Raw genomic sequence first — 45,742 nt, 5'->3', positions numbered from 1 at the left:
CTCCTGTTTGGGAGGAGGAATCACAAAACAAAGCACAGTGGAAGCCCTTTTGAGTCAAACTTTATGCGCTTTGGTATGACTGCCAGTCGCAGAGATATTCGCCGCCATGGCCGAGTTCCAGCGTGCCGGGGAAGAAATAAAGCTCGGTTGCCGAACTGACGATATCGGCAATATTGGCAAAAAGCTCGCAGCGTATGAAGGCGATGTAATCCGCTGGATCGACCAGACGAAGATCGGTTGCGACCTCGCGCAGGTTCCGGGCAATGATCGCCTCGCGTTCGTTCGAGAATTGCAGGCTCTTCATGGTTTCACCGCCGATCTGGGGGAACAGGCTGTCACTGTTCTGAAATATATAAAAATCATTGCTATCCATCAATGTATTGCATGTCGCGTGTTGATGACCCGGATAAGCTCGGCCACTGCCTTGTAGAATTCCGGCGCGATCATCTGGTCGACATTGACCTGTTTATAGAGGGCGCGTGCCAGCGGAACATCCTCGAAGATCGGGATGGAGTGCTGTGCTGCTATTTCTCTGATCTTCAACGCTATGAGATCCTGTCCCTTTGCAACGACGACCGGGGCCGCGTCCTGATCGGGCTTGTAACGCAGTGCTACGGAAAAATGAGTCGGATTTGCGACAATCAGGGTTGCCGTCGGAACGGTGTTGATCATGCGGCGGCGGGCACGGTCACGGCCAAGCGAGCGCAGACGCGATTTGACCAGCGGGTCACCTTCCGACTGCTTCAGCTCGTCCTTGACCTCCTGTCGCGTCATGCGCAGTTCCTGCCGCCAGTGAATGCGTGACCAGGCAAGGTCAAAACCGGCAATTGCCGTTATGGCCAGCACATTGGCGACGAGCAGGCGTACCATGTTCTCGCGCAGGAATTCCGGCAAAGCGCTCGGGTCGGAAGCGACGGCATCGGTGAAAAGACTGTTGCCGTTGAAGAAAACGATAAAGACGATGACGCTTGCGGCGAAAAACTTTGCCAGCGATTTGAGAAACTCCACTTGACCGGCGCGCCCGAAAATCCGCTGCCATCCCTTGAGTGGGGATATGCGCGACGCCTGCGGGCGGATGCGTTCGCCAACGAAACGCGGCGCATTCTGGAAGGCGGAGGCCGCAATGCCCGCAAGCGGAATGATGATAAACACCGGCACAAGCGCCGCACCGACCGCCAGCGCCAGCACGCCGAACAGACGGCTTGCATCTTCCGCGCTGTTCAAGAGCCAGTCCTCGGGGCGGTCGATCAGTTCACGCAGGAAGACGGCGAGCTTCGTGGTGGCGGGTCCGGCGACAAAGACCGCGATAATCAGAAAGGAAGCGATACCGGCGAGGATCGGCGTTTCGCGGGAGAAGGGCATATTGCCCTTTTCCAAGGCGTCGCGGATCTTCTGCTCGGTGGCTTCTTCTGTTTTGCTTTCCTTGTCGGCATCATCGGCCATGCGTCACCCAGGCATTAAGCAGCGGTTTCGCTGGCGTCGAGGGTGATGATACCGCGCTCGGAAAGGTCGATGGCGATACGGGCTATCGTGCGACGCGCATCGGCAATGTTCTGCGCGGTTATGTTGCCCTGTTCAGCGCCAAGCTCGGTTTCCACCATGCGGCGACCGCGGGTCGAGAGCGAGGAGAGAACAAGTTCCTGAAGCCTTGTGTCGGCCCCGCGCAGCGCGGTTGCGATCTGTTCCGTCTGCACCTCATCGAAGAGCAGCAGGCGCGCGCGCTGCGACAAGCGCTCGATGTCTTCAAAGGTGAAGAGCTTGGCCTTGATGCGGTTGAGATCGTCGCGGTTGAGATCTTCGAGGCTGGCCATCAGTTCTTCCATCTCGCTTCTGTCGAGCTGGTTGAAGATGTTGGCGATCTGGCCGTGATGCGCCTTGACCGGACCGGCATCGCTGCGGCCAAGAAGATCGCGCCGCAGCACGTCTTCGAGAAGTTCAGCCGCCGCTGGCGCGACATTGCCGATATGGAGCGAGCGCTGCACGACGGCATTGCGCAATTGCGGCGGCAGGACGACGAACAGGCGGGCCGCAAGGTCGGACGGCAGCTTCGACACGATATAGGCGATGATCTGCGGATGCTGGTCCGTCAGATAAGCTTGCAGGCTTTCCACCGGCAGGCGCCCAAGCTGCACCCAGACCGATTCCTGGACAAGCTGCGGCTGGACGCGGTCTTCCAGAACCGCATCGACCTCTTCCTGCGGCAGCGCTTCGCGCAGCAGGCCCTCGAAGCGCTGGGCGGCTTCCGAAACCGGTGCGCCTTCGGCAAAGGAATCCTCGAACTGCTTGACGAGTTGCTCGAAGTCGAGTGGAGAAATCGGCTCCAGCGTGCGGGCATGACCGGCAAGCTTGCGCAAATCCTCGGCATTGAAATGCTTGAGAAGACGCGCGGCGGCAGGCCGTCCGATGGCAACGAGGATCGCCGCCGCCTTTTGTGGGCCGGTCAGCGTATCGACGAGGCCGGTAGCGCCACCTTCAAGATCTTCGGCGAGGGCTTGCTGTTCATTATCGGCCATGGTCACGTCCGTTACTTGCCGATGATTTCGGTGAGGCTGACACCGAAACGCGAGGAATCGTCTTCAAGGACGATCACTTCGCCACGGGCGATGACACGGCCATTGACCACGATATCGACCGGATCACCGATCTGCTTGTCGAGGGTGATAACGGCACCGCGACCGAGCTTCATCAGATTGGCAACCGGCATGGTCGTGCCGCCAAGAACCACCTGAACATCGACAGGAATGCCCATGATGAGTTCGAGATTGGGCTTGGATGGACCTTTCTGTGCGCTGCGCGGCTTTTCCTCGCGCAGTTCCTCAATGGCTTCGTCCAGTTCCTGCTGCATGTTCTTTTCCTTATTGTCGGCGCTCATGCCTGGCCTGCAATCTCAACCGTTGCCTTCTTGACCGCGCGGCGCACGAAAACCGGCAGCGCGTTCTTTTCCTTCGGCAGCGATTGTTCGGTGGCGGTCGCGATCTTGTCTTCGCTGCGTCGCGCGCTGTCGGCAACATTGCGCGCATGGCGAATGTCGCGGGTGAGCGCCTTGCGCAGACGGTTCAGTTCCTCAATGGCCTCTTCCATTTCGCGGCGCACGCGCTGCGTTTCGGCAAGACGGGCTTCGAGCTTGCTATTTTCGTCAGTCAGGTCGGTGCGCTCGCTCTGGATCGCCTTGACGGCGCGCTCCAGCCCGTTTGAGGCGGCAGCAACGCGCAGCGCCAGCACCTTGCCGAGCTTGATCGTCTCATTGGCCTTGCGGCCCACCACGATGAGGGCGGCAAGCGAGGCAAGAGCCATCAATGTGGAAAGCACATTAGCCAGCAACAAGCTCATCGATGAAATCCTCTTCCTGATTGACCGGGTCGCCGACCTTGACCGTAAAATGAATGCCCGATTTGCCGAGCGTGCACTTGAAAAGCTGCTGATCGCCCGCGCGCAGGCGCACCTGCTGCATGGCATCGGTGGGCAGTTTGAGAACCTGACCGATTTCGAGCATCGATAATGCGTCCAGCGTCATCGATCCCTGCTGGATGAAAGCTTCGAGTTCGATGCGCGCGCGGCTCACTTCGTGGCGCATCTTCTTCGCCCAACTCGGATCGGCCTGATCCATCGGGCGGCGCAGAAAGGCTGCCACGGCATCCTGCATCGGCTTGTGCGTGCTGCGCGGCAGAAGCAGGTGCACCTGCCCGGTCTTGCCCGCGGCAGTAACATCGATGCGGCAGGAAAAAAGGCGCGAGCGTTCGAAATTCTCACGGTCGAATTCGGCGGTATCGATGCATTCACCGGCGGTAAAAAGCCTCACGCCGGTTCCGGCAAAGACCTGATCGAGCGAACCGGCGAGATGACCGGCCAGAAGTGCGGCAATCTTCTGTTCCAACATGCCGAAAGGCCGGTCCGCATCGACGGAGCCCATATTTCCGCCCATATTGCCTTGGGCGCCGAACATGGCTTCGATGACGGAGAAGACGAGTGCGGCATCGGCGGCCACATAAAGCGTGCAGCCCCATTGCTCGGCCTTCAGCGGCGCGATGATCGCGGCCTTGTCGAGAATATCGCCAAAGGCGGCATCGTCGGTGCTTTCCACCTGGCCTGCTTCAACGTCGAATGCGGCCGCGCAGCCTTGTTTCAGCCGATCACAGAAATGCGTCGAGGCATCCTTGAACACATGGGCAAGCGATTTCAGGTCGTCGCCCGAAAGGCCCGCTGCGCGCAGCAGGTTCTCGGCCAGAACATCGTTTTTGCGGTTTTGCCCCAATGTGGCGGTTTCGGGGGTGTTCATCTTACGCCGCCTGCTGGGTCGGCGCACTCGCCATGGTTTCCTGCTCGACCACATCAATGGTCGGGCGATCATAGGCGGAGATGGTCTTGCGGCCATATTCCACGGCGATCTGCGGCAGGGAGCCGTTCATATAGGCGAGAAGCGTCTGCTTCACGACGATATAGAGGCGATTGTTCTTTTCGCGGGTCGATTTGATCTTGGCTGCAATCGGGCCGACGACACCGTAGGAGAAGAAGATACCGGCAAAGGTGCCGACAAGCGCCGCGCCGATCAGGTGGCCCAGCACTTCCGGCGACTGGTCCAGCGCGCCCATGGCCTTGATGACGCCCAGCACGGCGGCGACGATGCCGAGCGCGGGCAGGGCTTCGGAAATGCTGACCATGGCGTGATAGGGCTTCAGCTTGTCGCGGGCGATGGTGTGGATTTCCTCGTCCATCAGTGCTTCGATTTCATGCGAGCGCACATTGCCGACGATGATGAGGCGGCAATAGTCACAGATGAAATTGGTGAGATCCTCTTTCTTCAATACGCTGGGGTAGGCCTGAAAGATCGGCGATTCCTTCGGATTGTCGATGTGCACTTCCACTTCGTTGCGCGACTTGGCACGCAGCTCGCGCATCAGGCTGTAGAGCACGCCCAGAACGTCGAGATAATCGCGCTGCTTGGGAACCGCATTGCTGAACGCTTCCATGCAGGCGCGGCCCGTATCTTTCACGAGCGAAAAAGGGTTGGCGATGAAGAAGGTCCCGAGTGCGGCACCCAGAATGATGACGAATTCCCAGGGCTGAATGAGCACACTGACATGTCCGCCCATGGCGATAAAGCCGCCCAGCATACAGCCCAGTGTGATGACAAGACCGACGATAATGCCCAAAGCTCGAGACCCCCGCGGATGCAACTCCCTGAAAGCTGTCCGTGATCTGGATGAGATCGGGATGGCGCTCAGGCTTTTGATTGATTGTGCATCCGGAAAAACCTTTCGGACTATTCAGGATGCACCACGACTGCATCTTATGGGCTGCGCCTTGCGCGAAGCTTGCTAGGTGCATCCCGCAAACCGGTTTTCAGCATAAGATGCGCGTCAAAACAAAAGATAGGGCTTCTCAATGATCCAGTGCCTAACCATGATGCTTGGCTGGATTTCAATGGGTTAAAAGAGGCCAATAGCCTGCTTTAGATTGGTAGAGTCGGTGTCTTGGTATGAAATATTATGTGTAGAGCTGATGTGGCACGTATAGTATATTGAAATTATTCAATAAATTTGCGAGATGACTCCAGAAAGAATGAAAAATAGTCACGGTATTGTTGGCGTTATATTGTTTTTTAATTTAAACTTATCACGGGAAAAGTTATTGCTGGTGAGAATATCCATTCCTTCTTTTCTTTTAATAAAAATATTCCTTGCTATTTTAAACATTTCATCATTATTCTTGTCTCTTTGATTTACGGTAAAATTACCTACATATGCTGCAGATGAAATTATTGTCGCTACACCTGCGGTAATCACATTTGCATTATTTATGTCCCATTTATCACCATAATTGCGCCACGAGATAAATAAAAACGTTAAACCAATTGCAACTAAAGCTAAAATAATAGATCCAATTGGAATGCCACTGGTGTAGTTGTTAATTCTCATTGAAATAAAATTGAATTGTGCTTTCATTCTTTTAATATTATGAATATATTCTTTGTTGTCGAGTATCTCTTTCCTATATTTATGTGGGTTGTCAAGAAAATGCTGTGCTCTAAGAAAGCTATCACACTCAATGAATTTCTCTATCTGGTTGTAATCAAGGCTATTTGCTGCATCTATAACGGAATTTACAAACGGTCCCCGAATTTCTCTTGACATAATACCACAAAAATATTCAAGCTTATTTGTCAGGAAATCAGGTATGCGGATAGTTTTTTCATGATAAATATTGTTCAGGCTTGTATCTATAAGGTGTCGTTCAATTGAATTGTTAATACTATTAATATCTTTATTATTTAATATAAAGTTTTGATAATCGGTTTCTGTGGTTGCATCTGGTACAATTTGTATTTGAGTAATGTGATGAATTGGACTGGTTCTCGTGCTCGGCGCACGTGTATTTCTGCTAAAATTACTTGATATGCTATTTTGTGAAGCGCGTGATGTATTAACCATTATAAAATCCTTTTATAATTTTAAATTATATTAATTACCCACATAGCATGAATTATCAATATTCAATAAATTGGTATCTATTATTTATAATAATTATTATACTGTATATATGTGTATGCGCTCGAGAGTTATAACGCATGCCGGAAAGTGCGAAGCGCTTTACAGAACAAAATGCGCGTAAAATACGTGGATTGAGCATTTCTGATGATTCAGGCAAAACAGAAAATACTCTCAAGTGACGATTGTTGAGTTGCACCAGCTTCGGGCAAGCTTGACCCTTCATGAAATGAACGAACGCATTTTCAGTTAAAGGGCAGAGCGGCTTGACATTGGATAATGCGATGCACGTGAAAGCTGTAAGGGGGCATGCGCATGGTCGATACGATGACGAGCTATCGCCTGATCGCGGCGGATATGACGCGGTCGTTGCAGCGTGTTTCTAAGGAACCGTTGGTGGAGCGGGAAACCGCCTATTACAAGGAAAATATCGGCAAGGTGAAGTCCATCGATGATTTCATGGCCGATAGCCGCCTTTATAATTATGCGATGAAGGCGTTCGGTCTGGAAGACATGGCTTTCGCCAAGGCGTTTGTCCGCAAGATATTGACCGAGGGCGTCACGAGCGACGATGCCATGGCCAACAAGCTGACCGACAAGCGCTATAAGGAATTTGCGACCGTCTTCGATTTCGCAGGCAAGGGCGCGGAGGCGACTGAGAGCACGGCGGCCCAACAAGGCGTCGTGGACAAATATCTTCGTCAGACGCTGGAAACGGAAGCGGGCAGCCAGAATGAAGGCGTACGGCTGGCGCTCTATTTCGCACGCAAGGCGCCGACCATCACCAACGCCTATGAAATCCTTGGCGACAGGGCGCTGGTGTCGATGATCCAGACGACCTTCGGCTGGCCTTCCAGCATATCCAATGCCGATATCGACAGACAGGCGAAGATGATCGAGGACAAGATCGACTTCACCAAAATGTCCGATCCCGATTATGTGTCGAAGCTCATTTCGCGCTTTACCGCCATGTATGAGATGAACAATCCGACCGCAAGCAGCCCGGCCTCTATCGCCTCCCTGCTTCTGGGCGGAACGTCTTCCGTCGGCATTTCGATGGATATCCTTAACACCTTGCAGAACTTCAAGCCGGGCGGGCGTTAGGCGATGCAGAATAATTCGATCTATGTCGGGCTTTCGTCGCTCATCACGCTGGAACGGCGGATGGATGCCATTGCTCACAATGTCGCCAATGTCTCCACGGTCGGTTTCCGGGGCGAAGGCACCAAGTTCGATACCATCGTTTCGAACAAGGCCAGCGACGATGTGAGTTTCGCGACCGCCGGCAAGAGCTTCATCCGTACCGAAGCAGGCCCGATGATAAAGACCGACAATCCGCTGGATGTTGCCGTCAAGGGCGATGTCTGGATGTCGATCTCCACGCCGCAGGGCCAGATTTACACCCGCGACGGGCGTATGAACATGCTGCCGACGGGCGATCTCGTCTCCGTTACCGGCCATCCGGTTCTCGATGTCGGCGGTGCGCCCATTGTGCTCAATCCCGATGGCGGCGCACCGAAGATTTCGAGCGACGGCGCGATCTACCAGAACGGCGCGCAGATCGGCGCCATCGGCCTTTACGCGATCCCCGCCGATGCGGAGCTGACCTATGCGGGTACGTCCGGTGTGATCCCCAACAAGCCCGCCCAGCCGGTGGTGGACGACAACAGCGTGGGCGTCGTGCAGGGTATGATCGAGGGATCGAATGTCGATGCCATGACGGAGATGACCCGCCTCATCAGCGTGAGCCGCGCGTTTGAACAGGTCAATAATCTGTTGTCGCAGCAGGAAAGCACGGTCTCTGAAGCGATCAAGACGCTGGGCTCTAGAAACGGATGATGCCAGACCTGCCGCTCTCGCGTCTCGCCGCCTTTGCTCGTCAGCAATCGGTGGCGCTAAAGCCGCTGACCGGCATCGGCGGAACGGTATGCGACGTGTCGCGTTCGGCCATTGCCGTGCGCGGACTTTCGCGCGATGCGCGTTTGGGCGATGCGGTGGCGATCCATGCGCAAGGCAATCAGTGCCTTGCCGAGATCATCCGCGTTGCCGACACGCAGGTGCTGGTAAAGCCCTTTGACGACCGCATCATTCCCGCGCTTGGGGCTGCGGTTTTCGAGGAAGGGCCGCTCAGAATCCGCCCGGCACCGGAATGGCGCGGGCGTGTCATCAATGCGCTGGGGCAAGCGGTGGACGGAAAGGGCGCATTGCAGCCCGGCACGCGGCCCATGGCGTCCGAGAGCCTTGCGCCTGCAGCTTTGCGCCGCGCGCGGGTGGACCGGGGCTTGCGCACCGGCGTCAATGTCATCGATATTTTCACGCCGCTTTGCTTTGGCCAGCGCATCGGCATCTTTGCGGGTTCGGGCGTCGGCAAGTCGACGCTGCTTGCCATGATGACGTGCGCGGCGGATTTCGACACGGTGGTACTGGCGCTGACCGGCGAGCGCGGACGCGAAGTGCGCGAGATGCTGGAAGAAACCATGGCGGGTCACCTCGACAAGACCATCACGATAGTGGCGACGGGCGATGAAAGCCCGATGATGCGCCGCCTTGCGCCCAATACGGCGACGGCCATTGCCGAATATTTCCGCGATCTCGGCCAGAATGTGCTGCTGATCGTCGATTCCGTCACGCGCTTTGCCCATGCGGCGCGCGAAGTGGCGATTGCGGCGGAAGAACCGCCGGTTTCGCGCGGCTATCCGCCAAGCGTCTTCAGCCAGTTGCCGCGCCTGCTGGAACGTGCCGGTCCCGGCATTACGGAAGCAGGCGGCAGCATCACCGGCATCTATTCGGTGCTGGTGGATGGCGACGATCATAACGACCCGGTTTCCGACACGATCCGCGGCACGCTGGACGGCCATATCGTGCTCGACCGCGCAATTGCGGCGCAGGGGCGCTTTCCGGCGGTCGATATTCCGGGTTCCGTTTCGCGCCTTGCAAAGCACAACTGGACGCCGGAACAGCGCAAGCTGGTCAGCCAACTACGCGGGATGGTTGCCCGTTTCGAGGAAACACGCGATCTGCGCGCCATCGGCGCCTATCAGAAAGGCCATGACGGCCTTCTGGATCAGGCGGTCGATCTTGTGCCGCGCATTTACGACGCCTTGCAGCAATCGCCGGAAACCGGCCTATCGGACGATCCCTATAACGAGCTTGCCGCGGCTCTGCGCGGCGACAGACAGGCGCAACACGCATGATGACGGGCTTTCGCAAGACAAAGGAAGAGAAACGCCTTGCAGATCTGACGGCGGAGGTCGAGGCTGCTGCACGGCAGGAGGGCATGAAGAAACCGCAAAGCAAGGTAGATCGCTACCTGAAAGTCGCGGCCATCACGCTTGCCGCCGGAAGCGCGATGCTGCCTTTCGTCACCTATCTCCAGCGTGCCGATCTTGGTTCGCCTGAAAAGGCAGAACGAAAGATTATCGATCCGCTGGACCGCTCGGAGCAGAAGACGGTGCGCCGTTTCCCGTCCTTCCGCCCGTCCGAACAGGTCGCACCGAATGCTGACGTGGACAACACGATGACAGGCTCGGTCATGTCCAATGGCAAGGGGCTTCCCGGAACCGGTATGGGCAATGGCGATGATGGAAGCGGGGAAGGGCAGGCGTTCCCGAAGCCGGTTTTCGCACTGCGCGAGGTTGTCGGCGGCATGGCGATGATCGAGGATTCGTCGGGCTATTGGTTTGTTGAAAAAGGCTCGCTGCTGCCCGATGGCAGTCACCTTGTGTCAATCGGTCGGGGTGCCGGCACCTGGCAGCTTACGACGTCGTCGGGTGATGTTGTTGAAATGCGGAGGTAAGGCAATAAGGCAGTAGGGCAGTATGTTAAGGGAATAGGGGAATAAGGGGGTAGGGGAGTATGTTTTGCGATTGCGTTATCCTGCTTCCTTCTGATGCCGGATGGCCAGCACGGTAATCGCATCATCACGAATATGATAACGGGCGATATAGCCACTATCCCCGAAATCGATCAGCCATTCCCGGTACTGTTCCGGTAAATCCTCTATCAGGCGTCCCATGCGAGGATATGTACCAAGGGCTTTTACGCCCTGAATAATCGCATCTGCCGCGCGCTTCGCGGCATTTGGATTTTTGGTGCGAAGAAAGGCGCGAAGTCTCTCAAGATCACGAATTGCCGCTTGGGCGAAAATCACTTGTGGCATTCAGGTGCAGGAAGTTCCCCTTCCGTCCCCCAACCGGATAACCACTTTTCGACTTCATCGGCAGTTGCATGCAGGCCATTTGATTCAAAATCATCCCAAGCCTTGAGCGTCTCCTGCCGCAAGACTTCCCGCTTTTCCTCGCGCTCGACATATTGGGTGATTGCTTCGCGCATGATCCAGTGGGCCGATCGGCGGCGCGTTTCAGCAAGTTGCTGGACACGGCCTTTCAGCTCCTCGTCAAGCTTGAGCGACGTAGGCGATGCCATGGCGCTATCTCCGATAGTAAAAGGTAATACCTAGTATAAGGGCAGTAGGGCAGTAGGGCAATAAGGCAGTATGTTAAGGGAATAGGGGAATAAGGGAGTAGGTTTTGGTTGCGCATGACCGCAACCACCATATTCTTCACTGCCCTACTGCCTTAACCCGCAAGCTTGACGCAAGTTCCGGCCTTTAAGTTAACCAACGGTAAAGGCGGGAAACTCCATGAGCTCCATTCATCTTTTCGATCTGGCTGCAAGGCAGGCGCAGTGGCTGTCGGTGAGACAGGCCACCGTTGCGGGCAATGTTGCCAACGCGAACACGCCGGATTTCCGTGCGCGGGACGTGCAGCCCTTCGCGGATGTGCTGGACAAGACGCAGCTTACCATGGCTGCCACCAGTCCTTTGCATCTGGAAGCGGGAGCCGATGGGATCGCCGGTGCGCGCCTGCGCCCGGACGATATCACCGAGCAGACCCATTCTGGCAATACGGTCGATGTCGAACAGGAAATGATGAAGGCTGGTGAAATCGCCCGCGAATATTCGCTCAACACAAGCATCGTCAAGGCGTTTCATCGCATGATGCTTTCGGTCGCGAAGGGTTAGCCATGTCTTCCGATGCCTTGCAAAGCACATTGAAAATCGCAGCGTCGGGCCTTTCGGCCCAATCGACGCGTCTGCGCATCGTTTCCGAAAATATCGCCAATGCGCAGTCCACCGCCAAGACTGCCGATGCCGATCCCTATCGCCGCAAGACGGTTTCTTTCCGCACCGAGCTGGAGCAGGGAACAGGAGCTGCCGAAGTGCGCATCGCCGAAGTCGGCAAGGACACATCGCCCTTCATCGAACAATATGAGCCAAGCCACCCCGCAGCGGATGAGCGCGGCTATGTCCGCTATCCAAATGTCAACATGGTCGTCGAAATGGCGGATATGCGCGAAGCCAATCGATCCTATGAAGCCAATTTGCAGGTTGTGAGGCAGGCCCGTGAGCTGATCTCCATGACCATCGATCTCTTGAGGAGCACATAATGTACGACTCGATCATGAGCATTTCGGCGCGCAATGCCCTGTCGCGCCTGTCGGAAACCGTCGCTGAAAAGGGCGTGGGTTCCACTTCTGCGCCGCAGGCCGTTCCGGCCGCTCCCGGCGCTTCGTTCGGCGAAGTCCTGTCGCAGATGACGGATTCCGTCGGGCAGAAATTGCAGGCGGCGGAGGCAACCTCCATTCAGGGCATCAAGGGTGATGTGCCGGTGCGCGATGTGGTCAGCTCCGTCATGGAAGCCGAACAGTCGCTGCAGACGGCCATCGCGATCCGCGACAAGATCGTGCAAGCCTATCTCGAAATCAGCCGTATGCCGATCTGATTTGCGGTAGCCAAGGATAAGTAAGCCATGAAAGCCCTGACGATTGCCGCCACCGGCATGAACGCCCAGCAGCTCAATCTGGAAGTGATTGCCAACAACATCGCCAATATCAACACGACCGGCTTCAAGCGGGCGCGGGCTGAGTTTTCCGATCTTCTCTATCAGTCCGAGCGTACGGCAGGTGTGCCCAATCAGGCAAACCAGGCAATCGTGCCGGAAGGCGCGCTGGTCGGTCTTGGCGTGCAGACGGCGGCAGTGCGAAACCTCCACATCCAGGGCAGTTTTACCCAGACCGGCAATCCTTTCGATCTGGCATTGACCGGCAAGGGTTGGTTTCAAATTCAGAGTCCCACAGGCGAAACACTTTATACACGCGCCGGTGCATTCAATACGAATGCTGACGGTCAGCTTGTGACGCTCGACGGCAATCTTGTTTTACCGGGAATAACGATTCCTGAAAATACGTTGGAAATTACAGTCAACGAGTCTGGACAGTTATTTGCAAAAGTAGCAGCAGCAGGTGGGACAGAAGTAGTTCCGATGAACGAACAGCTACAGCTTGCAAACTTCACCAATGAAGCCGGTCTGGAACCGCTCGGCGGTAATCTTTATCGCGAAACGGAAGCCTCCGGCGGACCTGTTACAGGCGATCCGGGATCTGCCGGTTTCGGCTCGGTCAAGCAGGGCTATCTCGAAGCATCGAATGTCGATCCGGTGAAGGAAATCACCGATCTCATCACGGCGCAGCGTGCCTATGAAATGAACTCGAAAGTCATTCAGGCTGCGGACGAAATGGCTGCAACTGTGTCGAAGAACATGCGCTAATGGTGATTGCGATGGGGTACCTGAAGGCAGTTTTGCGAAATACGGGGTTGGCGGCGGTGGCCGGGTGCGCTCTGTTGGGTGTCGCCGCCGCTCATGCAGCCGAACATATGGCTTTCCTTGTGCCTTCGGCAACTGTCTATCCGGGGCAAGTCGTGAGCAATGTTTCACTCCTGGAGAAAAAATTCTATATCAACCCTCCCGCCGCAAAGCAGTATGTGCTGTCGCTCGAACAGGCTGACGGCAAGGTGGCACGCAGGACGCTGCTCCCCGGCAAGCCGATCCTCGTTTCCGCATTGGGCGAGCCGTCTCTGGTCACGCGCGGCGTGCCTGCACCGCTGGTCTTTACGGCCGGTACGCTGGTCATAACCGCCATGGGCACGCCACTCGAATCCGGTGCGGCAGGTGATTTCATCAAGGTTCGTAACGTCGACAGCGGCATTATCGTGTCCGGCACGGTGCTCGCAAATGGTCGTATTCAGGTGGGGATGCAGTGAGAGCCTGTTCCAAAAGTCGCCATACCGGTCTGCAAATGGCGCTTTTCTGCGTTCCGGTGCTCATGGCTTTTTTGCTCGCATATTCTTATCCGAAAAGTCTGCAACTTTTCGGGAATATGCGTAAGCACACTGCGCTCCGGTACTCGAAAATCACCATTTTCGCCTCGGCCTGCCGCTTTTGGATTCAGGCTCTGCGAAAGACTTGCGCCGCCCTTATAACCGCTTTGGCACTCATTTTTCAGCCCGTCGCGGGCTTTGCGGATGAATCGTCGAAGAATGCGCGCGAATTCGGTTCGGCTGTGGATGCCGATGCCGATTGGCTCGGTTCCGGCGGCGATCCGTCGAAAATGGCCTATGCCGAGCTTGGCCGGGGCAGTGCGGTTGCGCGCCTGAAGGATATCGCCACCATTCAGGGCGTGCGCGAAAACCAGCTTGTGGGCTATGGTCTTGTCATCGGCCTCAAGGGCACCGGCGACAGCCTGCGCAATTCGCCGTTTACCGAACAATCCATGCGCGCCATGCTGGATAATCTTGGCATCAGCGCGCCGCGCAATTCCACCCGTTCCAAGAATACCGCAGCCGTCATCGTGACCGCCAACCTGCCCGCCTTTGCCGGTGCCGGTTCACGCATCGATGTGACGGTTTCGTCGCTCGGCGATGCCACATCGCTCCAGGGCGGCACGCTGGTCATGACCCAGCTCATGGGTGCTGACAACCAGATTTATGCGGTGGCGCAGGGCAATATGATCGTATCCGGCTTTTCGGCGGAAGGCGAAGCTGCAAACGTGACGCAGGGTGTGCCGACTTCCGGGCGCATCCCCAATGGTGCGCTGGTCGAGCGCGAGGTGGCAGGTAATTTCGGCAAGGAAAGAGAAATGATCGTCGAGCTGCGCGAGCCCGATTTCACCACTGCCGTGCGCGCTGCCGATACGATCAACGTCTTTGCCAAGCGCCGCTACGGTCGCGGGGTGGCCATTGCGCGCGATGCCAAGACGATCCGCCTGTCGCGCCCGAAGAATGTGCCCGCCGCGCGCTTCCTCGCAGAGATCGAGGGCCTGCCGATCACCACCGATGAAGTGGCCCGCGTGGTGGTGGACGAGCGGACCGGAACCGTCGTCATCGGCGAGAAGGTGCGCATTTCCAAGGTCGCCATCAGCCACGGCAGCCTGACGGTTCGTGTGACGGAAACGCCGATGGTTGTCCAGCCCGAGCCGTTCAGCGACGGCGTGACGGCTTTCGAACCGAACACCGATATCGCCGTCAACCAGCAGAACGCCAAGATCGGCATTCTGACAGGCGCAAATCTTGAAAACCTGGTGAAGGGCCTGAACCAGATCGGCGTCAAGCCGACCGGCATCATCGCGATCTTGCAGGCTATCAAGACATCCGGCGCACTTCATGCGGAATTGGTGGTCCAATGATTATGGCGCATAAATTGATCCGGTATGGTTCGGCGGCGGCGCTGCTTCTCGCGGCCTCCGTTCCCGCTTTTGCCGATCCGCCTGCGCTCGGCAATCTCGATGAAATCCGTAAGTTCTGCGGCAATATCGACGATCAGGCGGCGGATGCGCGCTATGCGCTGCAGGCCAGGCAATTGACCGAGCTGAAGGCCGATGTCGAGGAGCGGATGCGCGCGCTTGAGGAAAAGCGCCGCGAATATGAAATGTGGCTGAAGCGCCGCGACGCGTTCGTCAGCAAGGCACAGGATTCACTGGTCGACATCATCTCGAAAATGAAGCCGGATGCGGCGGCGGCACAGATGGCGCTGATTGGCGATGAAGCGGCAGCGGCCCTGATCCTCAAGCTCAATCCGCGCGTATCCAGCATCATCCTCAATGAAATGCCGCCGGAAAAGGCGGCCAAGCTGGCACGCGTCATCGTCGGTTCGCAACGCACGACGACCGCGCCGCAGCCTGTCAGGGATCAGCGTGCCGCAGCGCAGACCGGGAATACGGTGCAATGAAAAACAACATGAACAAAACGATCCTTGCAGCAACAATGGTTGTCCTTCTGGCCGGTTGTGCCACCAGGCCGGAGGAAATCGGCCGCGCGCCCGACCTGTCACCAGTCGCCGCCCATCTTGGTATGCAGAACAATCCTCAATTCAACGGCTATCCGGTTCGCCCGAACAAGGCGTCCTATTCGCTATGGGATCAGCGCTCGACCAATTTCTTCAGGGATCCGCGCGCGGCCACACCGGGCGATGTTCTGACTGTCATCATTTCCATCAATGACCGCGCCAATCTCGACAACAAGACGGATCGCGAGCGTGTGTCGAAGGGCATTTACGGCGCTGGCGGCTCGTTTGCGACCAGCAGCATCACGGGCGCTGCGGCGGGCGGCGACATGGATGCTTCGGTCAACACCCATTCCGACAGCAAGTCGAAGGGCAAGGGCACCATCGAGCGCAGCGAAGATATCCGTCTGCAGGTCGCGGCCATCGTCACCGACACGCTGCCGAACGGCAATCTCATCATCCGCGGATCGCAGGAAGTGCGCGTGAACAATGAATTGCGCGTGCTGAACGTCGCCGGTGTCGTGCGCCCGCGCGATATTTCCGGCAACAACACGATTTCCTACGACAAGATCGCCGAAGCCCGCATTTCTTATGGCGGGCGTGGACGTCTGAGCGAGATTCAGCAGCCGCCTTACGGCCAGCAGATTCTCGATCAGGTTTCTCCGTTTTAGGGCACTGAGCATGAGTGACACGACGGCAACGGAAAAGGATGGCAAGGCGAAGGGCTCCCTGACGGGGCTGCTGGCGGCTGTCGCGGTCCTGACCGTCATCGCGGGCGGCGGCGGCTGGTATCTGGGCGGCATGATTTCCGCCGATCAGCTGGCATCGGCGAGGCCCTCCGGCAAGGAAGACAAGCCGAAAAAGGGCGATTTCGAATCGCGCTCCATCGGTACCGTCGTGCCCTTGCAGCCTATCGTGACCAATCTCGGCATTCCGCAGAACACATGGGTGCGTCTGGAAGCTTCGCTGGTGGCAAAGCCGGGCCATGAAATTCCGGCGGCGGTGGCGGCGAGCGTCGGCGATGATTTCCTGAGCTTCCTGCGCAGCGTCAATCTCATGCAGTTGCAGGGCGCGGCGGGTCTTGCCTATTTGCGCGCCGATCTTGAAGAGCGCGCGCGCCTGCGCTCGGAAGGCGCGGTCGACCGCGTTTTCATTTCGGCACTGGTCGTAGAATGAAAAAACTCCTTGGCCTTGGCGTCCTCCCGACGCTTGCTCTCACCGTTTCGGCACAGGCGCAACAGGCGCTGACGCTCGACAATCTTCTGCCTGCGGGCAGCGGGGCTGCGAGCGGTCAGATCGTGCAATTGTTCGGGCTTCTGACGGTGCTTTCCATTGCGCCGGGCCTGCTCATCATGGTCACGAGTTTCACGCGCTTTGCCATCGCGTTCTCACTCCTGCGGTCCGGGCTTGGCCTCCAGACCGCGCCTGCCAGCATGGTGATGATTTCTCTTGCCCTGTTCATGACATTCTATGTCATGGCGCCCGCCTTCGACCGGGCGTGGAACAATGGCGTGCAGCCCTTGATGCGCAATGAAATCACGCAGGAAGCAGCGTTCGGTGAAATATCGCAGCCTTTCCGTGAGTTCATGATGGCACAGGTGCGCGACAAGGATCTGCGCCTGTTTGAAGACCTTGCCGATCCGTCGTTTCGCACCGGAGATGACGGCATCGTCGATTTCCGGGTGCTGGTTCCCGCCTTCATGATTTCGGAACTGCGGCGCGGGTTTGAAATCGGCTTCCTGATCGTGCTGCCATTTCTGGTGATCGACCTCGTGGTGGCGACGCTCACCATGTCCATGGGCATGATGATGTTGCCGCCGACCGTAATCTCGCTGCCGTTCAAGATTCTGTTCTTCGTGCTGATCGACGGCTGGAATATTCTGGTCGGAAGCCTGATACGGTCCTTCTCCTGACCCATTTTGGAACGGCTTGTACAGCGCCAGCCAAAATTCTGCATGAGAATCCGCGAATCCATTAGAATTCGACGGAATAAATTAGCCTTTATTTAATGTTTGGCCTCTAACTGTCGGCTCATGGTGGGTTTCCGCGCGTTACGCGGCAACAGGCATGATGCCGCTCCACTATGCCGGTAATCTAAAAATCCGGCCTGTCCCTCAGTTTGTTTTTCCCAAGGGGCAAAAAACTATGGCTAGCATTCTTACAAATTCGTCGGCTTTGACCGCTCTCCAGACGCTTGCTTCGACCAACAAGTCGCTGGAATCGACCCAGAACCGCATCTCGACCGGCCTTCGCATTGGCGAAGCTGCGGACAATGCTTCGTACTGGTCCATCGCAACCTCGATGAAGTCCGACAACAAGGCCAATTCGGCTGTTCAGGACGCTCTCGGCCTTGGTGCTGGCAAGGTTGACACCGCTTACACTGCGATCAACGACATCAAGGACCAGGTTGACGAAATGAAGAAGCTTCTGGTCAGCGCACAGGGCGCCAGCCAGGAAGACCAGAAGAAGATTGCGACGCAGATTTCTGCGATCCAGTCGCAGATCAAGTCTTCGGCAACCAACGCCAACTACGCTGGTTCCAACCTGCTGGTAAATGACGGCGCTGCCGCTTCGGACCTCAAAGTTGTTGCTTCGTACAATCGCACCGGAAATAGCGTGACGATCGATACGGTAGATGTTGCGGCCTCCAAGACGCAAGTTTTTGGAGCGACCAAAGACGCAACGACTGGTGCGGTTACGGTTGATTATACCCAGGGTCTGGCCAAAGACATCGTTGCTACAGCCTTCTTTGACCCTAGCACCACTGCGCTGGATGATACGAAGATCGAGACAGCTCTTGGCCAGGTGGAAACCGCCCTTAGCGCTCTCACCACCGGTGCAGCAGAACTCGGTGCTGCCAAGTCGCGCATTGACACGCAGAAGAGCTTCATTTCCAAGCTCAGCGATTCGGTTGAAAAGGGCGTTGGTACGCTCGTTGACGCTGACATGAACAAGGAATCGGCTCGCCTGTCGGCTCTTCAGGTTCAGCAGCAGCTCGGCGTTCAGGCGCTGTCGATCGCCAACTCGTCCAGCCAGTCGATCCTGTCGCTGTTCCGCGGCTAATCGATAACTGAGTAAACAGCAAGAGCGCCGGGTTGCCGGCGCTCGCGAGTTCTCAGGTAAATCAGGGGTTCGCATCCGAACCGACCTGATCGGATCGGATGTCTTTGGGCGGAAAACGGGGCGCGGGATTCATTCCGCGCCCCAATTCTTTGCGCTTATTTCCAGTTTCCAGAAGCCCTTGCTTCATCAGCCGCCACTTTCGCGCAAGCTTCGCGGGCTAGTTTGCGTCCATCATGATGGCGGTGGTGTGGATGCAGCAGAATTTCCAGCAATTGATCGAACAGCTCAAGGGTACGCTCGGCAAGCTCGGCGCGCGAAAACTGATCGCGCTCGGACTGGTGGGCGCGGCCCTCATGGGCGCGATCCTCTATACGAGCATCTATCTGAGCCGCCCATCCTATGAGACGCTCTATGTCGGTCTTTCGCGCGACGACGTGAACCGCATGGGCCTCGCGCTCGGTGAAGCAGGCATACCTTTCGATGTCAAAGCCGACGGTTCATCGCTTCTCGTGCCCATCGGTAAGGCGGAAAATGCCCGCATGTATCTGGCCGAAAAGGGCCTGCCGACCTCGAACAATGCCGGTTATGAACTGTTCGATAATATGGGGTCGCTCGGCCTCACCTCGTTCATGCAGGAAATCACCCGCGTGCGTGCGCTTGAAGGCGAAATCGCCCGCACAATCCAGGCCATTCGTGGTGTGAAAGCCGCGCGCGTCCACATCGTCATGGCAGAAAAAGGGTCGTTCCGTCGTGGCGACCAGAAGCCGTCCGCCTCGGTGGTCATCCGCGCCGAAGGTGGCTTTGCCGCCGAATCCGCGCAGTCCATCCGCCAGCTGGTCGCTGCCGCCGTTCCATCGCTTGAGGCTTCCGCCGTCACCGTTCTCGACACCAATGGTCGCCTGCTGGCATCGGCTGGCGAAGCGGCCAATGGCGCAGCCCTCATGACCGCCTCGCTGGAACAGCAGGTTGCAGGCAATGTGGATGACAGCATCCGCAAGGCGCTGGCGCCCTATCTCGGCATGGGGCATTTCCAAACCAGCGTTCAGGCCGTGCTCGATACGGACCGCCGCCAGATCAACGAAACGACCTACGATCCCGATTCCCGTGTCGAGCGTTCGGTGCGTGTTGTCCGGGAAAGCGGCGATTCCCGCAACAATCGCAACGACAATGCGACCGGTGTGGAACAGAACATCCCGCAGGAAGAAATCCAGAACCGCAACGGCGAAAGCTCGACCGAAAAGACCGACCGCCGCGAGGAACTGACCAATTACGAAATGAACAGCAAGACGGTTTCCACCGTCAGCGACGGCTATGCCGTCAAGCGGCTGTCCATAGCCGTGGTCATCGATCAGGCGCGACTTCTGGAAACCGCAGGCACCACGCCGCCGCCTGCCAATTTCGTCGATCAGCAGATCGCCAAGATCCGTGACCTCGTTGCAACGGCTGCCGGTCTCAATGCGGATCGTGGCGACGTCATCAACGTTACGGCGGTGAACTTCCTCGATCCTGTCGGTGCAGACATGGAGCCGGTTTCTACGCCATGGACCGATACGGTGCTTCGCCAGAGCGGCGCCTATGTCAATGCGCTCGCCATTCTCGCCGCTGTCGGTCTTCTGATCTGGTTCGGCCTGCGTCCGCTGCTGCGTGACCAGAACGCCAAGCCGACCGGTACGGAAGTGGCCGTCCGCGAGACAAGCGAAGTGACGACGCCGAATTTCGTCGGCGGTCAGGCGGCAGGCGAGGGCGTGCAGGCCGTCATCGGCGGGCCGGAAGCCTATGCCGACCAGATGAAGACCAGCCTCAGCGATCTTCGCCAGCGCATGCGCATGCCCGCCAAGCTGCGTCTGGAACAGATGATCGACATGGATGAGGAACGTGTCGCCGCCGTTCTCAAACAGTGGATTCACGAAACCGCCGCGAGCCGCGAGGCCCAACCATTGAGGGAGTCGGCGGTAAAGGCTTCGGTCATGCCGGAGCTTGAGGCGGCCTAACGATGAGCGCGCTTTCGCTTAGCCGTTATCTTCCCGATTTTTCGACCCATCACATCGAGGATGAGGCGGTCGAGGTCATTGCCGCGCCGCCGCCGTCGAAGCCGCTGAAGGCGCAGGCTGTGGCCGATGTGCCGAAACGCCCGGGTGCCGCTGAAACAACCGCCGCTGCCGAGCAGGCGGAAGTTGCCGCCATTATCGCCGTCGAGGAAGAAAAGCGTCTGGCTTTTGAGACAGGCCGCGAGGACGGCCACCGGGAAGCAGAGGCGCTTTACGAGGCGGAGAAGGCGCGCCTTCTCCGCGAGCATGAGGCCGAGATCGAAACGCTGCGTGCTGCATTCTCGCGCGAGCAGGCTTTGTTGTTGGCAGGCAGCCTGACCGAAGCGTTGAGCGCGCTGGAGCGAAATTATTCCGGCCAGATTGCCGAAATCCTGATGCCTTTGCTGGCTGAAAAGATGGAACGCGAGGCGGTCGCGGAATTTGCGCGGCGTATTGCGGCGCTGGCGCTCGATGGTGAAGCGCCGGAAATTTCCGGTCCTGCCCGTCTGATCGCGCCGCTCAGCGATCATGCTGCCCTGCTTCCGTCAGGCTGCCGGTTTTTAGAAACCGGCGCGGACGAACTTTCCTTTTCCTTTGGCGACCGGATGCTTGAAACGCGCATCGCGCCGCTTCTCGAAGAATTGAAGGCTGCGGTGCAATGAATATCGATCCCGAAACCAAACGTGAGATCATCATTGTGCGCCGTGGCGGGCACGACGACCATGACAGCCATCATGGTGGCGTGTGGAAGATCGCCTATGCCGACTTCATGACCGCCATGATGGCGTTCTTCCTCGTCATGTGGCTCATCAATGCCGCCAATGAGGAAACCAAGGCGGCGGTTGCAAGCTATTTCAACCCCGTCAAGCTGATGGACCGGCATTCAAGCTCCAAGGGTGTGCAGGACGTTGAGGAGAAAGACGGCAAGGTTCGCTATGAAAGCGACCAGCAGGTCGAAAACAGCACCAAGGTTATCAATGACACCACCGTCGCGCCGGTGAGCGATCAGGAGGAGCGTCAGCTTTTCCGCGAACCCTATGCCGTGCTCTCGGAGCTGGCCCACGAAACCGGTGTGTTGCAAAACCAGTCCGCCAAGGGCGATGGCGGCACGTCGCAATCCGGCCCTGCAACTGGTGCCGATGGCGGCGATGCCTATCGCGATCCGTTCAGCCCGGATTACTGGTCGAGCAAGGCTGTCGAAGATCTGACCCCGCCAGATGCTGCGCCTGCCGTGCCGCCCAAGCCGGAAGCAGCCCAGCCGAAGCCCGAGGAGGCCGAAAAGCCAGCAGAAACGCAAGAACAGTTGATTGCCGACCTGAAGAAGGCGGCGGAAGGCGAAGCCACGAAAGAGAGCGCGCAGGCGAAAACAGCCCAGCCAATGCCCGATGTGACGGTCGTCCCGGTTGATGGCGGCGTGATGATCCAGCTTACCGACAAGATCGACTACGGCATGTTCACCATCGGCTCGGCCAAGCCGGATCCCCGCGTGGTGCAGATGCTGGAGCGTATCGCGCAGGTGATTGCGCGCCAGCCCGGCGAGGTCATCATCAGCGGACATACGGATGCGCGTCCGTTCAAGAGTGCGACCTATGACAATTGGCGCCTGTCTTCGGCGCGCGCGCAGATGGCTTATTACATGCTGGTTCGCGGCGGGCTCGATGAAAAGCGCGTGCTGCGTGTGGAAGGCTACGCCGACCGCCAGCCGAAGAACACCAACGATCCGAATGCGGCTGAAAACCGCCGCATCGATATTTTCCTCAAGTCCGCTCCATGAGAAAATTCGCCAGGCGCTCACTTCTGGCATGTGTTGCGGGCTTCTTCCTGATGGGAGCGACATATCCGGTCCTTGCGCAAACGCAGGCACTGGCCGAGACCCGTACACTGCCAGTGCTGGAACCCTACAAGCTCGTGCGTTCGTTGCGCATGTTGCAGGATCAGGTCGTTGCCGGAAAACCGGAAGCGGTGGTGATGCTCAACAAGCTTCTGGGCTTTGTCAGCGCGGATATGGGGCAGGCGCCGGGTGAGGTCTGGAGCAATCCGGAAAATGTCTATGCGGCAATCATCTATCTCTTCAACGGCGGCAATCCGGAAGCGGTGCGCAAGGTCCTTGCCGATCTCAAGACGGATGCGGTGCCGCCGGAACTGGTCAAGGGCGCATTGGCCTATGCTTCCGGCCAGACGATCGAAGTGGTGAAGCTTTTCTCGGTTCCGCTGTCATCCGATGTTCCGGCGGAACTGAAGGCATCGATCATACTTGTCACCGCCAGCCAGATGACGGCTTTCGATCCGGCAACGGCCCTGATGCGGCTTGATCAGGTGCGGCTCGATGCGCCGGGCACCTTGTTCGAGGAAGCGGCGATCCGCCGTTCGATGCCGATTGCGGCCAAGCTTGGCGACGCCGACAAGATCAGGCTTCTATCGAGAAACTATCTCCAGCGTTTTCCACGTTCGCCCTATATGCGTGATTTCATGGCGCAATTTGTCGATGCCGCGGTGAAACTCAACGACCGTATCGGCAATGCGGAACTGGCAAAGCTGATCGGCTCGGCTGATCCGGTGATGCAATATTCGCTTTATCTGCAGATTGCGCGCGGCGCTCTCGTCGACGGGCAGACGGAACGGGCGCGGTTCATGTCGGCGGAGGCGAAAAAGCTTGCCGACAGACTGAAAGCCGATCCCACCCGCGCCAATCTCTATGCGGCTGCAAGCGATGTGGCTTCGGATTCAGCGGACAGCGCGCTTCGCGAACTGTCGCAGATTTCGCCCGACAAACTGCAGGAGCGAGACCGGAAATTGCTGAAAGCCGCTGAAGCGGTCGGCACGGTGGTAACCCGCACTCCAGATGCTTTGCCGCCTGCAAAACCGGCTCTCACCGAACGGGATGTGCCGCCGATGGCAGTGGCGGAATCGCAGGAGCATGAGGCCGTAAAGCCTGAGCCGACCCCGGCGGCAGTTAGCATGAAGCCGGTCAAGAACCAGCCGGAAGACGATTTGCAGAAAACGATGGAAGATGCACGGCGCAAGCTTGCCGAGATCGATGCCCTGCTAGGAAAGACCGTTCAATGAGCATTGATATTTTGCTGAATTCCACCAGCCGACTTGCCTCGCTCGCGAGGAATTCCGGGTCTTCGGAGCCGAAAGCCGGGGGCGAAGGACAGGATAATGCCGACCCGGCAAAATTGTTCAGTTCGCTTCTCGAAAAGCCGCAGGGCAAGATCGAGAAGAAAGGTGAAAGTGGAGCCGACGTCAGCTCGGATGAGACAGATACGAAGGATGAGGAAGGTCCAAAGCCGGTCTCTCTGTTTGCTCTGCCACAAAATCTCCTTTCTTTGGCCGTTTCGTCGCCCGATTTGAAGGGGGTAAATCATAATTTTGCCACAACAAATATCGCGAAAAACGACAAAAATGCCTCCGATTCACTTTCTGCCTTAATTAAAGACATCGACCCGAAACAGGTTGAAGGGCAGGGCGATGAATTGTCTGCTGCCCGTGTCGAGCAGAAGAAGACCGTCGCTCAACCGACCTCCCCGGCGGGCGCGAAAACCGATCAGGCTATTAATCAGGATGCGCCGAAAGCGACCGCCCACAATCAGACCGAGGGCACTGGGGATGATCTCGCCAGCCTTTTGAAAACGGACAAGGGACAGGTGCAGCAGCCTTCGGGGCAGATGCCTGACCGAACCGATATCCAGCCTCAGCCGACAGCGAAAGGCAATGCGCCTGCGGACATCAAGGCGGCCATCGCGCCATCGCAGGCGGCGGCCCGGATTGCCGACATACAGGTGGTATCCGAACGCAGTTTCGGCACGGTCAAGTCCTTGCAGATCAGGCTCGATCCGGCGGAACTTGGAGCGGTGACGGCGCGCATTCGCGTGGCGTCGGAAGGTGTTGAGGTACATCTCGTAGCCGACAAGACCCATGCGGCAGAGGCACTCGCTGCCGACCGTTCGATGATCGAGAAAGCCCTGAAAGCGGCAGGCATCGCGGATGATGCGAAGATTTCGGTTACGGTCACCGACCGCAATGCAGCGGGGGCCGTACAGCAGGCGCAGCCATCGCAAAATGCAGCTCAGCAACAGAGCCAGCAGCAGGCTTTCAACATGCAGCAGGGCTTCGACGGGCGTAACGGTACTCAGGCACAGGCCAATCTTACAGGCGGTGAGGGCAGGCAAAATGGCGAATCCGGACAGGCAGGACGCGAGCGTTCGGACATGCAGGCCGCTCAGGATGGCGGGAACGGCATTTCTCGCAATGATGGCCGCAACCGCGGCCTGGTTGTCTGATAGCAATCCGGCCCGTGCCGAAAATATCTGCGAGCGTGAAATGCACCGGGCATCCGCTCGCTATGATGTGCCGCTTGGCATTCTCTATGCGGTTGGCCTGACGGAAACCGGCCGCAAGAATTCCTTGCAACCTTATGCAATGAACATCGAAGGCCGAGCCGAATTCATGCCATCGCAAATGGCGGCGGTGAAGCGTTTCGGCGAGGTGCGGGCCGAGGGGGCAAAGCTGATCGACCTCGGTTGTATGCAGATTAATTACTATTATCACGGCAAGGAATTTCCATCGGTCGCCGCGATGCTGATGCCGAGCCTCAATGTCGATTACGCGGCTCGTTTTCTGCGGCAGCTTCGGCAGCGCGAAGGCAACTGGACGATGGCTGTCGCGCGCTATCATGCAGGGCCGAATAACGATCCCGCCCAGAAGCGTTATGTCTGTCGCGTCATGACGAATATGGTCGCCACCGGCTTCGGAAACTGGACGCCGCAGGCGCGAAGCTTCTGCTTCGGCTGAACTGGAATCCGTTAAAATTTACAGGTTGTAATAGAATGTCAGGTGCACCCATTCAAGGGGTGCTCAACCCATGATTGCCTCGATAATTGTGTGCTATATCGGTGAATGGAATTTTAAGCCCTTGTAAAGAATCGTAAAATTTCGTGATCCGTTAACGTCTGGTTAAGGTTTTTTGAATTAGAGAGACTGGTGCATTGCAATCAATGCGATTCCCAGTAAATTAGTATATGCTAAATTACCTCCCAATTTATTGTGGGCAATAAATTGCCATTGTTGCCGATTCCTCCTGCCAGTTATTTCTATCGTGCTTGGGCTAACATATTGATTCGGAAGGCGGGCCGATGATTGTTGTCGTAGACGACAGAGATATAGTGACTGAAGGATACTCTTCCTGGTTCGGTCGCGAAGGCATCACGACAACGGGTTTTACCCCTACCGATTTCGATGAATGGGTGGAGAGCGTTCCACAACAGGATATCATGGCTGTCGAAGCTTTCCTGATCGGCGAATGTGCGGATCAGCATCGCCTTCCGGCCCGGATTCGTGAACGCTGCAAGGCGCCGGTAATCGCCGTCAACGACCGCCCGTCACTTGAACATACGCTGGAGCTGTTTCAATCCGGGGTTGACGATGTTGTTCGCAAGCCGGTGCATGTGCGCGAAATCCTAGCCCGCATCAATGCGATCCGCCGTCGCGCGGGTGCAGCTGCCGCTTCCAATGACGATGGCACCGAGCTTGGTCCGATTCGCGTCTTCTCCGATGGCCGCGACCCGCAGATCAACGGTGTTGATTTTCCGCTACCGCGTCGCGAGCGCCGCATTCTGGAATATCTGATTGCCAATCGCGGTCGTCGCCTGAACAAGGCGCAGATTTTCAGCGCGATCTACGGTATTTTCGATAGCGAAGTCGAAGAAAACGTCGTCGAAAGTCATATCAGCAAATTGCGCAAGAAATTGCGCGAACAGCTGGGATTCGACCCGATCGATTCCAAACGCTTCCTCGGTTACTGTATCAATATCGAGTGAAATCCCGTCTCTTTCCTTCGGGTCACCGGCCCAATTTGTGCAGCAGTTCCAGGCGGTAATCTCTCCCCACGCCATCACCCGAACTGCCCGGTCCATCAGTAAAAGCGTAGAAAATCCCAAGGCTACAGTTTCACGCAAGCGTGGTTCGTTAGCTTGTTCAAGGATTCTTAACTTCTCAGGAGCTGCCAATGAGCCTCTACGGTATGATGCGGACCGGTGTTTCGGGAATGAACGCGCAGGCCAACCGCCTGTCTGCGGTCGCTGACAACATCGCGAATGCAAGCACCGTCGGTTACAAGCGCGCGGAAACCCAGTTTTCATCGCTGGTTCTGCCCAGCACCGGCGGTCAATATAATTCCGGCAGCGTTCTGACCAATGTGCGTTACGGCATTTCCGATCAGGGCGGCATCCGCTCCACATCGTCCACGACCGACCTTGCCATCGATGGCAACGGTTATTTCATGGTGCAGGGAGCGGATGGCTCGAAGTTTCTGACGCGCGCCGGTTCCTTCGTTCCTGACAAGAACGGCGATCTGGTCAATTCAGCCGGCTATTATCTTTTGGGCGCTGGTCCCAACGATGTGGCTGGCGCACTGACCCCCGCCGGACTGAATGTCATTAATGTCAACAGCGCCGCCCTGGAGCCCGAGGCCAGCACATCGGGCAATTTCACCGTCAATTTGCCGTCTACCGATCAGGTTCCCGCCGCCGGTGAATTCAATCACAAGACGTCGCTGATCTCCTACAACGACAAGGGCGACAAGATCACGCTCGATGTCTATTTCGCCAAGACCGGCCCTGACGAGTGGAGCGTGACGGTCAAGAATGCCGCCGATGATGTGGTGGTGAGCGGTCCTTCCACGCTTACGTTCGATCCGACGACGGGCGCGATGACGTCTGGCGGGACTTTGACCGTCGATCTTACCGGTTATGGCGGACAGAACCTCAGCCTTGATCTCGGTGCATCGACGCAGCAATCCGGTGATTACACGATCTCGCAGGCGCAGATCAACGGTCAGGCGCCATCGGCGGTCAAGGGCGTGGATGTGGCCAATGACGGTTCGGTCGTCGCCATCTACGAAAATGGCACGCAGAAGGTGCTGGCGCGCATTCCGCTGGCCAATGTCCAAAGCCCGGACCGCATGACGGTGGTGAGCGGCAACGTATTTCTGCCGAGCGCGGAATCGGGCGAGGTCCGCCTCGGTTTCCCGCAGAGCGATGGCATGGGCAAGATCATGTCCGGCACGCTTGAGGAATCCAACGCCGATATTGCGCAGGAGCTGACCGACATGATCGAGGCGCAGCGCAGCTATACGGCCAATTCCAAGGTCTTCCAGACCGGCTCGGAACTGATGGACGTGCTGGTCAACCTGAAGAGATAAGTTAGCGCAATTCCTGGAGGCTGAAAAACCCTCCCGGAATTGCCGTAAATCCGGTCCGCGCATGCAACAGGCAGCGGACCAGGCGCGTGGGGCAGTTCCGATATCAGCGGAATGATCAGGGCTATCCAAGCGTTTATTTTAGCCGCATTTCCGGACGCGAAACCGCTTCGCGCCTTTCGGGGATGCACTTGTAGGATGGGGTAAGATGTCGCTTAGTTCTGCTCTTCTGACGGCCAAAAGTTCGCTTGCGGCAACGTCCAAGCAGACCTCCGTTGTCTCAAACAATATTGCGAGGGCCAACGATCCGGATTATTCCCGGCGCACCAGTTCTCTCGTATCGGGGCCTTACGGCTCCCTTTACGTAGGGATCAGCCGCTCGGCGGATGAAGCCTTGTTCAACAAGTTCATCCAGTCGAACAGCACGGCCTCCTCCTCTTCCATTCTCGCAGGCGGGCTCGACCGCCTTTCGTCGCTTTATTCGGCAGACAATTATTCCGGCTCGCCATCGGCCCTGATCGGCGATCTGCGCGATGCGCTTCAGACCTATGCCGCGGCGCCCTCCAACAGCGCGCTTGGCGACAGTGTGGTATCCACGGCGCAGTCGCTTGCCAATGCGCTCAATGCCGGAACTAGGCAGATCCAGTTGCTGCGCAACGATGCGGACCGGGAAATCGCGGATTCCGTCGCCAGTATCAATGATCTTCTCGCCAAGTTTGAAAAGGTCAATCAGGAGATCGTCGGCGGCACGCGCGCCAATCGCGATGTCTCCGACTATATGGATCAGCGTGACGCGATCCTGAAACAGCTTTCCGGCGAGATCGGCATCACCACCATGATGCGCGGCGACAATGATATGGTCATTTTTGCCGAAAACGGCGTGACCCTGTTCGAGACGACGGCGCGCAAGGTGAGCTTCGAGCAATCGACGGTGCTGGCGCCGGGCATTGCTGGCAAGGCGGTGCTGGTGGATGGCGTGCCGCTCAATCACGAAACCTTCGACCAGCCTTATGGAACGGGACGGCTCAGCGGCTTGCTGCAACTGCGCGATCAGATCGCCCCGCAATATCAGATGCAGCTCGATGAGATTGCACGCAATCTGGTGACGATGTTCGCGGAAGGCGATGACGGGCTTTTCGTCTGGGCTGGTGGGCCGGGCGGACCGGAAAATGCCGGGACGATCCAGGTTTCATCGAGCTTCGTCACGTCGGAGGGCGGCAGTCCGACAAAGCTGCGCGATGGGGTCAATGGTCAGTTCAATCCCGACGGGGCTGCCGGTTTCAGCGATCGCCTGCGCGCGCTGAACGAGGCATTTTCCGAGCCGATGGCGTTCGATCCGGCAGCGGGTCTCGCCGCCAGTGCAAGCCTGACGGATTACAGCGCCTCGTCTATCAGCTGGCTTGAGGGCAAGCGCCAGAAGGCCAACAGCGAATTCTCTTATAATGCGACGGTCGCCAGCCAGGCAGATGCCGCCCTTTCCAACGCCAACGGCGTCGATATGGACACTGAAATGGCGCTGCTTCTCGATCTTGAACATTCCTACCAGGCATCGAGCCGGGTGCTAACCACGATCAGCGCAATGCTCGACGATCTTCTCAACGCGGTGTGAGGCCAATGAAAGCGCAATCGATTTCCACATTTGGCGCAACGTCAGCCCTCCGGGCCCTTGTGGCGAAGAACAAGGCCGAGATGTTGAAGGCGCAGCAGGAAGCGACCACGGGAACCGTGTTCGATGTCGGCCTGTCGCTCGGCTCCAAGTCCGGACAGTCCATATCGTTGCGTAAGGAATATGATCGTCTGAGCGTGCTGACCGACATGAACAAGCTGGTGCAGCAGCGCATGAATGCGACGCAAACCGCAACCGGTACGATCATCGAGAACACGCAGACCTTTCTGGGCGACCTGACGGGCGCCAACAATACCGCTGAAAGCGCTGCGACCGTTGCAAAATCGGCAAAATCCATTCTCGATTCCGTCACCGGCCTGCTCAACACCAGCTATAATGGCGAATATATCTTTGCCGGTGTGAACACCGATGTGAAGCCGGTTGCCGACTATACCGAGGGCAGCGCCGCGCAGACCGCCGTGCGCCAGGCGTTTCAGGATCATTTCGGCTTCGCCATCGATGATCCGCAGGTGGCGAACATCACTGGCGATGAGATGAAAGCCTTCCTGGAAGGCGATTTTGCCGATCAGTTCAACGATGCCAACTGGGCCGCAAACTGGTCGGATGCATCGGACACGGTCATTAAGAGCCGGATTTCGCCGACCGAAACCGCCGATACGTCGATCTCGGCCAATGCGGACGGGTTCCGCAAGACGATCATGTCGGCGGTCATGGTGGCGGAATTTGCAACCATCGGCCTCAACAGTTCGGCTTTTGAAGCCCTGACGCATCAGGCCATGCAGACCACGACGACGGCGATCACCGAAACGACGTCGGAGCAGACGACGCTCGGTCTTGCCCAGTCGCGCACCGAGGCTGCCACCACGCGCATTGCGGCACAGCAAAAGATCCTGAACCAGTCCGTGCTCAATCTGGAAGAAGTCGATCCTTACGAAGCGGCGACGCGCGTGAATGCGTTGAAGACGCAGATCGAAACATCCTATTCGCTGACGGTTCAGCTGCAGAATATGAGCCTGCTCAACTATCTCAGATAGTTGAGATGAAATGAGGACGGACGCAGCATGATGCGAGCCCGTCCGAACTGATAGACGGAGATACCATGTATCAGATGCGCTACGAAGATGTCATGAATGACGATATGGCGAGCGCCAAGGAACGGGAACGGGCGCTGTTCGACCGTTCCATCGCGATGCTTGAGGCGGCGAAGGCAAATGGCGCCGGTTCACGGGAAGGGATCGACGCGGCCTATTTCACCACCAAGCTCTGGACCACGATCATCGACGATCTGGGGTCTGAGGAAAACGTGCTGCCGAAGGAACTGAAGGCGGCGATCATTTCCGTCGGTATTTTCGTGCTGAAGGAAATCGAGCGTATCCGTCAGGGCGAAAGCAATGATTACGCCACGGTGATCGAGATCACGCAATCGATCCGGGATGGACTTTGAAATGGCTCCAAACGGAAAACCGGCCATTCGCCTTTCGCTGCGCGCGGGCGAGAGAATCTTCATCAACGGCGCTGTGCTGAGAGCCGACCGCAAGGTTTCGCTCGAGCTTCTGAACGATGCGACCTTCCTTCTGGAAAACCATGTTCTCCAGCCGGAGGATACGACGACGCCGCTGCGCCAGCTTTATTTCGCCGCGCAGATGATGCTGATCGAACCGGCCATGCGCGAAGAGGCGCACCGCACCTTCGCGCAGATGCTGAAGGGCATGTTTTCGACCTTCAAGGATGCGGAAATCCTCAATGCGCTGAAGCTGGTTGACGAACTGGTTCATAACGGGCGCATTTTCGAGGCGCTCAAGACCATTCGCGCGCAATATCCACGCGAGGCCGAACTGATGGGCCATGAAAGCCCGGCTTTGCCCGTGCTCAAAACCCGGAAATCCGCGGAGGCAAACCCATGACCACGACACCGCCGATTGGCGCGAATACGACGAATAACAACACGACGAACAACAGCAATTCGGCGGCCAACAAGGCAAGCGTCGACTATAATTCCTTCCTCAAGCTTCTGGTGACGCAGATGCAGAACCAGGACCCGACGCAGCCGATGGACGCGACGCAATATGTTTCGCAGCTTGCGACCTTCTCCAATGTCGAGCAGGCCGTGCAGATGAACAGCAAGCTTGAAACGCTGATCGCCAACACGTCTCTGACGCAGGCCGAAGGCTGGATCGGCCGCACGCTGACCAATGCCGATGGCAGCATTTCGGGCGTCGTGAAGTCCGTGACCATCCAGTCCAACGGCATGCTGGCCGAACTGGAAGACGGCAAGACGCTGCTGATCGGCCAGGGCGTCAAGATCAGTTAGGACATGGTGCGGTGAACGAAGCCGACGCGCTTGATATCATCAATTCCGCCATCTGGACCGTGCTTATGGCAAGCGGCCCGGCGGTGCTTGCCGCCATGCTTGCGGGCATCGGCATAGCGCTTTTTCAGGCGCTGACGCAGATTCAGGAAATGACGCTGACCTTCGTGCCGAAGATCATCGTCATTTTCGTTGTGCTGGCGCTCACCGCGCCCTTTGTCGGTGCGCAGATCAATTCCTTCACGCTGCTCGCCTATTCCCGCATCGAGAAGGGGTTCTGATCGCCGTCACAGGTCGCAGGACATGACGACCGAAAGCGGCGTGAAGCCCAGCCGGTGAAACAGCGCATGGGCACGTTCATTGCCGAGATTGCTTTCAAGAAACATCTTTTCGATACCGGCAAGGCGGCACTGATCCCGCACCCATTGCAGCATGGATGAGCCGATCCCCCTGCCGCGATGGTCGCTGCCGACCAGCAGGTCCTCCAGTATCGCATAAGGCCGGTCCGCGTCGGGCCGCGCCGTCAGAAAGGCGATGCCCGCCAATGCGGGGCCGGTTCTGGCGGTGACAAGGCGAATCCCCGGCGACCTCTCATTGCCACGCCCCTTGGCCTCGATGGCGAGATCGGCAATCTTCCGGTGCAGATCGGGACTCCACCTTTGGGCGTCCAGCGCACGGCCCCACTGGATATCCGTATGAGAAATATAGGTCGATCCGGCATTGCGGGCGAAAAACGCGGCGATTTCATCCGGGTCGGGAGAGCCGTCATACCAGCCGAATAAAACTGTTTCGTCGGGCTGGCTGCGGCTGCTCACGCATCTATCCATGATCTGTTCTTTCAAAGGGCGCAGAGTTCCCCCGAGTGGCAAAACCGTCAACGCCAACTCCTTGGTAGATATTTCGGAAAGGCTTTGGGATTTCCCGCGCAGCCTTCGCGCAAGCTTCGCAAGCTAGTGTCCGCTTCGTAACAGGAGACAGACGTGCAGCAGGCAGCGGCTAAACCTTTCATGAAAAGCGGACTTCTGACCGGCAGCGATATGGGGCTGGCGGTCGGCATCATCATCATCCTGACGGTGCTTTTCCTGCCTGTTCCGGCTGTCGTGCTGGATATCGGCCTGGCATTTTCGATCGCCTTCTCGGTCCTGATCCTGATGGTGGCGCTGTGGATTCAGCGCCCGCTCGACTTTTCCGCCTTTCCGACGGTACTGCTGATCGCCACCATGATGCGATTGTCGCTGAATATCGCGACGACACGCGTGATTCTCACCCACGGCAACGAAGGCTATCTTGCTGCCGGCCATGTGATCCATGGCTTCTCGCAATTCGTGATGGGCGGCGACTTCGTCATCGGTCTGGTCGTTTTCTGCATTCTCATCATCGTCAACTTCCTCGTCATCACCAAGGGCGCGACACGTATTGCTGAAGTTGGCGCGCGCTTCACCCTCGACGCCATTCCCGGCAAGCAGATGGCCATCGATGCCGATCTTTCCTCCGGCCTGATCGATGAAAAGGAAGCGCAGCGCCGCCGCCGCGAGCTGGAAGAGGAAAGCTCCTTCTTCGGCTCGATGGACGGCGCGTCGAAATTCGTACGCGGCGATGCGATTGCCGGTCTTATCATCACCGCCGTCAATATTTTCGGCGGCATCATCATCGGCGCCACGCGTCACGACATGGATATTGCGCACGCCGCCGATGTCTTCACCAAGCTGTCGGTCGGCGATGGTCTGGTCACACAGATTCCGGCCCTGATAGTCTCGCTTGCCGCCGGTCTTCTGGTGTCGAAGGGCGGCACGCGCGGCTCCGCCGATCAGGCGATCTTCGGCCAGCTCGGCGCCTATCCGAAGGCGCTTCTGGTCGCGGCCATGCTGCTCTTCGTCCTCGGCATCATGCCTGGCCTGCCAGCGTTCCCGTTCTTCATGCTGGGTGGCGCGATGGCCTTCATCGGCATCGCCGTGCCCCGTCGACAAGCGCGCCAGCGCGAGGCGGAAGCCAATGAGGCCGGCAAGAAGCAGCGCGAAGCGGAAGAGCAGGAGCGCAATTCCGTCAAGGCATCGCTCGAAACCAACCAGATCGAGCTTTGCCTCGGCAAGCAGCTTTCCGCCCGCCTGATCGCATCGCAGCAGGAACTGGCGCACCGCGTCAACAAGATGCGCCGCAAGTTTGCGCAGGAATACGGATTCGTCATCCCCGAAATCAAGGTCACGGACGACATCGCGCTGCCGCCGAAAAGCTATCGCATCAAGATACACGGCACGGCGGTCGCCAGCCACGAGCTGCGCGTCGGTGAAACGCTTGTCGTGCTTGGTGACCGCCCGATTCCATCCATTCCGGGCGAGGAAGTGCGCGAACCGGCCTTCGGTATGCGCGCCTATTCCGTGCCGGAAACCTTTGCATCCGATCTGCGCCGCGATGGCTACATGACCGTGGACAATCTCTCGGTCCTGCTGACGCATTTGAGCGAAATCGTGCGCAACAATCTGGCCCAGCTTCTGTCCTACAAGGATATGCGCATTCTGCTGGACCGTCTGGGGCCGGAATATCGCAAGCTTCTGGAAGATATCTGCCCGTCGCATATTTCCTATTCGGGCTTGCAGGCGGTGCTGAAGCTTCTGCTCGCGGAGCGCATTTCCATCCGCAACCTGCATCTGATCCTAGAAGCCATTGCGGAAATCGCGCCGCTCGTCCGACGCCCGGAAATGATCGTGGAACATGTCCGCATGCGCATGGCGCAGCAGATTTGCGGCGATCTGTCCGACAATGGCGTGCTGAACGTTCTGCGCCTCGGCAATCGCTGGGATCTGGTTTTCCACCAGAGCCTCAAGCGTGACGCCAAGGGCGAAATCGTCGAATTCGATATCGATCCGCGTTTGCTGGAACAGTTCGGCACGGAAGCCTCCACCGTCATACGCAAGCATTTCGACAATGGCGAGCGCTTCGTGCTGGTTTCCTCGCCGGAAGCGCGGCCCTATATTCGCATGATTATCGAGCGGCTGTTCGCCACCCTGCCGGTCTTGTCCCATGTCGAAATCGCCCGTGGCGTGGAGGTGAAGTCGCTCGGTGCGATTTCATAGTCAATGACCGAGCGCCCCCTCGTCCTTCGAGACGGTTCCCTTCGCTCCGCTCAGGGCACCTCCTCAGGATGAGGGGGCGCGAGGGTTGGAGAGGTCGGAGACGCCCGCATATGCGTTTAAGGCGCGTCTCCTTAGGGACGAGGAAAAAGTCTTGGCTCCCACGCCCCTCATCCTGAGGAGCCATGCCGAGCTTGTCGAGGTTTGGCGTCTCGAAGGATCGAAGGGCGAGGGGAGTAGTTATTGCTTCATACGATGAAAGGGCCTTGAGTGCCTGTCGCGCAACTGCCGCTTAACGAGATCATCCTGGCCGCCGTTCTGGCGTTCTGCCGCATCGGCGCGTGCCTCATGCTGATGCCGGGGCTTTCGAGTGCGCGCATTCCGTTGCAGGTCAGGCTCTACATCGCTCTCGCCTGTTCCTTCGCGGTCCTGCCGCTGGTGCTGCAGCGTATCGTTACCGTTGTCGATGCCGGGCAGCCATGGACCCTGTTCCGCCTGATGGCGAGCGAAATGTTCGTCGGCGCAGTGATCGGCATTCTGGCGCATATCTATTTCTGGGCGCTGCAATTCATGGCCAGCACGATGGCGGTTTCCGTCGGTTATTCCGGTTCCCCTGCCGATGCCATCACGGAAAGCGAACCGCAGGCGACGCTTGCAACCATCGTCACCTTCAGCGCTCTGTTCCTGTTCTTCATTACCGACATGCATCTGGAAATTTTTCGGGCGCTGCTCAATTCCTATGTCGCGATTCCCGTTGACGGGCAGTTCCGGCCCGACGCGGCGATGATCGATTTCACCGATGCGCTGTCGGCGGCTTTTCTGGCAACGCTGCGCATCGCGGCGCCCTTCATCGTTTTTGCGATTCTCGTCAACTTCGCCATCGGCCTGGTCAACAAGCTGACGCCGACCATCCCGGTTTACTTCGTATCGATGCCATTTGTGCTGGGGGGAGGGCTGCTGGTGGTCTATTTCATCCTGCCGGAACTCCTGCGTTTTTTCACCAACGAAACGGCGACGCAGTTGCGCGCGCTGTTCTGAGGGCAGCTATGACGAATCCGCGCAATCTCAAGAAGCTCATTGAACTGCAAAAGCTCGGAAGCGCCCGGCTGGAACAGGCTCTTGCTGCAGCCAATGCGCGCAAGAACGCGCTGGATGAGGAGCGTGAGGCGCTGATCGCCATGCAGGACCGTCGCTATGATGGCGATGCGCTCAATATCGATCCGTCGCTGCTCATCAAGCGCCTTGGAAGCAACGCCGCCGAATCGCAGCAGCTCGAACAGCGTCTCGAATCACAGCGCAAGGCCCTTTTGCAGGAACAGAGGCGGGTCGGCTTGCTGGAAGATCGCCTGACGGATGCTGAAAATGATCGCGAACGGCGCGAACTTTCCAGCCTGATCGAGGAATTTATTAGCCGGAAAACGACAAATAGGCCGCAAAACCCTGATTGAGCGCAAAGTCGAGGCTGAACGCACGCACAAGTTTCAGTCAAGTTTGACCCATTATGGTGCAATCAACAGAAGAAGGAAGAGATGCATGGCGATCAACCCGCCGTCAGATCTGGTGATGGACGTGGCGCGCGCCGCCGATCCGCAAGCCTATCGTATGGCAGCGGAACGGTTGAGAGCGCCGTCTGCATCGGCAACCATGGTGGCATCCGCCGCCAGCGGTGGACTGATGCGGGATAATTTCGCCAGCTTTTCCGACAGCCTTGCGGCTGGGGTCAGCGTGCGACCGGATGCGCAAAATGTGGCCAATCCGGCCTACCGCAAGTTTGAGGCCTTCATGCTGCAATCCTTCGTGCAGTCGATGTTTACGAGTGAGACGACGGCGACCTTCGGGAAGGGGATTGCCGGTGAATATTGGAAGTCCATGATGGCGGAAGCCATGGCAAACAAGATGGCGGATGGCGGCGGTGTCGGCATTGCCCGGTTGCTTGAGGAACAGGCGGCGCGCAACGGGCGGGCAGACGCGCCGGCGACGATAGCGTTAGGAGACGTAATCAATAATCTGGGAGACCAGGTGAGCGAAAACGCCGTGTCGAAGGACATCGTGCATGGCTTCGAACGCAAGCTCATTCAAAAGCAACTCGACAACAATAGCGCGCGCGGCTGATTGGCCCGTAACGACAAGCGTCATAACCGAGGACCCCTAAATGACCGAGACAAGCTCTGAAAACAGCCTGCCGCAAGAGGATTCGCCGATCATCGCTGTGACGAGCGAACCGGGTCAGGCGCTGGCAGAGGAACCGGCCGAGAGCCCCACATTAAAGCCGGTCGTGCGGGCGATCCAGCGTCTGGAAGATGTCATCGATACCGAAACGCGCCTGCTGCTGGAGGGCGGCAATCCCGACCTCGCGGAAATCAACGCCCGCAAGAGCCGCGGACTTTACGATTTCAACAAGGCGATCAAGAAAGCAGCCAGCGCTGCCGAACCGGCCACGATGAAGCGGCTTCAGCCGCTGCTCGACAGCCTGAAGCAGAAGCTTGAGAAGAATTGCGAAGCACTGCAATTGCATCTGCGCGCCGTTGGCGAACTGGCCGACCTCATTCGCGGTGCGCTGGAAACGCAGGAAGCCGACGGCACCTATTCCATGCAGAGCGTGAGGCTCGGTCACGCACGATGATCCGCATTATTGCCATCGGTCTGTGGATCTGCGCCGTTGCTTTCGGTTCGCTTTTCTTGGCGGTTCGCCAGAACGCCTCATCCTCGGATGGGGCGCAAGCCGCAACCAGTGGTTTCGGTGGCGTGGATTATGTCAAGACAGATGTAATGAGCGTGCCGATCATCTCGAATGGTGGCGTCGCCGGTTATGTGGTGACGCAGCTCGTCTATACGGTCGATTCGAGCATTCGCAAGAAGCTGACTGTGCCGCTCGAATTCTTCATCGGCGATGAAATCTTCCGCAAGTTCTATGGCAGCTATTCTGATACGAAAGAGGTCGAGAAGGTGAGCTTCGAGGATGTGCGCGCCTCGATCATCACCGATCTGAACGCGCGGTTCCCCGAGCCGGTCATCAAGGACCTTCTGGTCGAGCAGTTCAACTATATTTCAGCGGAAGAAATCCGGGCCATGAACATGCGCGGCACGCCGACACGAACCGCACCGGCCAAACATGAGCCGGAGAAGCAGGCAAACGCAGAGCCTGTCAGTCACAGCGAATAATATTTTCCTGCAAGCTCAGCGAGGCGCTCTTCGTCCAGCGGTGTGACAGCTGGGTCGGATATGAGTTCCACACCCATTTCACGACCATTGCGCCAGGCGACACGGGCCAGAAGCGCACGACCGTAATAATCATCGAACAGCCAGAAGCGTTCGGGCAGGGTCGGGACTTCGACAGTTCTCAGCTTGGCGCCATGGGGTGCGATATCGCTGAAATGGCATTCGATGATGAAGCGCCCGTCGAGGCCCACGATCTTTCCGGAGCGCAGCCTTGTACGCTGTCTCTCTTCCCTGCGACGTTCGTGGGATGGCTTAACCCGTGCCATATCAAAATCTTACCTGCTATTCCCCTTTCATCAGTCTAGCAGGTTTCGCTTGCGGATGCGCCATGTTTTAAACCGGGTTTCTGCGGACATGGTTACCTTGAACAGGTTCCTGTTTGTCAGTGTTCCCCGCAGGCTTCGCAGAGCCCGCGCAGTTCCAATGTCGTCTTGCGCGACTTGAAACCGTTCTGAAGGCTCCATGCGCTGACGAGATTCTCAATGGCCGCGTCGGAGAATTCTGTCACCTGACCGCATTTCTCGCAGATGGCGAAAGCCACCAGACCCTGCTGATGGCATTGCGGATGCGCGCAGGCAACGAAGGCATTGAGGCTTTCGAGGCGATGGATCAGCCCATAGTCGAGCAGCTTTTCCAATGCGCGATAGACCTGCAGCGGCGCGCGAAAACCGTCGTCACGCAGCTGGTCGAGGATCGTATAGGCGCTGAGTGGCCCTTCCGCCTTGGACAAGACGTCGAAAACCAGTGTCTGATTGCGGGTCAGGTCCTGCGGGGCGTGATGATGGTGATACGTGCTCATTGTCCAGCGATCCGTTTTGGTGATGCTTGTTCCCTCTTATGTAGGGGTAACAGGCTCAAAATGAAAATGGCAAGCGCCGCGACCACGATGGACGGGCCGGACGGCGTATCGAAATGAATGGAACCATAAAGTCCGCCGATGACGCCTGCAGCTCCGATCAGCGAGGCCAGAATGGCCATCTGTTCGGGCGTTGAGGAAAAGCGGCGTGCGGTTGCTGCCGGAATGATGAGCAGCGAGGTTATCAATAGAATTCCGACGATCTTCATCGCAATGGCGATGACAATGGCCAGAAGCAGCATGAAAACAATACGCGACAAAGCCGGGTTCATGCCTTCGGCACGCGCGATATCTTCGCTGACGGTGGCAGCAAGGAAAGGGCGCCACAACCAGGCCAGAACCGCCAGCACGAATATTCCGCCGCCGTAGATGAAGGCGATATCCATCCGCGAGACGGCCAGAATATCGCCGAACAGGAACGACAGCAGGTCGACACGCACCCATGTCATGAAGGCCACGAGAACGAGGCCAAGCGACAGCGTGGCATGGGACAGGATGCCGAGGAGCGAGTCTGCCGATAATGTGTGGCGGCGCTGCAGGAGCAGCAGAATGGCTGAAATCGCCACCGCAACCGCGAAGACGCCGATCATTAGATTGATGTCGAAAATGAGCGCCAGCGCCACGCCGAGCAGCGCGGAATGGGCCATGGTGTCGCCGAAATAGGCCATGCGCCGCCAGACGATGAAGCAGCCGAGCGGGCCGGTGGTGAGCGCCAGTCCGACACCGGCGATGATGGCGCGGGTGAAGAAATCGTCAAGCACGGGGCGCGCTCCCTTCGTGATGATGTTCGTGCTCATGATGATGGCCATCATCGGCGTGGCAGTGATCGGTCACGGAACCGTCGGCATGAAGCACGCGCCCGTCAGGCAGATGCGTGTGATCGTGGTGATGCTCATAAACGGCAAGCGGCCCGACGGCACGGCTGCCGAACAGCCGCATATATTCGGGGCTTGCCGTTACGTCGCGCGGCGTTCCGCTACAGCAGACATGGCCATTGAGGCAGATGACCCGGTCGGTCGCCGCCATGACCAGATGCAGGTCGTGCGAAATCAAAAGCACGCCGCAGCCCGTATCGTCGCGCAGCTTCGCGATCAGTTCGTAGAGGGCGGCTTCGCCGGAGAAGTCGACGCCCTGCACCGGCTCGTCCAGCACCATGAGGTCCGGCTTGCGGGCAAGCGCACGCGCCATCAAGGCGCGCTGAAACTCACCGCCCGACAGGTTGGCGATCTCGGCCTTTGCAAGATGCGGAATGCCGACCACTTCCAATGCCGTCTCAATATCCTTGCGTGAGAGAGGTCCTGTCAGCGTCATCAGGCGCTCGACGGAAAGCGGCAGCGTGCGGTCGATATTGATCTTCTGCGGCACATAGCCGATGCGCAGACCCTGCGCGTGGATCACTCTGCCTTCGTCCGGTTTCAGGATACGCAGCGCCATCTTGGCGGCGGTGCTCTTGCCCGCGCCATTCGGACCGATCAGGGTCACGATCTCCCCGCGCTCAACACTCAGGTCGACATTGCGCACGAGCCAGCGCCCGTCGCGATAGACGCCGGCGCCTTTCAGTTCGATCAATGTTTCCCGCGCCTTTTCGGCGGGGAGGGCGGTCTTCCTGCTCATCTGTTCCGGGCTTTCACTGCCTGCACGTTCTCGTCCCACGCTTGGATGATCCGCCGCTGCGATTTTTTCCAGAATGGGGGTTGCCTCACCTTATGACAGACGTTATAGCATAACGCAACAGACGTTATAAAATAACATATCACTTGGATATGATACCTTTCCCCAATTCTACAAGAGAGAGACCATGAAACATCTTCGCTCCCTCCTCCTCGCCTCGGTATTTCTGGCCGGTACGGCAACTGTCTCGCTGGCCGCAGAGCGCGATGGCGTCGTCGTGTCGATCAAGCCGCTTCATTCGATTGTTTCGGCGGTCATGCAGGGCGTGGGCGAGCCGAAGCTGATCGTTCAGGGTGCGGGTTCCGAGCATGTCTACAGCCTGAAACCATCCGACGCAGAGGCAATCGAGCACGCCAAGGTGATTTTCTGGGCTGGTCCGTCGATGGAAACCTTCCTCGACAAGCCGATCGATACGCTGGGCGATGGCGCGAAGGTTGTTGCGCTTGGCGAAGCCGATGGCCTGACGAAGCTGAAGTTCCGTGAAGGCGGCCCGTTTGAAGCGCATGACCATGGGCATGAGGGGCATGACCACGGTGCCGAAGGTCATAACCATGCGACCGACGCGTCGGAAAGTGGACACGACCATCACCATGGCCATGGTGAATATGATCTGCATTTCTGGCTCGATCCGCAGAACGGAAAGGTTCTGGCGGCGGATATTGCAAAAACGCTCGCCGAAAGCGACCCGGAACACGCCGCGCAATATGAAAAGAATGCCAAGGACTATGGCGAGAAGCTCGACGTGCTGACCAAGGAAGTCGCCAGCGAACTGGAGCCGGTGAAGGACAAGCCGTTCATCGTCTTCCATGACGCCTATCAGTATTTCGAAAATCGCTTCGGCGTGAAGGCGGCTGGATCGATCACGGTCAGCCCGGAAAAGGCGCCGGGCGCTGCGCGCATCAAGGAAATTCACGAGAAGATCAAATCGCTCGGCGCAGCCTGCGTGTTCTCCGAACCGCAGTTCGAGCCGAAGCTGGTGAAAACCGTTATCGACGGGACGGATGCCAAGACCGGCGTTCTTGATCCTCTGGGTGCGGAATTGAAGGACGGTCCCGACCTTTATCCGCAGCTCATCCGTAATCTGGCCGATTCCCTGAAAGGTTGTCTGTCAAAGTAACAGCTGTGACCGCCCTTGGAACTGAGTGCTTGGGCACTCGGAAAGTGGTTGCAAATGTGCCGGGCTGTAACCTACCGACAGCCCGGCACTCCGGAATATGCGGTTTGGCGCATCATCAAGCGCCAAGCGGTTTTACGAACTTGCTGAAACACAGAAGGGCGGCTCCAACCGCCCATTTTTACCATCAAAACTGTTATGGTATAACATTAAAGGAGAAGAAAATGCGTAGCATTGCGAAAGCACTTCAGGCTGGCGCCGTTTTGACTTTTCTTGCCCCAGCCGTTGCAGGGGCGCATGGCATCTGGATTGCCGAGCGCCACGGAACGCAGGCTGTCGTTTACGGTCATGGTGCAAGCGACGAGGCCTATGATCCGCAGAAGCTGAAGACGGTTACGGCCAGGAACGGAGAGGGCAAGGATGTCGCCGTCGAAATCAGGCGGCAGAACGATCATGCCCTGCTGGGCGTGTCCAAGGATGCGGTCGTGGTCAGCGGCACGTTTGACAATGGCTTCTGGGCCGAAGGGCCGGATGGCAAGTGGGTGAACAAGCCGAAATCGGAAGTGCCGGGCGCAAAACAGTCCAGCCACAGCCAGAAATTTGCCATCGCTATTCTCGATCATTTGCGCAGGAAGCCTGAGCCGCAGGGCCTGCCGTTTGAAATCGTCCCCCTGATGGACCCGACCATATTGCAGGCAGGCAACGAGCTTCCCGTGCAGGTTCTGTTTGACGGAAAGCCGGTGGAAGGCGTCGAGGTCACGGCGGATTATGTCAATGACAGCCATGCGGCACCGGTAAAGACCGACGCGGAAGGCATCGCCAGGATCAATATCCGCAATGCGGGTCTCAATGTCGTCGGGGCGGGCTATTCCAGGCCGCTGTCTGGTTCAAAGGAAGCGGACAAGCTCAGCTATTTCACCACGCTGACCTTCAATCTCGATCACCACCACCACGATTGACCAGTTTTTGATGAGGAACGGAGTCATGAGAAAGAGGCTGCCCGTTACGGTCCTGTCCGGCTTCCTCGGGGCCGGAAAGACCACACTTCTCAATCACGTGCTCAATAATCGCGAGAACCGCCGCGTCGCGGTGATCGTCAATGATATGAGTGAAGTGAATATCGATGCCGCCCTCGTTCGTGAGGGCGGCGCCAATCTCTCCCGCACGGATGAACAGCTGGTTGAAATGACCAATGGCTGCATCTGCTGCACATTGCGCGACGATCTCCTGAAAGAGGTTTCGCAACTGGCAGCGCAGGGGCGCTTCGACTACCTGCTGATCGAATCGACCGGGATAGCCGAGCCGTTGCCGGTTGCCGCCACGTTCGAGTTTCGCGACGAGAAGGGCAACAGTCTTTCGGATGTCGCCCGGCTCGATACGATGGTGACGGTTGTGGATGCCGCCAATCTGCTGAAAGACTATGCGTCGAGCGATTTTCTGCGTGATCGCGGCGAATCCCTTGGCGAGGAGGACGAGCGCACGCTTGTCGATCTTCTGGTCGAACAGATCGAGTTCGCCGACGTCGTCGTGCTGAACAAGATATCGACCGCTTCAAAAGAAGAGCGTAATCTGGCGCATAAGGTCATCCGCTCGCTCAATCCCGATGCCCGCATCGAGGAGGTCGATTTCGGTGAAGTGACGCTCGACGCCATACTGGATACGAAGCTCTTCGACTTCAACAAGGCGCATGAGCATCCGCTCTGGTACAAGGAGCTGCATGGCTTTGCCTCGCATACGCCCGAGACCGAGGAATATGGCGTTCGCTCCTTCGTCTATCGCGCGCGGCGTCCCTTTAATCCAGAACGGTTCCAGTCGTTTATCGACAAGGGCTGGCCGGGTGTGGTGCGGGCAAAGGGCTTCTTCTGGCTTGCCACCCGGCCTGATTTTGTCGGTGAAATCAGTCAGGCGGGCGCATTGGTGCGCACCGGGAAAAGGGGGCGCTGGTGGTCGTCCGTGCCAAAGCAATACTGGCCGGCGGAACCCGAATGGCAGCGCGCCATGGAACCGTATTTCCATAAGATATGGGGCGATCGGCGTCAGGAAATCGTGTTCATCGGCGTCGATCCGATGCGGGAAGATGCGCTCATCGCCGAGCTGGATCAATGTTTGCTTGAGGAAGAAGACTTCGTGCCGGAGCGCTGGTCGGGGCTGAACGATCCGTTCCCGAACTGGTCGGCAGCCGCCTGAGACCTATTTAGACAGCGAGGCTATATCCATGGCCTTGCTGTCGGCCAGCGTCCGATGATCCAGAACGCTGGCGATGGCTTCGCGCACATCCAGCATCATATGGCGCACCTCGCATTCGTCCTCATCGCAATCGTCGCAGGGGCGATAATCCGTCTTGCTGGCGCAGGCGATGGGGGCAAGCGCGCCGTCGAGTGCGCGGATGATATTGCCGATGGCAATTTCGTTGGCCGGGCGGGCCAGGCAGAAGCCGCCGCCCTTGCCCTTGCGGCTCAGCACGAAGCCAGCATTGCGAAGCTCGGTGAAAATATTGTCGAGAAACTTGCGTGGTATATGGTGTTTTTCGGCGATTTCGCTGGCCGAAACCAGTTGTCCATCTGTAACGCCTGCCAGATGCACCATGGCTTTCAGGCCATATTTGCCCTTTTTAGTCAGCATGCCACCCCTGTGGAGCATTTCCTCGAAGAACGGAAACCGGTTTCCGTCCGGAAATGCATGAAAAGAATACACCACACACGCCGCCGACTTTAACCGGCACCGTTTCGCAAGATCAGGTCATAGCCTGCATATAAGAAGTTAGGGGGTAAACCCCGCCGCGACAAGTCTTTTTGCCGCTACAGCATCTGCCCGAAAATCGGAATCGATTTTCGGCAAGCAGGATGCGTGACTTCAATAGTGTGGAGCATCCGGGAGGACGCAGGCGCTCCGGTGGTTAAGCTTCTCCATTTGTCTGCAAAGCGAGCGATAATGCTCCCTGCAACGCATCGCCAAGCGCGGGGCGAAAGAGTTCACGGTGCGGTAGAAATGGCAGTGCTGTATAGGATGGGGCGAGGCCTCCCGTCAGACTGAACCGGCCAAGCGTTTCAATGCCGAGCCGGTCCAGACCGCGGCCAATATAAGAGCAGGCGCGTTGCAGGATCGAAAGGCCGAGCACATCGCCCTTATGCGCATAGTCGAAAACGATGGGAGCGAAGGCGGCGTAGTCGGCGGCCGTCGCCGCGCGCGAGAAGGTGATGATCTGGCGAAGGTCGCCGCTGAACCGCGCCAGCACGGTATCGGCAAGTTCCGTACGGTCGGTCATGCCGTCCAGAGCAAGCAGCGTCTCTTCAAGAAGTTCGCGGCCAAGCCGCGCGCCGCCCGCATGATCGCTCAGCATGAAGCCGCGCCCGCCGACAATCTCGAATACGTCCTGTTCTCTTCTAACGAAGACCGATCCGGTGCCGAGAATGACGATAGCACCGTCATCCGGACCGAGCGCACCTTGCAGGGCGGTAACAGCGTCGGAAACGATCTTCACCTTGCCGAAGGGCAGGCTCTGTTCCACGCGATCCTTGTCGGCAAGCGAGTTTGCGCCGGCGAGCCCCAACACGGCGCAGGTCTCACTCAATATAGAAACATCCAGCCCCGCATCGTGTGCAGCCAGCGTCGCCGCGCGCATTATATTATCCAGAGCCGTTGCCGGGTCGGCGCCAATATTGGCGGCGCCGCTCGTGCCCCGGCCTATAGGGTCGCCATTGCTGTCGGCAAGCAGCGCCCGGCATCCGGTGCCGCCGCCATCAACTGCCAGAATATAGGGCATAGGCTTCATGCTCGTTCATCCAATTGTCATGGTAACTGTCATGGAATCGTCGCAACCGTTCGAATCGCCAGTTTTTCGCGGTTGATATTTGGTTAAAAAGGACCATATTGTCTGTGGAAAGAAAATTCCTGAATTTTTACGAAACTGCGTTGACAGTTTTGGATTGTGGGGTCTATATGGCGCCACAACGAGGGCGGCGACGCTGCTAGCGGCAGGTTGGTTCG

General features: G+C 57.8%; 55 protein-coding genes and 1 pseudogene. 38 read left to right on the top strand and 18 right to left on the bottom strand.

Going from position 1 to position 45,742, the window contains the following annotated elements; genetic code table 11:
- Positions 1-76: 76 nt before the first annotated feature.
- The 8 genes and pseudogenes from JNC70_RS20910 to JNC70_RS20875 form a co-directional block, all read right to left on the bottom strand.
- A pseudogene (locus JNC70_RS20910) lies at positions 77-304 on the bottom strand (BspJ family T4SS effector nucleomodulin); the annotation flags it as partial.
- A gap of 68 nt (positions 305-372) precedes the next feature.
- Positions 373-1,443, bottom strand: coding sequence for a flagellar biosynthesis protein FlhB (gene flhB / locus JNC70_RS20905; RefSeq protein ID WP_104756703.1), 1,071 nt, complete (start codon positions 1,441-1,443; stop codon positions 373-375).
- Between the two features lie 14 nt (positions 1,444-1,457).
- On the bottom strand, positions 1,458-2,513 hold the full coding sequence (locus JNC70_RS20900; protein ID WP_104756702.1) for a flagellar motor switch protein FliG: 1,056 nt from the start codon (positions 2,511-2,513) through the stop codon (positions 1,458-1,460).
- Positions 2,514-2,524: 11 nt separating this feature from the next.
- A complete protein-coding gene (gene fliN / locus JNC70_RS20895; protein WP_104756701.1) occupies positions 2,525-2,872 on the bottom strand; it encodes a flagellar motor switch protein FliN in 348 nt (115 codons plus the stop codon).
- The gene (locus tag JNC70_RS20890) at positions 2,869-3,330 is read right to left on the bottom strand and encodes a BAB2_0123 family type IV secretion system effector (RefSeq protein WP_104756700.1); all 462 of its coding nucleotides are present in this window, start codon (positions 3,328-3,330) and stop codon (positions 2,869-2,871) included. The genes fliN and JNC70_RS20890 overlap by 4 nt, the downstream gene beginning before the upstream one ends.
- Complete coding sequence (locus tag JNC70_RS20885; protein WP_104756699.1) at positions 3,311-4,276, bottom strand: FliM/FliN family flagellar motor switch protein; 966 nt, start codon at positions 4,274-4,276, stop codon at positions 3,311-3,313. The genes JNC70_RS20890 and JNC70_RS20885 overlap by 20 nt, the downstream gene beginning before the upstream one ends.
- 1 nt (position 4,277) lies before the next feature.
- On the bottom strand, positions 4,278-5,150 hold the full coding sequence (gene motA, locus JNC70_RS20880) for a flagellar motor stator protein MotA (RefSeq protein ID WP_021585290.1): 873 nt from the start codon (positions 5,148-5,150) through the stop codon (positions 4,278-4,280).
- Positions 5,151-5,570: 420 nt separating this feature from the next.
- The gene (locus tag JNC70_RS20875; protein WP_146097117.1) at positions 5,571-6,428 is read right to left on the bottom strand and encodes a hypothetical protein; all 858 of its coding nucleotides are present in this window, start codon (positions 6,426-6,428) and stop codon (positions 5,571-5,573) included.
- 372 nt (positions 6,429-6,800) lie between these two features.
- Here JNC70_RS20875 and JNC70_RS20870 point away from each other — a divergent pair, with 372 nt between their 5' ends.
- From JNC70_RS20870 to JNC70_RS20855, 4 genes are read left to right on the top strand one after another with little or no spacing between them, the layout of a single operon-like run.
- Positions 6,801-7,589, top strand: a complete 789-nt coding sequence (locus tag JNC70_RS20870; RefSeq protein ID WP_104756747.1) for a DUF1217 domain-containing protein — start codon at positions 6,801-6,803, stop codon at positions 7,587-7,589.
- 3 nt (positions 7,590-7,592) lie between these two features.
- On the top strand, positions 7,593-8,324 hold the full coding sequence (gene flgF / locus JNC70_RS20865) for a flagellar basal-body rod protein FlgF (protein ID WP_104756697.1): 732 nt from the start codon (positions 7,593-7,595) through the stop codon (positions 8,322-8,324).
- Positions 8,321-9,679, top strand: coding sequence for a flagellar protein export ATPase FliI (gene fliI, locus JNC70_RS20860; RefSeq protein WP_104756696.1), 1,359 nt, complete (start codon positions 8,321-8,323; stop codon positions 9,677-9,679). The genes flgF and fliI overlap by 4 nt, the downstream gene beginning before the upstream one ends.
- Entirely contained in the window at positions 9,676-10,281 is a 606-nt protein-coding gene (locus JNC70_RS20855; RefSeq protein ID WP_104756695.1) for a hypothetical protein, read from the top strand. The genes fliI and JNC70_RS20855 overlap by 4 nt, the downstream gene beginning before the upstream one ends.
- Before the next feature lie 75 nt (positions 10,282-10,356).
- On the opposite strand, the gene JNC70_RS20850 is transcribed toward JNC70_RS20855, so the two are convergent.
- Entirely contained in the window at positions 10,357-10,644 is a 288-nt protein-coding gene (locus JNC70_RS20850; RefSeq protein WP_104756694.1) for a type II toxin-antitoxin system RelE/ParE family toxin, read from the bottom strand.
- Entirely contained in the window at positions 10,632-10,910 is a 279-nt protein-coding gene (locus JNC70_RS20845) for a CopG family ribbon-helix-helix protein (protein ID WP_104756693.1), read from the bottom strand. Before JNC70_RS20845 ends, JNC70_RS20850 begins: the two co-directional genes overlap by 13 nt.
- Before the next feature lie 217 nt (positions 10,911-11,127).
- On the opposite strand from JNC70_RS20845, the gene flgB reads away from it, so the two are divergent.
- From flgB to fliQ, 25 genes are all read left to right on the top strand, one after another.
- Positions 11,128-11,508 (top strand): flagellar basal body rod protein FlgB, encoded by a 381-nt coding sequence (gene flgB, locus JNC70_RS20840; protein WP_104756691.1) that lies wholly within the window; start codon positions 11,128-11,130, stop codon positions 11,506-11,508.
- A 2-nt stretch (positions 11,509-11,510) separates the two neighbouring features.
- The gene (gene flgC / locus JNC70_RS20835) at positions 11,511-11,933 is read left to right on the top strand and encodes a flagellar basal body rod protein FlgC (protein ID WP_104756690.1); all 423 of its coding nucleotides are present in this window, start codon (positions 11,511-11,513) and stop codon (positions 11,931-11,933) included.
- Positions 11,933-12,268 carry a flagellar hook-basal body complex protein FliE gene (gene fliE / locus JNC70_RS20830; RefSeq protein ID WP_104756689.1) on the top strand — a complete coding sequence of 112 codons (336 nt, stop codon included), beginning with the start codon at positions 11,933-11,935 and terminating at the stop codon, positions 12,266-12,268. Before flgC ends, fliE begins: the two co-directional genes overlap by 1 nt.
- Before the next feature lie 27 nt (positions 12,269-12,295).
- Positions 12,296-13,093 carry a flagellar basal-body rod protein FlgG gene (gene flgG, locus JNC70_RS20825; protein ID WP_104756688.1) on the top strand — a complete coding sequence of 266 codons (798 nt, stop codon included), beginning with the start codon at positions 12,296-12,298 and terminating at the stop codon, positions 13,091-13,093.
- Positions 13,094-13,104: 11 nt separating this feature from the next.
- A complete protein-coding gene (flgA, locus tag JNC70_RS20820; RefSeq protein ID WP_104756746.1) occupies positions 13,105-13,587 on the top strand; it encodes a flagellar basal body P-ring formation chaperone FlgA in 483 nt (160 codons plus the stop codon).
- Between the two features lie 35 nt (positions 13,588-13,622).
- Positions 13,623-15,008 carry a flagellar basal body P-ring protein FlgI gene (locus JNC70_RS20815; protein WP_374788913.1) on the top strand — a complete coding sequence of 462 codons (1,386 nt, stop codon included), beginning with the start codon at positions 13,623-13,625 and terminating at the stop codon, positions 15,006-15,008.
- Positions 15,005-15,550 (top strand): MotE family protein, encoded by a 546-nt coding sequence (locus tag JNC70_RS20810; RefSeq protein WP_104756687.1) that lies wholly within the window; start codon positions 15,005-15,007, stop codon positions 15,548-15,550. Before JNC70_RS20815 ends, JNC70_RS20810 begins: the two co-directional genes overlap by 4 nt.
- A complete protein-coding gene (gene flgH / locus JNC70_RS20805; protein WP_104756686.1) occupies positions 15,547-16,275 on the top strand; it encodes a flagellar basal body L-ring protein FlgH in 729 nt (242 codons plus the stop codon). The genes JNC70_RS20810 and flgH overlap by 4 nt, the downstream gene beginning before the upstream one ends.
- Before the next feature lie 10 nt (positions 16,276-16,285).
- Positions 16,286-16,780 carry a flagellar basal body-associated FliL family protein gene (locus JNC70_RS20800; RefSeq protein WP_104756685.1) on the top strand — a complete coding sequence of 165 codons (495 nt, stop codon included), beginning with the start codon at positions 16,286-16,288 and terminating at the stop codon, positions 16,778-16,780.
- A complete protein-coding gene (gene fliP / locus JNC70_RS20795) occupies positions 16,777-17,517 on the top strand; it encodes a flagellar type III secretion system pore protein FliP (RefSeq protein ID WP_104756684.1) in 741 nt (246 codons plus the stop codon). The genes JNC70_RS20800 and fliP overlap by 4 nt, the downstream gene beginning before the upstream one ends.
- A 232-nt stretch (positions 17,518-17,749) precedes the next feature.
- Positions 17,750-18,667: a flagellin N-terminal helical domain-containing protein gene (locus JNC70_RS20790; protein ID WP_104756683.1), complete on the top strand. Its 918-nt coding sequence runs from the start codon at positions 17,750-17,752 to the stop codon at positions 18,665-18,667.
- Between the two features lie 236 nt (positions 18,668-18,903).
- A complete protein-coding gene (gene fliF / locus JNC70_RS20785; RefSeq protein WP_104756744.1) occupies positions 18,904-20,658 on the top strand; it encodes a flagellar basal-body MS-ring/collar protein FliF in 1,755 nt (584 codons plus the stop codon).
- A gap of 2 nt (positions 20,659-20,660) precedes the next feature.
- Positions 20,661-21,356: a hypothetical protein gene (locus JNC70_RS20780; RefSeq protein ID WP_104756682.1), complete on the top strand. Its 696-nt coding sequence runs from the start codon at positions 20,661-20,663 to the stop codon at positions 21,354-21,356.
- Positions 21,353-22,468, top strand: a complete 1,116-nt coding sequence (locus JNC70_RS20775; protein ID WP_104756681.1) for a MotB family protein — start codon at positions 21,353-21,355, stop codon at positions 22,466-22,468. The genes JNC70_RS20780 and JNC70_RS20775 overlap by 4 nt, the downstream gene beginning before the upstream one ends.
- Positions 22,469-22,518: 50 nt before the next feature.
- Entirely contained in the window at positions 22,519-23,760 is a 1,242-nt protein-coding gene (locus JNC70_RS20770) for a chemotaxis protein (RefSeq protein ID WP_374788912.1), read from the top strand.
- Complete coding sequence (gene fliK, locus JNC70_RS20765; protein WP_104756679.1) at positions 23,757-24,977, top strand: flagellar hook-length control protein FliK; 1,221 nt, start codon at positions 23,757-23,759, stop codon at positions 24,975-24,977. Before JNC70_RS20770 ends, fliK begins: the two co-directional genes overlap by 4 nt.
- Positions 24,946-25,488 (top strand): transglycosylase SLT domain-containing protein, encoded by a 543-nt coding sequence (locus tag JNC70_RS20760; RefSeq protein WP_104756678.1) that lies wholly within the window; start codon positions 24,946-24,948, stop codon positions 25,486-25,488. Before fliK ends, JNC70_RS20760 begins: the two co-directional genes overlap by 32 nt.
- Positions 25,489-25,829: 341 nt before the next feature.
- Entirely contained in the window at positions 25,830-26,513 is a 684-nt protein-coding gene (gene ftcR, locus JNC70_RS20755) for a flagellar transcriptional regulator FtcR (RefSeq protein ID WP_104756677.1), read from the top strand.
- 188 nt (positions 26,514-26,701) lie between these two features.
- Positions 26,702-27,895, top strand: coding sequence for a flagellar hook protein FlgE (locus JNC70_RS20750; protein WP_104756676.1), 1,194 nt, complete (start codon positions 26,702-26,704; stop codon positions 27,893-27,895).
- A 205-nt stretch (positions 27,896-28,100) separates the two neighbouring features.
- Complete coding sequence (gene flgK / locus JNC70_RS20745) at positions 28,101-29,501, top strand: flagellar hook-associated protein FlgK (RefSeq protein ID WP_104756675.1); 1,401 nt, start codon at positions 28,101-28,103, stop codon at positions 29,499-29,501.
- 5 nt (positions 29,502-29,506) lie between these two features.
- A complete protein-coding gene (locus JNC70_RS20740) occupies positions 29,507-30,553 on the top strand; it encodes a flagellar hook-associated family protein (protein ID WP_104756674.1) in 1,047 nt (348 codons plus the stop codon).
- A 65-nt stretch (positions 30,554-30,618) separates the two neighbouring features.
- Positions 30,619-30,963 (top strand): flagellar biosynthesis regulator FlaF, encoded by a 345-nt coding sequence (gene flaF, locus JNC70_RS20735; RefSeq protein ID WP_104756673.1) that lies wholly within the window; start codon positions 30,619-30,621, stop codon positions 30,961-30,963.
- 1 nt (position 30,964) lies between these two features.
- Positions 30,965-31,423: a flagellar biosynthesis repressor FlbT gene (gene flbT / locus JNC70_RS20730; RefSeq protein WP_104756672.1), complete on the top strand. Its 459-nt coding sequence runs from the start codon at positions 30,965-30,967 to the stop codon at positions 31,421-31,423.
- The gene (gene flgD / locus JNC70_RS20725; RefSeq protein WP_104756671.1) at positions 31,420-31,830 is read left to right on the top strand and encodes a flagellar hook assembly protein FlgD; all 411 of its coding nucleotides are present in this window, start codon (positions 31,420-31,422) and stop codon (positions 31,828-31,830) included. Before flbT ends, flgD begins: the two co-directional genes overlap by 4 nt.
- 11 nt (positions 31,831-31,841) lie before the next feature.
- A complete protein-coding gene (gene fliQ / locus JNC70_RS20720) occupies positions 31,842-32,108 on the top strand; it encodes a flagellar biosynthesis protein FliQ (protein ID WP_104756670.1) in 267 nt (88 codons plus the stop codon).
- A 6-nt stretch (positions 32,109-32,114) separates the two neighbouring features.
- On the opposite strand, the gene JNC70_RS20715 is transcribed toward fliQ, so the two are convergent.
- Positions 32,115-32,642, bottom strand: coding sequence for a GNAT family N-acetyltransferase (locus JNC70_RS20715; RefSeq protein WP_167394082.1), 528 nt, complete (start codon positions 32,640-32,642; stop codon positions 32,115-32,117).
- A 192-nt stretch (positions 32,643-32,834) separates the two neighbouring features.
- Between JNC70_RS20715 and flhA the strand changes: the two genes are divergently transcribed.
- The 6 genes from flhA (at position 32,835) to JNC70_RS20685 (ending at position 38,057) form a co-directional block, all read left to right on the top strand.
- The gene (gene flhA / locus JNC70_RS20710) at positions 32,835-34,898 is read left to right on the top strand and encodes a flagellar biosynthesis protein FlhA (RefSeq protein ID WP_208623482.1); all 2,064 of its coding nucleotides are present in this window, start codon (positions 32,835-32,837) and stop codon (positions 34,896-34,898) included.
- A 267-nt stretch (positions 34,899-35,165) separates the two neighbouring features.
- Entirely contained in the window at positions 35,166-35,933 is a 768-nt protein-coding gene (gene fliR / locus JNC70_RS20705) for a flagellar biosynthetic protein FliR (protein WP_104756667.1), read from the top strand.
- An 8-nt stretch (positions 35,934-35,941) separates the two neighbouring features.
- The gene (locus JNC70_RS20700; RefSeq protein ID WP_104756666.1) at positions 35,942-36,343 is read left to right on the top strand and encodes a hypothetical protein; all 402 of its coding nucleotides are present in this window, start codon (positions 35,942-35,944) and stop codon (positions 36,341-36,343) included.
- Positions 36,344-36,428: 85 nt separating this feature from the next.
- Positions 36,429-37,007 carry a rod-binding protein gene (locus JNC70_RS20695; protein ID WP_104756665.1) on the top strand — a complete coding sequence of 193 codons (579 nt, stop codon included), beginning with the start codon at positions 36,429-36,431 and terminating at the stop codon, positions 37,005-37,007.
- A gap of 40 nt (positions 37,008-37,047) precedes the next feature.
- Positions 37,048-37,518 carry a flagellar protein FlgN gene (locus JNC70_RS20690; protein WP_104756664.1) on the top strand — a complete coding sequence of 157 codons (471 nt, stop codon included), beginning with the start codon at positions 37,048-37,050 and terminating at the stop codon, positions 37,516-37,518.
- Complete coding sequence (locus JNC70_RS20685; protein ID WP_104756663.1) at positions 37,515-38,057, top strand: hypothetical protein; 543 nt, start codon at positions 37,515-37,517, stop codon at positions 38,055-38,057. The genes JNC70_RS20690 and JNC70_RS20685 overlap by 4 nt, the downstream gene beginning before the upstream one ends.
- Here JNC70_RS20685 and JNC70_RS20680 read toward each other — a convergent pair.
- The 4 genes from JNC70_RS20680 to JNC70_RS20665 form a co-directional block, all read right to left on the bottom strand.
- Positions 38,045-38,380 carry a PilZ domain-containing protein gene (locus JNC70_RS20680; protein ID WP_104756662.1) on the bottom strand — a complete coding sequence of 112 codons (336 nt, stop codon included), beginning with the start codon at positions 38,378-38,380 and terminating at the stop codon, positions 38,045-38,047. The two genes, JNC70_RS20685 and JNC70_RS20680, sit on opposite strands and share 13 nt — an antisense overlap.
- A 116-nt stretch (positions 38,381-38,496) precedes the next feature.
- Positions 38,497-38,913, bottom strand: coding sequence for a Fur family transcriptional regulator (locus JNC70_RS20675; protein WP_104756661.1), 417 nt, complete (start codon positions 38,911-38,913; stop codon positions 38,497-38,499).
- The gene (znuB, locus tag JNC70_RS20670; RefSeq protein ID WP_104756660.1) at positions 38,910-39,767 is read right to left on the bottom strand and encodes a zinc ABC transporter permease subunit ZnuB; all 858 of its coding nucleotides are present in this window, start codon (positions 39,765-39,767) and stop codon (positions 38,910-38,912) included. Before znuB ends, JNC70_RS20675 begins: the two co-directional genes overlap by 4 nt.
- Positions 39,724-40,584 (bottom strand): ATP-binding cassette domain-containing protein, encoded by an 861-nt coding sequence (locus tag JNC70_RS20665; RefSeq protein WP_104756659.1) that lies wholly within the window; start codon positions 40,582-40,584, stop codon positions 39,724-39,726. The genes znuB and JNC70_RS20665 overlap by 44 nt, the downstream gene beginning before the upstream one ends.
- Positions 40,585-40,768: 184 nt before the next feature.
- On the opposite strand from JNC70_RS20665, the gene znuA reads away from it, so the two are divergent.
- The 3 genes from znuA to zigA all read left to right on the top strand — a co-directional run bounded on the left by znuA (position 40,769) and on the right by zigA (position 43,942).
- The gene (gene znuA / locus JNC70_RS20660; protein ID WP_104756658.1) at positions 40,769-41,758 is read left to right on the top strand and encodes a zinc ABC transporter substrate-binding protein ZnuA; all 990 of its coding nucleotides are present in this window, start codon (positions 40,769-40,771) and stop codon (positions 41,756-41,758) included.
- 221 nt (positions 41,759-41,979) lie between these two features.
- Positions 41,980-42,714, top strand: coding sequence for a DUF4198 domain-containing protein (locus JNC70_RS20655; protein WP_104756657.1), 735 nt, complete (start codon positions 41,980-41,982; stop codon positions 42,712-42,714).
- 25 nt (positions 42,715-42,739) lie between these two features.
- Positions 42,740-43,942, top strand: a complete 1,203-nt coding sequence (gene zigA / locus JNC70_RS20650; RefSeq protein ID WP_104756656.1) for a zinc metallochaperone GTPase ZigA — start codon at positions 42,740-42,742, stop codon at positions 43,940-43,942.
- Positions 43,943-43,945: 3 nt separating this feature from the next.
- Here the strand turns inward: zigA and JNC70_RS20645 are convergent, their stop codons facing one another.
- The 3 genes from JNC70_RS20645 to JNC70_RS20635 form a co-directional block, all read right to left on the bottom strand.
- Positions 43,946-44,377, bottom strand: a complete 432-nt coding sequence (locus JNC70_RS20645; RefSeq protein WP_104756655.1) for an RrF2 family transcriptional regulator — start codon at positions 44,375-44,377, stop codon at positions 43,946-43,948.
- 274 nt (positions 44,378-44,651) lie between these two features.
- Positions 44,652-45,518: a glucosamine kinase nucleotide-binding domain-containing protein gene (locus tag JNC70_RS20640; RefSeq protein WP_104756743.1), complete on the bottom strand. Its 867-nt coding sequence runs from the start codon at positions 45,516-45,518 to the stop codon at positions 44,652-44,654.
- A 15-nt stretch (positions 45,519-45,533) separates the two neighbouring features.
- On the bottom strand, positions 45,534-45,742 hold a 209-nt coding region (locus JNC70_RS20635; protein ID WP_211694876.1), incomplete at its 5' end, for a hypothetical protein.

This window comes from Brucella oryzae (genome assembly GCF_041929965.1).
Classification (GTDB): Bacteria; Pseudomonadota; Alphaproteobacteria; order Rhizobiales; family Rhizobiaceae; genus Brucella; species Brucella oryzae.
The sequence above is the reverse complement of the archived record's forward strand: the minus strand, read 5'-3'. Positions and strand labels throughout refer to the sequence as shown.

Excerpts from the sequence above, each read along its gene's own strand:
- flhB (WP_104756703.1), bottom strand. The coding sequence starts at position 1,443 with ATGGCCGATGATGCCGACAAGGAAAGCAAAACAGAAGAAGCCACCGAG.
- JNC70_RS20900 (WP_104756702.1), bottom strand. The coding sequence starts at position 2,513 with ATGGCCGATAATGAACAGCAAGCCCTCGCCGAAGATCTTGAAGGTGGC.
- fliN (WP_104756701.1), bottom strand. The coding sequence starts at position 2,872 with ATGAGCGCCGACAATAAGGAAAAGAACATGCAGCAGGAACTGGACGAA.
- JNC70_RS20890 (WP_104756700.1), bottom strand. The coding sequence starts at position 3,330 with ATGAGCTTGTTGCTGGCTAATGTGCTTTCCACATTGATGGCTCTTGCC.
- JNC70_RS20885 (WP_104756699.1), bottom strand. The coding sequence starts at position 4,276 with ATGAACACCCCCGAAACCGCCACATTGGGGCAAAACCGCAAAAACGAT.
- JNC70_RS20875 (WP_146097117.1), bottom strand. The coding sequence starts at position 6,428 with ATGGTTAATACATCACGCGCTTCACAAAATAGCATATCAAGTAATTTT.
- JNC70_RS20870 (WP_104756747.1), top strand. The coding sequence starts at position 6,801 with ATGGTCGATACGATGACGAGCTATCGCCTGATCGCGGCGGATATGACG.
- flgF (WP_104756697.1), top strand. The coding sequence starts at position 7,593 with ATGCAGAATAATTCGATCTATGTCGGGCTTTCGTCGCTCATCACGCTG.
- fliI (WP_104756696.1), top strand. The coding sequence starts at position 8,321 with ATGATGCCAGACCTGCCGCTCTCGCGTCTCGCCGCCTTTGCTCGTCAG.
- JNC70_RS20855 (WP_104756695.1), top strand. The coding sequence starts at position 9,676 with ATGATGACGGGCTTTCGCAAGACAAAGGAAGAGAAACGCCTTGCAGAT.
- JNC70_RS20850 (WP_104756694.1), bottom strand. The coding sequence starts at position 10,644 with ATGCCACAAGTGATTTTCGCCCAAGCGGCAATTCGTGATCTTGAGAGA.
- JNC70_RS20845 (WP_104756693.1), bottom strand. The coding sequence starts at position 10,910 with ATGGCATCGCCTACGTCGCTCAAGCTTGACGAGGAGCTGAAAGGCCGT.
- flgB (WP_104756691.1), top strand. The coding sequence starts at position 11,128 with ATGAGCTCCATTCATCTTTTCGATCTGGCTGCAAGGCAGGCGCAGTGG.
- flgC (WP_104756690.1), top strand. The coding sequence starts at position 11,511 with ATGTCTTCCGATGCCTTGCAAAGCACATTGAAAATCGCAGCGTCGGGC.
- fliE (WP_104756689.1), top strand. The coding sequence starts at position 11,933 with ATGTACGACTCGATCATGAGCATTTCGGCGCGCAATGCCCTGTCGCGC.
- flgG (WP_104756688.1), top strand. The coding sequence starts at position 12,296 with ATGAAAGCCCTGACGATTGCCGCCACCGGCATGAACGCCCAGCAGCTC.
- flgA (WP_104756746.1), top strand. The coding sequence starts at position 13,105 with ATGGGGTACCTGAAGGCAGTTTTGCGAAATACGGGGTTGGCGGCGGTG.
- JNC70_RS20815 (WP_374788913.1), top strand. The coding sequence starts at position 13,623 with ATGGCGCTTTTCTGCGTTCCGGTGCTCATGGCTTTTTTGCTCGCATAT.
- JNC70_RS20810 (WP_104756687.1), top strand. The coding sequence starts at position 15,005 with ATGATTATGGCGCATAAATTGATCCGGTATGGTTCGGCGGCGGCGCTG.
- flgH (WP_104756686.1), top strand. The coding sequence starts at position 15,547 with ATGAAAAACAACATGAACAAAACGATCCTTGCAGCAACAATGGTTGTC.
- JNC70_RS20800 (WP_104756685.1), top strand. The coding sequence starts at position 16,286 with ATGAGTGACACGACGGCAACGGAAAAGGATGGCAAGGCGAAGGGCTCC.
- fliP (WP_104756684.1), top strand. The coding sequence starts at position 16,777 with ATGAAAAAACTCCTTGGCCTTGGCGTCCTCCCGACGCTTGCTCTCACC.
- JNC70_RS20790 (WP_104756683.1), top strand. The coding sequence starts at position 17,750 with ATGGCTAGCATTCTTACAAATTCGTCGGCTTTGACCGCTCTCCAGACG.
- fliF (WP_104756744.1), top strand. The coding sequence starts at position 18,904 with ATGGCGGTGGTGTGGATGCAGCAGAATTTCCAGCAATTGATCGAACAG.
- JNC70_RS20780 (WP_104756682.1), top strand. The coding sequence starts at position 20,661 with ATGAGCGCGCTTTCGCTTAGCCGTTATCTTCCCGATTTTTCGACCCAT.
- JNC70_RS20775 (WP_104756681.1), top strand. The coding sequence starts at position 21,353 with ATGAATATCGATCCCGAAACCAAACGTGAGATCATCATTGTGCGCCGT.
- JNC70_RS20770 (WP_374788912.1), top strand. The coding sequence starts at position 22,519 with ATGGGAGCGACATATCCGGTCCTTGCGCAAACGCAGGCACTGGCCGAG.
- fliK (WP_104756679.1), top strand. The coding sequence starts at position 23,757 with ATGAGCATTGATATTTTGCTGAATTCCACCAGCCGACTTGCCTCGCTC.
- JNC70_RS20760 (WP_104756678.1), top strand. The coding sequence starts at position 24,946 with ATGATGGCCGCAACCGCGGCCTGGTTGTCTGATAGCAATCCGGCCCGT.
- ftcR (WP_104756677.1), top strand. The coding sequence starts at position 25,830 with ATGATTGTTGTCGTAGACGACAGAGATATAGTGACTGAAGGATACTCT.
- JNC70_RS20750 (WP_104756676.1), top strand. The coding sequence starts at position 26,702 with ATGAGCCTCTACGGTATGATGCGGACCGGTGTTTCGGGAATGAACGCG.
- flgK (WP_104756675.1), top strand. The coding sequence starts at position 28,101 with ATGTCGCTTAGTTCTGCTCTTCTGACGGCCAAAAGTTCGCTTGCGGCA.
- JNC70_RS20740 (WP_104756674.1), top strand. The coding sequence starts at position 29,507 with ATGAAAGCGCAATCGATTTCCACATTTGGCGCAACGTCAGCCCTCCGG.
- flaF (WP_104756673.1), top strand. The coding sequence starts at position 30,619 with ATGTATCAGATGCGCTACGAAGATGTCATGAATGACGATATGGCGAGC.
- flbT (WP_104756672.1), top strand. The coding sequence starts at position 30,965 with ATGGCTCCAAACGGAAAACCGGCCATTCGCCTTTCGCTGCGCGCGGGC.
- flgD (WP_104756671.1), top strand. The coding sequence starts at position 31,420 with ATGACCACGACACCGCCGATTGGCGCGAATACGACGAATAACAACACG.
- flhA (WP_208623482.1), top strand. The coding sequence starts at position 32,835 with ATGAAAAGCGGACTTCTGACCGGCAGCGATATGGGGCTGGCGGTCGGC.
- JNC70_RS20700 (WP_104756666.1), top strand. The coding sequence starts at position 35,942 with ATGACGAATCCGCGCAATCTCAAGAAGCTCATTGAACTGCAAAAGCTC.
- JNC70_RS20695 (WP_104756665.1), top strand. The coding sequence starts at position 36,429 with ATGGCGATCAACCCGCCGTCAGATCTGGTGATGGACGTGGCGCGCGCC.
- JNC70_RS20690 (WP_104756664.1), top strand. The coding sequence starts at position 37,048 with ATGACCGAGACAAGCTCTGAAAACAGCCTGCCGCAAGAGGATTCGCCG.
- JNC70_RS20685 (WP_104756663.1), top strand. The coding sequence starts at position 37,515 with ATGATCCGCATTATTGCCATCGGTCTGTGGATCTGCGCCGTTGCTTTC.
- JNC70_RS20680 (WP_104756662.1), bottom strand. The coding sequence starts at position 38,380 with ATGGCACGGGTTAAGCCATCCCACGAACGTCGCAGGGAAGAGAGACAG.
- JNC70_RS20675 (WP_104756661.1), bottom strand. The coding sequence starts at position 38,913 with ATGAGCACGTATCACCATCATCACGCCCCGCAGGACCTGACCCGCAAT.
- znuB (WP_104756660.1), bottom strand. The coding sequence starts at position 39,767 with ATGAGCACGAACATCATCACGAAGGGAGCGCGCCCCGTGCTTGACGAT.
- JNC70_RS20665 (WP_104756659.1), bottom strand. The coding sequence starts at position 40,584 with ATGAGCAGGAAGACCGCCCTCCCCGCCGAAAAGGCGCGGGAAACATTG.
- znuA (WP_104756658.1), top strand. The coding sequence starts at position 40,769 with ATGAAACATCTTCGCTCCCTCCTCCTCGCCTCGGTATTTCTGGCCGGT.
- JNC70_RS20655 (WP_104756657.1), top strand. The coding sequence starts at position 41,980 with ATGCGTAGCATTGCGAAAGCACTTCAGGCTGGCGCCGTTTTGACTTTT.
- zigA (WP_104756656.1), top strand. The coding sequence starts at position 42,740 with ATGAGAAAGAGGCTGCCCGTTACGGTCCTGTCCGGCTTCCTCGGGGCC.
- JNC70_RS20645 (WP_104756655.1), bottom strand. The coding sequence starts at position 44,377 with ATGCTGACTAAAAAGGGCAAATATGGCCTGAAAGCCATGGTGCATCTG.
- JNC70_RS20640 (WP_104756743.1), bottom strand. The coding sequence starts at position 45,518 with ATGCCCTATATTCTGGCAGTTGATGGCGGCGGCACCGGATGCCGGGCG.